General features: G+C 52.2%; 56 protein-coding genes, 2 riboswitches and 2 other annotated features (2 of these 60 cut by a window edge). Of the genes, 37 read left to right on the top strand and 19 right to left on the bottom strand.

Going from position 1 to position 57051, the window contains the following annotated elements:
* The 3 genes from EVJ33_RS07635 to EVJ33_RS07625 all read left to right on the top strand — a co-directional run.
* Positions 1-183 carry the 3' portion of a helix-hairpin-helix domain-containing protein gene (locus EVJ33_RS07635; RefSeq protein ID WP_236634565.1) on the top strand. The gene continues 21 nt to the left of window position 1, outside the view, so only the last 183 of its 204 coding nucleotides appear in the window; its start codon lies beyond the left edge, outside the window; it ends in the stop codon at positions 181-183.
* Positions 184-338: 155 nt separating this feature from the next.
* Positions 339-1799 (top strand): UDP-N-acetylmuramoyl-L-alanyl-D-glutamate--2,6-diaminopimelate ligase, encoded by a 1461-nt coding sequence (locus EVJ33_RS07630; RefSeq protein WP_131435957.1) that lies wholly within the window; start codon positions 339-341, stop codon positions 1797-1799.
* Positions 1800-1897: 98 nt separating this feature from the next.
* Positions 1898-2242, top strand: coding sequence for a YflT domain-containing protein (locus EVJ33_RS07625; RefSeq protein WP_131435955.1), 345 nt, complete (start codon positions 1898-1900; stop codon positions 2240-2242).
* Between the two features lie 58 nt (positions 2243-2300).
* On the opposite strand, the gene EVJ33_RS07620 is transcribed toward EVJ33_RS07625, so the two are convergent.
* Positions 2301-3296 carry an MDR family oxidoreductase gene (locus tag EVJ33_RS07620; protein ID WP_131435953.1) on the bottom strand — a complete coding sequence of 332 codons (996 nt, stop codon included), beginning with the start codon at positions 3294-3296 and terminating at the stop codon, positions 2301-2303.
* A gap of 145 nt (positions 3297-3441) precedes the next feature.
* Here EVJ33_RS07620 and EVJ33_RS07615 point away from each other — a divergent pair, with 145 nt between their 5' ends.
* Complete coding sequence (locus EVJ33_RS07615; protein WP_034779522.1) at positions 3442-3873, top strand: hypothetical protein; 432 nt, start codon at positions 3442-3444, stop codon at positions 3871-3873.
* A 19-nt stretch (positions 3874-3892) separates the two neighbouring features.
* On the opposite strand, the gene EVJ33_RS07610 is transcribed toward EVJ33_RS07615, so the two are convergent.
* From EVJ33_RS07610 to EVJ33_RS07600, 3 genes are all read right to left on the bottom strand, one after another.
* Complete coding sequence (locus EVJ33_RS07610) at positions 3893-4099, bottom strand: hypothetical protein (RefSeq protein ID WP_131435951.1); 207 nt, start codon at positions 4097-4099, stop codon at positions 3893-3895.
* A gap of 88 nt (positions 4100-4187) precedes the next feature.
* A complete protein-coding gene (locus EVJ33_RS07605) occupies positions 4188-4892 on the bottom strand; it encodes an SDR family NAD(P)-dependent oxidoreductase (protein ID WP_131435949.1) in 705 nt (234 codons plus the stop codon).
* 11 nt (positions 4893-4903) lie between these two features.
* Positions 4904-5290 carry a GNAT family N-acetyltransferase gene (locus tag EVJ33_RS07600; protein ID WP_131435948.1) on the bottom strand — a complete coding sequence of 129 codons (387 nt, stop codon included), beginning with the start codon at positions 5288-5290 and terminating at the stop codon, positions 4904-4906.
* A gap of 322 nt (positions 5291-5612) precedes the next feature.
* On the opposite strand from EVJ33_RS07600, the gene EVJ33_RS07595 reads away from it, so the two are divergent.
* Positions 5613-6515: a GGDEF domain-containing protein gene (locus EVJ33_RS07595; RefSeq protein WP_131435946.1), complete on the top strand. Its 903-nt coding sequence runs from the start codon at positions 5613-5615 to the stop codon at positions 6513-6515.
* A gap of 37 nt (positions 6516-6552) precedes the next feature.
* On the opposite strand, the gene EVJ33_RS07590 is transcribed toward EVJ33_RS07595, so the two are convergent.
* Positions 6553-8340 carry a solute:sodium symporter family transporter gene (locus EVJ33_RS07590; RefSeq protein WP_483297304.1) on the bottom strand — a complete coding sequence of 596 codons (1788 nt, stop codon included), beginning with the start codon at positions 8338-8340 and terminating at the stop codon, positions 6553-6555.
* 137 nt (positions 8341-8477) lie between these two features.
* On the bottom strand, positions 8478-9836 hold the full coding sequence (mgtE, locus tag EVJ33_RS07585; RefSeq protein WP_131435943.1) for a magnesium transporter: 1359 nt from the start codon (positions 9834-9836) through the stop codon (positions 8478-8480).
* 342 nt (positions 9837-10178) lie between these two features.
* Here mgtE and arcA point away from each other — a divergent pair, with 342 nt between their 5' ends.
* From arcA to cydC, 8 genes are all read left to right on the top strand, one after another.
* Positions 10179-11408, top strand: a complete 1230-nt coding sequence (gene arcA, locus EVJ33_RS07580) for an arginine deiminase (protein ID WP_131436174.1) — start codon at positions 10179-10181, stop codon at positions 11406-11408.
* Positions 11409-11424: 16 nt separating this feature from the next.
* On the top strand, positions 11425-12453 hold the full coding sequence (gene argF, locus EVJ33_RS07575; protein WP_131435942.1) for an ornithine carbamoyltransferase: 1029 nt from the start codon (positions 11425-11427) through the stop codon (positions 12451-12453).
* 54 nt (positions 12454-12507) lie between these two features.
* Positions 12508-13983 carry an arginine-ornithine antiporter gene (gene arcD, locus EVJ33_RS07570; RefSeq protein ID WP_131435940.1) on the top strand — a complete coding sequence of 492 codons (1476 nt, stop codon included), beginning with the start codon at positions 12508-12510 and terminating at the stop codon, positions 13981-13983.
* Between the two features lie 15 nt (positions 13984-13998).
* Positions 13999-14961, top strand: coding sequence for a carbamate kinase (gene arcC, locus EVJ33_RS07565; protein ID WP_131435938.1), 963 nt, complete (start codon positions 13999-14001; stop codon positions 14959-14961).
* A gap of 180 nt (positions 14962-15141) precedes the next feature.
* Positions 15142-17484, top strand: coding sequence for a glycoside hydrolase family 31 protein (locus EVJ33_RS07560; protein WP_131435936.1), 2343 nt, complete (start codon positions 15142-15144; stop codon positions 17482-17484).
* 127 nt (positions 17485-17611) lie between these two features.
* On the top strand, positions 17612-18298 hold the full coding sequence (locus EVJ33_RS07555; RefSeq protein ID WP_131435934.1) for a Crp/Fnr family transcriptional regulator: 687 nt from the start codon (positions 17612-17614) through the stop codon (positions 18296-18298).
* A 127-nt stretch (positions 18299-18425) separates the two neighbouring features.
* Positions 18426-20150 carry a thiol reductant ABC exporter subunit CydD gene (gene cydD, locus EVJ33_RS07550; protein WP_131435932.1) on the top strand — a complete coding sequence of 575 codons (1725 nt, stop codon included), beginning with the start codon at positions 18426-18428 and terminating at the stop codon, positions 20148-20150.
* Positions 20147-21862 (top strand): thiol reductant ABC exporter subunit CydC, encoded by a 1716-nt coding sequence (gene cydC, locus EVJ33_RS07545; RefSeq protein ID WP_131435930.1) that lies wholly within the window; start codon positions 20147-20149, stop codon positions 21860-21862. Before cydD ends, cydC begins: the two co-directional genes overlap by 4 nt.
* Positions 21863-22108: 246 nt before the next feature.
* Here the strand turns inward: cydC and EVJ33_RS07540 are convergent, their stop codons facing one another.
* Entirely contained in the window at positions 22109-22633 is a 525-nt protein-coding gene (locus EVJ33_RS07540; RefSeq protein WP_131435928.1) for a hypothetical protein, read from the bottom strand.
* 147 nt (positions 22634-22780) lie between these two features.
* Positions 22781-23851 carry a GGDEF domain-containing protein gene (locus tag EVJ33_RS07535; protein WP_131435926.1) on the bottom strand — a complete coding sequence of 357 codons (1071 nt, stop codon included), beginning with the start codon at positions 23849-23851 and terminating at the stop codon, positions 22781-22783.
* A gap of 250 nt (positions 23852-24101) precedes the next feature.
* Between EVJ33_RS07535 and EVJ33_RS07530 the strand changes: the two genes are divergently transcribed.
* The 6 genes from EVJ33_RS07530 (at position 24102) to EVJ33_RS07505 (ending at position 28228) form a co-directional block, all read left to right on the top strand.
* Positions 24102-24284: a hypothetical protein gene (locus tag EVJ33_RS07530; protein WP_021065984.1), complete on the top strand. Its 183-nt coding sequence runs from the start codon at positions 24102-24104 to the stop codon at positions 24282-24284.
* Positions 24285-24364: 80 nt separating this feature from the next.
* On the top strand, positions 24365-25315 hold the full coding sequence (msrA, locus tag EVJ33_RS07525; RefSeq protein ID WP_131435924.1) for a peptide-methionine (S)-S-oxide reductase MsrA: 951 nt from the start codon (positions 24365-24367) through the stop codon (positions 25313-25315).
* A 13-nt stretch (positions 25316-25328) separates the two neighbouring features.
* Positions 25329-26624, top strand: coding sequence for a DUF2252 domain-containing protein (locus EVJ33_RS07520; RefSeq protein WP_131435922.1), 1296 nt, complete (start codon positions 25329-25331; stop codon positions 26622-26624).
* Positions 26625-26692: 68 nt separating this feature from the next.
* Positions 26693-26971: a DUF5327 family protein gene (locus EVJ33_RS07515; protein WP_131435920.1), complete on the top strand. Its 279-nt coding sequence runs from the start codon at positions 26693-26695 to the stop codon at positions 26969-26971.
* Positions 26972-27079: 108 nt separating this feature from the next.
* The gene (locus EVJ33_RS07510; protein WP_131435918.1) at positions 27080-27445 is read left to right on the top strand and encodes a rhodanese-like domain-containing protein; all 366 of its coding nucleotides are present in this window, start codon (positions 27080-27082) and stop codon (positions 27443-27445) included.
* Between the two features lie 150 nt (positions 27446-27595).
* Positions 27596-28228: an HAD family hydrolase gene (locus tag EVJ33_RS07505; protein ID WP_131435916.1), complete on the top strand. Its 633-nt coding sequence runs from the start codon at positions 27596-27598 to the stop codon at positions 28226-28228.
* Positions 28229-28267: 39 nt separating this feature from the next.
* Here EVJ33_RS07505 and EVJ33_RS07500 read toward each other — a convergent pair whose 3' ends face one another.
* Positions 28268-29680: an NAD-dependent succinate-semialdehyde dehydrogenase gene (locus EVJ33_RS07500; RefSeq protein ID WP_131435914.1), complete on the bottom strand. Its 1413-nt coding sequence runs from the start codon at positions 29678-29680 to the stop codon at positions 28268-28270.
* A gap of 86 nt (positions 29681-29766) precedes the next feature.
* Between EVJ33_RS07500 and EVJ33_RS07495 the strand changes: the two genes are divergently transcribed.
* Together EVJ33_RS07495 and EVJ33_RS07490 are read left to right on the top strand one after the other, a co-directional pair.
* A complete protein-coding gene (locus EVJ33_RS07495) occupies positions 29767-30282 on the top strand; it encodes a glycerol-3-phosphate acyltransferase (protein ID WP_131435912.1) in 516 nt (171 codons plus the stop codon).
* Positions 30275-31867 carry a GNAT family N-acetyltransferase gene (locus tag EVJ33_RS07490; protein WP_131435910.1) on the top strand — a complete coding sequence of 531 codons (1593 nt, stop codon included), beginning with the start codon at positions 30275-30277 and terminating at the stop codon, positions 31865-31867. Before EVJ33_RS07495 ends, EVJ33_RS07490 begins: the two co-directional genes overlap by 8 nt.
* Here the strand turns inward: EVJ33_RS07490 and EVJ33_RS07485 are convergent.
* The gene (locus tag EVJ33_RS07485) at positions 31806-33443 is read right to left on the bottom strand and encodes an ABC1 kinase family protein (RefSeq protein ID WP_131435908.1); all 1638 of its coding nucleotides are present in this window, start codon (positions 33441-33443) and stop codon (positions 31806-31808) included. The genes EVJ33_RS07490 and EVJ33_RS07485 overlap by 62 nt on opposite strands.
* A 94-nt stretch (positions 33444-33537) precedes the next feature.
* Here EVJ33_RS07485 and EVJ33_RS07480 point away from each other — a divergent pair, with 94 nt between their 5' ends.
* From EVJ33_RS07480 to EVJ33_RS07470, 3 genes are all read left to right on the top strand, one after another.
* A complete protein-coding gene (locus EVJ33_RS07480) occupies positions 33538-34143 on the top strand; it encodes a trimeric intracellular cation channel family protein (protein ID WP_131435906.1) in 606 nt (201 codons plus the stop codon).
* A 14-nt stretch (positions 34144-34157) separates the two neighbouring features.
* Positions 34158-34523 carry a DUF423 domain-containing protein gene (locus tag EVJ33_RS07475; protein WP_131435904.1) on the top strand — a complete coding sequence of 122 codons (366 nt, stop codon included), beginning with the start codon at positions 34158-34160 and terminating at the stop codon, positions 34521-34523.
* Positions 34524-34985: 462 nt separating this feature from the next.
* A complete protein-coding gene (locus tag EVJ33_RS07470) occupies positions 34986-36521 on the top strand; it encodes a murein hydrolase activator EnvC family protein (protein ID WP_131435902.1) in 1536 nt (511 codons plus the stop codon).
* Between the two features lie 96 nt (positions 36522-36617).
* On the opposite strand, the gene EVJ33_RS07465 is transcribed toward EVJ33_RS07470, so the two are convergent.
* The gene (locus tag EVJ33_RS07465; RefSeq protein ID WP_483297303.1) at positions 36618-37985 is read right to left on the bottom strand and encodes an amino acid permease; all 1368 of its coding nucleotides are present in this window, start codon (positions 37983-37985) and stop codon (positions 36618-36620) included.
* 189 nt (positions 37986-38174) lie between these two features.
* Positions 38175-38404 (top strand) — a binding site (T-box leader).
* A 50-nt stretch (positions 38405-38454) separates the two neighbouring features.
* Positions 38455-38679: a binding site (T-box leader), on the top strand.
* Between the two features lie 56 nt (positions 38680-38735).
* Here EVJ33_RS07465 and trpD point away from each other — a divergent pair.
* Genes trpD through trpA form a run of 5 tightly spaced genes read left to right on the top strand, consistent with a single transcriptional unit; the run spans position 38736 to position 42970 of the window.
* Positions 38736-39725, top strand: coding sequence for an anthranilate phosphoribosyltransferase (trpD, locus tag EVJ33_RS07460; RefSeq protein ID WP_131435898.1), 990 nt, complete (start codon positions 38736-38738; stop codon positions 39723-39725).
* Entirely contained in the window at positions 39722-40483 is a 762-nt protein-coding gene (trpC, locus tag EVJ33_RS07455; protein WP_131435896.1) for an indole-3-glycerol phosphate synthase TrpC, read from the top strand. The genes trpD and trpC overlap by 4 nt, the downstream gene beginning before the upstream one ends.
* Complete coding sequence (locus tag EVJ33_RS07450) at positions 40459-41031, top strand: phosphoribosylanthranilate isomerase (RefSeq protein ID WP_131435894.1); 573 nt, start codon at positions 40459-40461, stop codon at positions 41029-41031. The genes trpC and EVJ33_RS07450 overlap by 25 nt, the downstream gene beginning before the upstream one ends.
* Complete coding sequence (gene trpB / locus EVJ33_RS07445) at positions 41013-42194, top strand: tryptophan synthase subunit beta (RefSeq protein ID WP_131435892.1); 1182 nt, start codon at positions 41013-41015, stop codon at positions 42192-42194. Before EVJ33_RS07450 ends, trpB begins: the two co-directional genes overlap by 19 nt.
* Positions 42194-42970 carry a tryptophan synthase subunit alpha gene (gene trpA, locus EVJ33_RS07440; protein ID WP_131435890.1) on the top strand — a complete coding sequence of 259 codons (777 nt, stop codon included), beginning with the start codon at positions 42194-42196 and terminating at the stop codon, positions 42968-42970. The genes trpB and trpA overlap by 1 nt, the downstream gene beginning before the upstream one ends.
* 50 nt (positions 42971-43020) lie before the next feature.
* Here trpA and EVJ33_RS07435 read toward each other — a convergent pair whose 3' ends face one another.
* Positions 43021-44517: a potassium/proton antiporter gene (locus EVJ33_RS07435; protein ID WP_131435888.1), complete on the bottom strand. Its 1497-nt coding sequence runs from the start codon at positions 44515-44517 to the stop codon at positions 43021-43023.
* A 154-nt stretch (positions 44518-44671) separates the two neighbouring features.
* On the opposite strand from EVJ33_RS07435, the gene EVJ33_RS07430 reads away from it, so the two are divergent.
* Positions 44672-45607: an ATP-grasp domain-containing protein gene (locus EVJ33_RS07430; protein ID WP_131435887.1), complete on the top strand. Its 936-nt coding sequence runs from the start codon at positions 44672-44674 to the stop codon at positions 45605-45607.
* Positions 45608-45624: 17 nt separating this feature from the next.
* On the opposite strand, the gene EVJ33_RS15520 is transcribed toward EVJ33_RS07430, so the two are convergent.
* Both EVJ33_RS15520 and hemQ read right to left on the bottom strand, forming a co-directional pair.
* The gene (locus EVJ33_RS15520) at positions 45625-45771 is read right to left on the bottom strand and encodes a hypothetical protein (protein ID WP_021066006.1); all 147 of its coding nucleotides are present in this window, start codon (positions 45769-45771) and stop codon (positions 45625-45627) included.
* A gap of 77 nt (positions 45772-45848) precedes the next feature.
* Complete coding sequence (hemQ, locus tag EVJ33_RS07425) at positions 45849-46628, bottom strand: hydrogen peroxide-dependent heme synthase (protein ID WP_131435886.1); 780 nt, start codon at positions 46626-46628, stop codon at positions 45849-45851.
* A 338-nt stretch (positions 46629-46966) separates the two neighbouring features.
* On the opposite strand from hemQ, the gene pta reads away from it, so the two are divergent.
* From pta to EVJ33_RS07410, 3 genes are all read left to right on the top strand, one after another.
* Positions 46967-47956 (top strand): phosphate acetyltransferase, encoded by a 990-nt coding sequence (pta, locus tag EVJ33_RS07420; RefSeq protein WP_131435884.1) that lies wholly within the window; start codon positions 46967-46969, stop codon positions 47954-47956.
* A 136-nt stretch (positions 47957-48092) separates the two neighbouring features.
* The gene (locus EVJ33_RS07415) at positions 48093-48392 is read left to right on the top strand and encodes a rhodanese-like domain-containing protein (RefSeq protein ID WP_131435882.1); all 300 of its coding nucleotides are present in this window, start codon (positions 48093-48095) and stop codon (positions 48390-48392) included.
* Positions 48368-48556, top strand: a complete 189-nt coding sequence (locus EVJ33_RS07410; protein ID WP_131435880.1) for a hypothetical protein — start codon at positions 48368-48370, stop codon at positions 48554-48556. Before EVJ33_RS07415 ends, EVJ33_RS07410 begins: the two co-directional genes overlap by 25 nt.
* 38 nt (positions 48557-48594) lie before the next feature.
* On the opposite strand, the gene folE2 is transcribed toward EVJ33_RS07410, so the two are convergent.
* Positions 48595-49503 carry a GTP cyclohydrolase FolE2 gene (gene folE2, locus EVJ33_RS07405; RefSeq protein ID WP_131435878.1) on the bottom strand — a complete coding sequence of 303 codons (909 nt, stop codon included), beginning with the start codon at positions 49501-49503 and terminating at the stop codon, positions 48595-48597.
* Between the two features lie 252 nt (positions 49504-49755).
* Here folE2 and EVJ33_RS07400 point away from each other — a divergent pair, with 252 nt between their 5' ends.
* Positions 49756-50586 carry a TerC family protein gene (locus EVJ33_RS07400; protein ID WP_131435876.1) on the top strand — a complete coding sequence of 277 codons (831 nt, stop codon included), beginning with the start codon at positions 49756-49758 and terminating at the stop codon, positions 50584-50586.
* Positions 50587-50929: 343 nt separating this feature from the next.
* The gene (locus tag EVJ33_RS07395) at positions 50930-51544 is read left to right on the top strand and encodes a hypothetical protein (protein ID WP_131435874.1); all 615 of its coding nucleotides are present in this window, start codon (positions 50930-50932) and stop codon (positions 51542-51544) included.
* A gap of 381 nt (positions 51545-51925) precedes the next feature.
* On the opposite strand, the gene EVJ33_RS07390 is transcribed toward EVJ33_RS07395, so the two are convergent.
* The 4 genes from EVJ33_RS07390 to EVJ33_RS07375 are packed head-to-tail and all read right to left on the bottom strand — an operon-like array spanning position 51926 to position 54891.
* Positions 51926-52459 carry a 1,2-dihydroxy-3-keto-5-methylthiopentene dioxygenase gene (locus tag EVJ33_RS07390; RefSeq protein WP_021066014.1) on the bottom strand — a complete coding sequence of 178 codons (534 nt, stop codon included), beginning with the start codon at positions 52457-52459 and terminating at the stop codon, positions 51926-51928.
* Positions 52460-52472: 13 nt separating this feature from the next.
* The gene (locus EVJ33_RS07385) at positions 52473-53090 is read right to left on the bottom strand and encodes a methylthioribulose 1-phosphate dehydratase (protein WP_131435872.1); all 618 of its coding nucleotides are present in this window, start codon (positions 53088-53090) and stop codon (positions 52473-52475) included.
* Positions 53087-53737, bottom strand: a complete 651-nt coding sequence (locus EVJ33_RS07380; RefSeq protein WP_131435870.1) for a 2-hydroxy-3-keto-5-methylthiopentenyl-1-phosphate phosphatase — start codon at positions 53735-53737, stop codon at positions 53087-53089. The genes EVJ33_RS07385 and EVJ33_RS07380 overlap by 4 nt, the downstream gene beginning before the upstream one ends.
* Positions 53734-54891 carry a 2,3-diketo-5-methylthiopentyl-1-phosphate enolase gene (locus tag EVJ33_RS07375; protein WP_131435868.1) on the bottom strand — a complete coding sequence of 386 codons (1158 nt, stop codon included), beginning with the start codon at positions 54889-54891 and terminating at the stop codon, positions 53734-53736. The genes EVJ33_RS07380 and EVJ33_RS07375 overlap by 4 nt, the downstream gene beginning before the upstream one ends.
* A gap of 70 nt (positions 54892-54961) precedes the next feature.
* A riboswitch (SAM riboswitch) is annotated at positions 54962-55063 on the bottom strand.
* 205 nt (positions 55064-55268) lie between these two features.
* A riboswitch (SAM riboswitch) is annotated at positions 55269-55371 on the top strand.
* An 81-nt stretch (positions 55372-55452) separates the two neighbouring features.
* On the opposite strand from EVJ33_RS07375, the gene mtnK reads away from it, so the two are divergent.
* The gene (gene mtnK, locus EVJ33_RS07370) at positions 55453-56607 is read left to right on the top strand and encodes an S-methyl-5-thioribose kinase (protein ID WP_131435866.1); all 1155 of its coding nucleotides are present in this window, start codon (positions 55453-55455) and stop codon (positions 56605-56607) included.
* A protein-coding gene (gene mtnA / locus EVJ33_RS07365; protein WP_131435864.1) for an S-methyl-5-thioribose-1-phosphate isomerase crosses the window boundary here: on the top strand, positions 56604-57051 show its 5' portion. 587 nt of this gene lie beyond the right edge of the window; only the first 448 of its 1035 coding nucleotides appear in the window; it begins with the start codon at positions 56604-56606; its stop codon lies beyond the right edge, outside the window. Before mtnK ends, mtnA begins: the two co-directional genes overlap by 4 nt.

Raw genomic sequence — 57051 nt, 5'->3', positions numbered from 1 at the left:
ATGTCTGCGCCGGCCGAACGCGCGCTCAAGGCCGCTTATATCGATACGCTCGAACAATTGTCCACTTATTCGAAGCAAGAGATCGCGGCGCTGCACGGTGTCGGCCCGAGTGTGTTGCGGGTTTTGGAATCCACCCTGCGTGAGCAAGGACTTCGGTTCAATGACAGCGAAATACATTCCTAGTCCCGTCCTGGACTAGGAATTTTTTGGTTGGGCGATTGTATTGTACGTAAAAAGGGAAGTAATATATTTGTCATCTCCATTACAGCCTAATATCTAGTACCATGACGATAAGGTTTGCGAACCTAGCGACACCCATGAGAAAGGAAGTACACAGCATGAGGACGAAACGTTTATCCGCCATTCTAGAAAATGAGATGGATGACATCGAACGCGATCCATGGGTGACCGGAATTGAGACAGATTCCAGAAAGGTCAGTCCAGGGAATTTATTTATCTGTATCCGCGGTTATACGGTGGACGGACATGAATTCGCTGAGGACGCCGTCTCCAAAGGAGCGGTTGCTGTCATCTCGGAGTACCCGCTTAACCTTGAGGTGCCGAACCTTGTCGTCACGGACACGAAGCGGACTGCCGGCGTGGTGGCCAGTGCCTTTTATGACCACCCTTCACATCGAATGCGCATTTATGGTGTTACCGGTACGAATGGGAAGACGACGACCGCGACGTTGACATATGATTTATTTCGTCTGTCCGGCCGACCAGTCGGGATTGTCAGCACGATTGGAGCACGTTACAAAGATCAAACATTAAAAACACCAAACACGACGCCGGAAGCCGTCGTTTTACATCGAATTTTGGCTGAAATGGCCGATGCCGGCGTGACCGACTGTGTCGTCGAGGTCTCCTCGCATGCGATGATGGAAGGACGTGTCGAAGGCGTCCGCTTTCATGCGGCGGCGTTCACGAACTTGACGCATGACCACTTGGATTACCATCGCTCAATGGATGAGTATGCCCGGGCCAAAGCCCGACTATTCGAGCAAGTCGAGACAACAGACGGGGACGCCATTATCTTAAACGCCGAAGACTCGGCCAGTAAGACGATGGCTGCCTTTGCGCCGACTCGTCGGCGCATCATGTACAGCACGCATGCTGACGTACCGGCTGACATCCAAGTTATTTGGCATGGCCAGACCGTAGTCGTCAAAATGAACGCACTGACGATTGAGGCACCGGTCCGTTTCATGGGGGCGTTCAACGCCGCCAACCTAGCCGCGGCCATCGGTCTCGTCTCGACATCGGAGTTGATGTTGCGCTCGATTATCGCCAACGTGCCGGGACTCACGCTTCCAAAGGGTCGCCTCGAGCGGCTCGATACGGAAGATGCCGAGATTTATATCGACTACGCCCACACACCTGATGGGCTCGAGAAGTGTTTGTCGACGCTCCAGCAAGGCGAACGGGAGCTCGTTGTCGTCTTAAGCGCAGCCGGCGACCGCGACCCGACCAAACGGGCAGAGATGGGTCGCATCGCGAGTCGGTATTCGGATGATTTAATTGTGACGGTACATGACGTACGGACAGAAGATCCGAGGCATATTATCGACGGATTGCTCGCCGGAGTCGATACGAACACGCAATACGTGACGTTTGAGGAACGGCGCGACGCCTTGCGCCACGCTGCGCAACAAGCGCTTGTCGGGAAACGGATCGTCGTCGTCGGAAAAGGGCATGACCACGTCGAACGTGTCGGTCAAGATTCGATTCCGTTCAACGAATCAGACATTCTGCTCGATGAATTAAAAAAATTCAAAGGCCAAGAACCGGCTGTTTAACGAAACGATGACAATGTTGTCATCGTTTTTTAATGTGTAAATTTTGCAAAAGAAGGTAATAACTACTCATGTAACGCTATCGAAGGAGGAGAACAGACATGTCAGTATTGTACAAAGAGTTTACAAATGATGAAGAAGTCGTGACCGCCATTCAATCGATGAAAGCGAAAGGGATTGAGGACAAGCACATTTATGTCATCACCCATGATGATGATCGGACCGACCGTGTGGCCGATAACGCCGACGCGAATACGGTATCGGCATCAGATGTCGGCCTGGGGACGGCCGTGAAAAATGTGTTCCGTAAAAAAGGCGATGAGCTTCGGGCTCAGTTTGAACAACTTGGCTTCTCATCGACAGAAGCGGACCAACTCGAGAAAAAATTAGACCAAGGCAAGGTGATTGTCGTTGTCAAAGACGCACCAGCCGGATTCACTTTATAATTCCACCACCATGGAGAATACAGAGACAGGGCTGAATCGATCGATTCAGCCCTGTTTGTTAGTTATGCAAGCGGACGACGGTTCGACCGCTGAGTTCACCTCGCATCATCGCCTCGGCTTGGCGAGGGACGTCGTGAAGCGGGATTTCATGAATCATATGGTCGAGCACGTTAGAATCGAGCAATTCACCCAGTCTCTCCCAGGCTTTCAGGCGTCGTTCGATTGGCTGCATGACTGAGTCGATTCCGATTAATTTGACTCCTCGTAAAATAAACGGATAAACAGTTGTTGGAAGATCGGAGCCGCCAACAAGTCCACAAGCCGCCACGGCTCCTTCATAACGAATTTGACTCAAAATATTCGCAAGGGTGGTCCCGCCAATTGAATCAATCGCCGCGTCAAAGCGTTGTCTGGCTAGCGGGCGAATGGGTCCTTCCAGCTCATGTCGAGGAATGACTGTGTCGGCCCCGAGTTCATGCAAATAAGGGGAGTCTGTTTTTCCTGTCGATGCAATGACGTGATACCCGAGTTTGCGAAGTAAGATAACCGAAAAACTGCCTACGCCGCCAGTCGCCCCGGTCACGAGCACTTCTTCACCCGGACGGACGCCTGCGTGCTCGAGTGCATCGATTGATAGCATAGCTGTCAGTCCAGGTGTTCCGATTGCAATCGCGTCTCGCATGTTCATACCTTTAGGCAGTTTCACAAGCCAATTTCCGGGAACTTGTGCAACTTGACTGAAACCGCCGAAATGTCGTTCACCGATGCCGAAGCCGGTCGCGATGACTTCGTCGCCGGTTTTGAAGTCGAGGTGATCGGACTCGACGACTTTGCCGACGAATTCACATCCAGGAATGAACGGGTATTGATTAACGATTTTTCCGGGCTCGGTAAGACCGAGGGCATCCTTGTAATTGAGTGCGGAATAATGAACCTCGATGAGAACGTTACCGTCTTCTTCTTTTGGAAGTGCGTCGAGTTTGACATCTGTCACTGTGGAGTGGAGACCGTCATCTTTTTTGTCGAGGACGAGCGCTTGAAATGAATCTTTCATAGGATTGAACCTCTTTTCTAGATTAGCAATTTTTTACTCTATCACTTTACCCTTCATAAATAAATATATGCACGAATGTTTCGTTCTAACAGGGTGTGGAATGGTACAATGAAAGAGATTCAACTAGAGTGAGGAGGAATGAAGCATGCGGCACGACGACTATGAGTTTGATGAAGAAGTAGAAGAAGGCGAATTGTTTAACGTATACGACATTCTACCACCGGATGGTACCATTCTTGAGATGGCAACGGCCGAAGAGATGGTACGTGCGGCGGAACTCGAGGCGACACATAATGCGCTCGAGCGAATCCAAGACTCAAACTTTCAGTTGTCAGGGGTAACCTTTAAAGAGTTACTGGCAGAGTTCGAACGATACGAGCAAGAATCGATGGAATTCTGGACAGGCGTTTATAGCCGATTGCGCATTCCATGGGCATGGACGATTCGAATCGATGTGGCCAACGGTCCGATTCACGTCGTCAATGACCGCGACATCTTTATCGATGAAGCTGACTTCGAAGAGTATGATTTCGAGGAATATGCGGATGATGATTACGAAGAAGAAGACAATCAATGAATCCAAAAACGTCTTTCCCTCATTCGGGGAAAGACGTTTTTTTGCTGTCGAGGAATGAGGTGCGGATACGTGTCATTTCCGCCGCTCCGAACCAAAGTCCGACGCTACATAAGATCGCGACACCGCTCACCATCGCTCCGACAATCGCCGTGTCCCCAATCATCGTGAACGACAATCCGAGACTGAACAAGCCGAAAAATAATAATCCTCCTGCAATCGTCTTCATGACTTAGCCACCCTTTCTCATTTCATCTGTCTCTAGTGTAGGTGGTTGAGTCTAAAAAGGGTGGCTGAATTTTATACCAGGTTAAAAATCAGTCTAGGTCATACACCGAATACGTCTTGCCATTCTCGAACGGCTCGTCTAGCAAGTGTTCCGCCAAGATGCGGGCGACCGTCTCCGGGGTACGCAACCGGCCCTCCGTCACGTAAGAACGTAACTGTTCGACGTCACGGAACGCGTCTTCTGACGAGGCCCGGATGCTTGCTTGCATCGCGGTGTCCATCACGCCCGGATTGAACAAGGCGACTTTGTCGTCCGTCCCGTCTAACTCAAGGGCGACTGTCTCCGTGAAATGGTCGAGACCGGCTTTCGTCGCACAATAGGCACTCCACCCTGAAATGGGGCGCTTGGCGGCCCCAGAGGTCACATGGATGAGTGAGACGGGCAGGTCGTATGCGAGCACTGCGTTCGTCAAGAGCATCGGGGCGAGCAGGTTGGCTTGGACGTGGGCGATAAGCTGCGCAGCATCCAATTGACCGGCCCGGTGAATTGGTTCAATCAACGCCGCATTTTGGACGACGAGCAACGACGTCGCCGTCTCGATGAGCGGCTTCATATGTTCGAGCGCGGCCAAAGTACTTGTCGGATCCGATAAGTCGACCTCGACGTGGCGGAACGTGGCATCGGTCGCCTGCGTCCGTGAAAAGTTGACGACCTCATAATCCCGGTTCAATAGTTCTTCGGCGATGGCACGGCCGAGGCCGCGCGACGCACCGGTTACAATGGCTAGTTTCATGAGTGTTCCTCCTATTCGTGAATCGTCTTCCGATAACCGTAAAAAGGACGGAAGTTCAATTTTTCGTAGTACGTGTGTGACGAGGCGCTCGCGAGCATCTCGAGACGCGTTTCAGGGTAGAGCGCATGGGCGTGTGACAGCAATCGCTTGCCAATCCCGAGGCGACGGTGCGAGGCAGCGATGAGCAGTTCGCACACGTACAAGCTCACGGTCGTGTCGGTCAACCCCCGCAGGTAGGCAATCACATGTCCTTCTGACTCGACGACATAGGCGACGTTCGATTGCCGCCATGCCTGTTTCGTCAATTCATGTTGCCGCACGAGTTGACTCCAACCTTCCGCTTCATTCAACGCTTGAATCTGTTCAAAATCGACTTCTTCATAAGGACGAATGACCATCAAGCTTCACCTACTTTCATTTCAATGGCTGTCATGAGGTCGAACGCCCCGTCGGATTCGTTCGAACAGACGACCGAGATCCATTCCGACGCCGGGGTCGTAACCCATCATGTGCCATGTAAATACGTCTTCGTTTTCAAGTTAAACTCATACGCGCTTCCCGTAATATCAGCCTTGGTTATTGACGCTCAAGAGATGTGTACTTGTTCAAAAAAATATACCTTATCGTTAAACATTAACCTAAATAATTGAAAGTGAATAGGTGACATTCTCCCATCATGATACGATAAACAAATAGTTTAAGAGCAAGGAGCGGAGAAACATGCTTGAATTTGGATTTGGCTTGTTACTAGGTCTGATTTTCATGCTGACTATACATAAAATTCGTCAATCTCGAAAAGGAATGGATGAAGAGTTTACGCATTTCGGGAATCGACTCAAGGACGTCATCTATATTTTTGAAGTCAAGCCGGTATTTCGTTTTCGCTACATTAGTCCGTCCTTGGACTTCTATTTAGGAGAAGGAGTAGTAGCGACCAATTATGAGGATCCGTATGATTGTTTTCGTCGCGTTCATCCGGAAGATTATGAACTGCTCGTCAATAAAGTTTTAGGGAAAGTCGATTACGAAAAGGCGATTTTACAAAGATGGAGAACGAACGATGGCCACTATTTGTGGTTCGAGGAATACACGACGCCGATTTACGAGAATGATGAAATCGTGGCGGTGCAAGGAGTGATTCGAAACGTGCATGCTGCCATGACAGAGCGAGAAACATTGGCTTACGAGAGTCGTCACGATAGTTTGACTAGCGTCTTGAATCGTCGAGCGTTTAATGAAGCGGTTCATTGTCTTTCAAATGGCAGTATAGGTTTAATTGTTATCGACTTGAACGATTTGAAACGAATCAATGACAACCATGGACATTCTGCCGGTGACAAGTTGCTCCAAGAAACGGCATTCGAGTTGCTCGAACTGAGTACAAGTGTGTATCGTCTCGGAGGCGATGAGTTCGTCATATTAGCCGAGAATCAAGACGAGGAGGCATTTGTTGCCTTCACTACGACTATCAAATCAAAGCTTGAAACGAAACAAATTTCAGCCGCAGTCGGAGCGGCATGGCATGAACAGCTGACGGATTTCTCTCAAGTGTATGAGGAAGCCGATCACGATATGTATCGACAGAAACAACGAAACAAAACGAAAAAGCACGTTTCCCACTGATGGATGTCAGCGAGAAATGTGCTTTTTCGATAGATAATCAACTACTCGATTTTTCTTCGAGCTCTGTTTCGGTCGTATTGAGATTGTTCAAGTATGCCTCATAACGCGGCAACCAGTAGCGGTAAGACGCCCAGACGAGCCCGCTCGTCGTCGCGACCAAAGCGAGTGTCGCCGGCCAGAACCAGCTCGACACGATTCCATCTGCGTAGGCGAGACCAATCGGCGAGAACACGAAGTAGACGAACACCATCGACGCGACGAGAATGATTGACGTCGAGATGGCATGGCGCCAAGGTTTGACGCGACCGAGGTCGATGTGAATCGGATTGATGTGTTGCATCGGACGAACTTTCGCGAACACGAGCATGATGGCCGTCTCGAGGACGAACAAGATGCCATAAATATGAATGAAGTTAATGCCGAGGTCGAAGCCGAACCACTGCTCAGTTCCCCAGACGAGGAAGTAATACGTGACGACGTGGAAGCCGATGACGAGTTTCGCGGCAATCGGTGGCACGCGCTTCACGAGCATCCCGATTAAAACGATAACAAGAATCGGGATGTTGAAGAAGCCGGTGAAACGGCGAATCAAGTCCCAAAGACCGTCCGGCGCATACATCAAGTTCGGGGCGACGAAGAACGAGACGAGCGCGACGAACGTGCCGAACCATTTGCTGACCCGAATCAAGTCTTTGTCTGATGCGTCCGGTTTAAACTTCGGCTTGTAAATATCGAGTACAAATAAGGTAGCGATACTATTCAATAGCGAGTTGAACGAGCTGAACACGGCACCGAGTAAGACGGCGAGGAAAAAGCCCATGAGCCACATCGGCAACAAGTCGGCAATCAAGCTCGGATAAGCGAGGTCGGCCTTATCGACGTTCGTGCCATACAAATGGAACGCGATAATCCCCGGAAGCAACATGAAAATCGGGACGAGCAGCTTCAAATAGCCGGTGAAGAGCACGCCTTTTTGTCCCTCGGCCAAGTTCTTCGCCCCGAGCGCCCGTTGGATGACGTACTGGTTGAGCGCCCAATAAAATAAGTTCGCAAAAATCATTCCGGTGAAGATAGATAAGAACGGGACGGAGTCGTTTGACGACCCGATGGCGTTCAGTTTCTCTGGATTCTCGGTCGCGATCGTCTTCATCCCATCGACAAGATTGCCGTCACCGAGCGCGATAAAGCCGAGCGTCGGGACGAGGAATCCGATGATAATCAATCCGATTCCGTTCAATGTGTCAGAGACGGCGACGGCACGGAGTCCACCGAAGATAGCATACACGGCACCGATGATCCCGATGAACCAAATGACCATCCAGAGTGATTGCTCGAAGCTGATCCCGAGCAGGGCTGGTACGTCAAACAGTTGCAGGACGGCTAAACCGCCGGAATAGAGCATCGATGGGATCGTGACGCACATATAGCCAAACAAGAACAACAGGACCGTCAAACGGCGGACGTCCTCGTCATACCGCTGGCTCAAAAACTCGGGAATCGTGGAAATACCGATTCCGAGAAAACGTGGCAGTAAGAAGAGGGCCATGATGATGGCGGCAATGCCAGCCGTGACTTCCCACGCCATGGCGGACATATTGCCGGCAAACGATTGTCCGTTCAAGCCGATCAATTGTTCGGCCGACAAGTTCGTCAATAAGAGTGAACCGGCAATGAACAGACCAGTAAGACCACGTCCGGCCAAGAAATAATCGTCAGCACTCTCGACTTTCCCTTTTGTCATGCGATACGACACGTATGCGACGAGCCCCATGAATAAGGCCCCAGTGATTAATATGTAAACAACTTGTTGAATGGTCAACGACATTCCCTCCCTCAACTGCTTCTTATTTATAAGTACTTTTCATAACTACCCTTCACGAAGTATGATTATTTCCCGTTTTCTCTTTTGTAAAAGAACTGTAATAAACCTCACAACAAAAAAGACACCTGAGATGTCAGGTGTCAAAAAAAGCGAAGCAACGAAGTCGCGACCGTGAAATAAATAATCAAACCGAGGTTGTCGACGACTGTCGTGATGAACGGACCCGACGCGACGGCTGGATCCAGTTTCAATCGATTAATCAGAAGCGGGACGAGTGTCCCGACGATGGTTGCCACGCTGAGCGACGCAAAGATTGATAGACCGACAATCATCCCAATCAAAGCACTGTCATATAAAACGGTGATGACACCGAAGATGACGACCATACAGGCGAGGCCGAGCAAGACGCCCGTCCCGAATTCGCGGCGAATCATTTTCAACACGTTCTTCCGATTGATCGTCCCGAGTGCAATCGAGCGGACGGCGACGACGAGCGATTGGGTGGCGGCGTTTCCTGCCGAACCCATGACGAGCGGCATGAAGACGGCGAGCAAGACGATCGCTTCAAGCGTATCCTCGAAGCCTCCGATCGTCGACGCGGTGATCATCCCGAGGAACATGAGACTGATGATCCATGGCGCGCGCTTCATCGCCGCTTCGACTGGTCCCATGTTGATGTCAGACGATCCTTTCGTCGCCGACAGTTCCTCAAAGTCCTCAGTCGTCTCCCGCTCGATGACGTCCATGACGTCGTCGACCGTGATAATCCCGAGTAGATGGTCCTCGCTATCGATGACAGGCAGGGCCAGTAAGTCATATTTTTGAACGGTTCGGGCCAAATCTTCCTGGTCGGCGAGAACGTGGGCTGATACGACGCGTCGGCCCATGATGTCCGCGATTTGAAGATCGAGCGGGGAGACGATTAAATCACGTAGCGAGACGACACCGACGAGCCGGCGATCTGTATCGATGACATATAGATAATAAATCGTCTCGGCTTCGGGGCCGAGCTCGCGCAAATCTTCAAGCGTCGCCCCGATAGTCTTATCCGCTTTCAACACGATGAATTCGGTCGTCATGATCGCGCCGGCCGTATCGTCTGGATAGCGCATCAAATCTTTGACCTCGGTCGCCTCGGTCTCGTCCATCAACTCGAACAGTTCGTTCATGAAATCGTCAGGGAGCTCGTTCATCAAGTCGGCAGCGTTATCTGAGAACATATCGTTCAACACGCGCACGGCGAACGGACGGGGCATTTCTTGAATGAACTGTTCTTGCTCATCGAGCTCAAGTTTTTCAAAGAGATCGGTGAACGACTCAGGGGACAACGCATCGTAAACGAACTGGCGGTCCGGTTGTTCGAGCTCGATGAAAAGGTCGGCTTGTTCACCCGGATGGAGGGTGAGGAACATGTCGCGGAAATCGACCGGATCCCCTTTTTGGATGAGCGCTGTCACTTGGGCTTCATGACGGGCGCGTTCTGTACGTTCGATTGCCATCGACTCACTTCCTTTTCATATCATTTGTCTATATTATGTCACGACTTCAGTTGGGCTCAAACAAAATCAAAAAAATGTTATAGAATTTTTTCACAATCTATACGGAAGGTATACGTTACGTCTGCCCGGTTTCGTAGAACCGATCGTTCCATTCTTGAGTGTTCATTCACCGTGTCGCACAGTCTATACACTTTTCTGTGGAATCCCCCACAGGCCAAACGTCGGACTTGCCCACCTCGGAATTGGGTAAGTTGATAATGTAAGGGTAGAAACACACCCGAATCACAAGGAGGAAGCGAGATGATATCGATGACGGATCAACAAACCGCACGGGATACAACGCTGAAACATCCGATCCACGTGTATTCAGAAATTGGTGAACTTAGGACGGTACTATTAAAACGCCCCGGGCGCGAATTGGAAAATTTGACCCCGGAATATTTGGAACGGCTCTTATTTGACGACATTCCTCATCTTCCGGTCATTCAAAAAGAACATGACTACTTTGCGAGCGTGCTCCAAAATCGTGGAGTGGAAGTGCTCTATCTAGAAAATTTGATGGCGGAGACGTTGTCGCTACCAGGAGTGCGCGAACGTTTTGTCGCCGATATCTTATCGGAGTCGAAATCGAATATAAACGGCTCGTACGAGACACTGAAAGAATATTTGCTCGCCTATGACAATGAAAAATTGATTGAAACCGTCATGGCCGGGATTCGGAAATCCGAGATCAAGCCGGAAAAACGGCGTCACTTGCACGAGATGATCGAAGACACGTACCCGTTCTATCTCGATCCGATGCCGAACTTATATTTCACTCGTGACCCGGCGGCGGCCATTGGGAATGGGTTATCGATTAACCGAATGAAAGAGCCGGCCCGTCGGCGCGAATCGTTGTTCACGCAATATATTATGCGCTATCACCCACGGTTTGCGAAACATGACATTCCCATCTGGTCGGACCGAGACTACCGCTTCGCGATGGAAGGTGGGGATGAGCTCGTCCTCTCGAAAGAAGTCGTCGCCATCGGGATTTCCGAACGGACGACGGCGCAAGGGATTGAGCGGGTTGCCCTCAACTTGTTGAAAAACGGCGGCACGTTCAAAAAAGTCATCGCCATCGAGATTCCGAAGTCACGCGCCTTCATGCACCTCGATACGGTCTTCACGATGGTCGATCATGACAAGTTCACCATCCATCCGTTCATTCAAGGCCCGGGAGGGAAGATGAACATTTTTGAATTAACGTTGAACACAGAAGGTGAACTTCACATCACCCAACACACCGACCTGTTGAACGTGTTGAAAACCGCACTCGGTCTCGATGAGATCGTCTTAATCCCATGTGGGGGCGGGGACCCGATCGCAGCGGCCCGCGAGCAATGGAACGACGGATCGAATACACTCGCCATCGCGCCAGGGGTCGTCGTCACATACGATCGCAACTACGTCTCGAACGAGCTGCTTCGCTCTGAAGGCGTCGAAGTGATCGAAATCATGTCGAGTGAACTGTCGCGTGGCCGTGGGGGTCCACGCTGTATGAGCTGTCCGATTATCCGCAACGACATTTAACGAGGAGGAAACGAGCATGTCTACAACGTACAACTTTGATTTGAAAGGCCGTCATTTTCTATCATTGAACGATTTTTCAGGAGACGAGTTGAACTATTTGATCGATTTATCGGCCGCCTTCAAGCGTCAAAAGAAACAAGGCGTCCCGCATCGCATCTGTGAAGGGAAGAATGTGGCCCTGTTGTTTGAGAAACCATCGACGCGGACGCGTTGTGCGTTCACCGTGGCGGCCATCGATCTAGGCATGCATCCGGAATACCTCGGGAAATCGGATATTCAGTTCGGCAAAAAAGAATCGGTGCGCGACACGGCAATCGTGCTCGGGCGTATGTTTGACGGCATCCAATTCCGCGGCTTCGCCCACGAGACGGTCGAGGGACTGGCCAAAGACGCCGGCGTCCCGGTATGGAACGGTTTGACAGATTTGTATCACCCGACGCAAATCTTGGCTGACTTCTTGACCGTCAAAGAGCAAAAAGGTGAGCTTTCTGGCATCCGCTTCGTCTACGTCGGCGACGGACGCAACAATATGGGCAACACGCTTCTCATTGGTGGGGCCAAAGTTGGGATGGATATGCGTATCTGTGCGCCGAAATCGCTTTGGCCATCGGATGAGATCGTCGATTTCGCCCGCTCGGTCGCAGCCGAGACCGGGGCGACAATCACACTGACCGAAAGCATCGATGAAGCGGTCGCCGACGCCGACGTGATTTACACCGACGTCTGGGTATCGATGGGCGAAGAGGCCGAGTTCGCCGAGCGCATCAAGCTGCTTCACCCGTATCAAGTCAACATGGACATGCTCACGAAGACGAACAATCCGGACGTCATGTTCCTTCACTGTCTGCCGGCCTTCCACGACTTGGAGACTGAAGTCGGCCGGGCGATCCATGCGGAGTACGGATTGACCGAGATGGAAGTCACGGACGAAGTGTTCCGGAGCCGCCATTCCTTCGTCTTTGACGAAGCCGAGAACCGGATGCACACGATCAAAGCGGTGATGGCCGCGACGCTCACCGATACAAACGAATGGCTTGAACGCTGACGGACGGGAGGGGGCCTCCCCTCCGGTTCGTACTAAACGAAAGGGATGAGTTCAATGTCTACGAAAATAGCGCATGACTCAAGTGGAACGGCTGGCGTACAACCAGAGAAGAAAGATCGACGTTTAGGGCTCGGAGCGCTGACGGCACTCGTCGTCGGTTCAATGATCGGGGGCGGCGCCTTCAACTTGGCGGCCGACTTGGCCCAAGGTGCGAACGCGGGAGCGATTTTGATCGGGTGGGTCATCACCGGGATCGGGATTATCGCCCTCGGCCTCAGTTTTCAAAATTTGACGATGCGTCGTCCGGATCTCGATGGTGGGGTGTACAGTTACGCCCGGGCCGGCTTCGGTCAGTTTGTCGGGTTCAACTCGGCGTGGGGCTACTGGCTCTCTGCTTGGCTTGGCAACGTCGCTTATGCGACGCTCTTGTTCAGTTCGGTCGGCTATTTCTTCCCAATCTTTGAAGGCGGTCAAAACATCGCTTCGATCATTGGTGCCTCGATTATGTTATGGCTCGTGCATTCGTTGATTTTACGAGGTATCCACGAAGCGTCGATGATCAATATCATCACGACAATCGCTAAACTCGTACCGATTTTTGCCTTCATCACAATCACGTTATTCTTCTTCAACCTCGACAATTTCACGTTCGACTTCTGGGGTCAGGGCGGCTTCTCTTGGAGTAGTGTGAGAGACCAGGTCGTCTCGACGATGCTCGTCACGTTATGGGTGTTCATCGGGGTCGAAGGAGCGGTCGTCTTGTCCGGACGGGCTCGCAAGCGTTCGGACGTCGGGAAAGCAACGGTCATCGGGTTGCTCGGCACACTTGTTATCTATCTGCTCATCTCGGTCATGTCACTCGGTCTTATGAATCCGGAAAACGTGGCGAACGCCTCACAACCGGCGATGGCGTACTTGCTTGAGTCAGCGGTCGGGCCGTGGGGCGCGATGCTCATCAATGGCGGTCTCGTCATCTCTGTTCTCGGGGCCTGGCTCGGCTGGACACTGCTCGCTGCGGAGATCCCATTTGTGGCCGGAAAGGACGGCGTGTTCCCGAAATGGTTCACGAAAGAGAATAAAAACAATGCGCCGGCCAATGCACTATGGCTTACCAACGGGTTGATCCAGCTATTCCTCTTCACGTTCCTCTTCTCGGATGCGGCATATAACTTCGCATTCTCGCTCGCTTCGAGTGCGATTTTGATTCCGTACGTCTTCTCGGCCTTCTATCAAGTCAAGGTGGCCAAAAATGGCATCGGCTATAATGCCAGTGAGCGCCGGACGCGTGACCTCATCATCGGTGCCGTCGCCTCGATTTACGGAATTTGGCTCATCTATGCGGCTGGAATCGACTACCTTCTCCTCACGACGTTACTATACGCACCGGGAACGTTGCTCTACATCAAGGCACAGCGTGAGAACGGCATCAAGACGTTGACGAAGACGGAATGGATTGTGGCCGGTATCTTGACGGTGCTCGCGATCTTAGCTGTCGTACGCATCGTCTCAGGAAATATCTCAGTCTTTTGATCGGGGGAAACCAATATGCGGAATAAACGAGTAGTCATCGCACTAGGTGGAAATGCGATTCAACAAGGGAAAGATGCGACGGCCGAGGCTCAAATTCGAGCCGTCGAGGCGACAGCGGAATCGCTGGCTGCCTTGATTGCCGAGGGGGTCGACGTCATCATCACCCATGGGAACGGTCCGCAAGTCGGGAACTTGATGTTACAACAAGCCGCATCAGACAGTCCGGCGACTCCGGCTTTGCCGCTCGACGTCTGCGGTGCGATGACGCAAGGAATGATCGGGTATTGGTTCGAAAACGCCCTTGCCAAGGCGCTAAGAGTCCGTGGCTTGGAACGTTCGATTGCCCCGATCGTCACACGGTCGGTCGTCGACCCGAACGATAGTGCTTTCAGCCACCCGACGAAACCGATCGGTCCGTTCTACGATGAGGAAGAGGCTCGACAAATTGAACGGACGACTGGTTATGTCTTCAAAGAAGATGCCGGTCGCGGCTATCGTCGCGTCGTCCCGAGCCCGTATCCGATCGCGATTCTCGAACATAAAGTCATCCGTGACCTCGTCGCCCATGAACACATCGTCGTCGCCTCTGGTGGCGGTGGGATTCCCGTCATCGATACACCGGACGGTTATATTGGGGTCGAGGCGGTCATCGATAAAGACTTCGCTGCCGCGAAGCTTGCGGAACTCGTCGAAGCGGACATGCTCCTCATTTTGACGGCCGTCGACCACGTGTTCGTCGATTTCGGGACGCCGTCGGCGCGAGCGCTCGAGGAGACGACGAAAGAACAGCTCGAGGTGTATATCGCCGAAGGGCAGTTCGCGCCAGGCAGTATGCTGCCGAAAGTACGGGCCGCCCTTCAATTCGCAGAGTCGGGACACGACCGGGTCGCCGTCATCACGTCACTCGAGCAAGCGCTAGCGGCGGTGCGGGGCGATGTCGGGACGCGTGTCCGACTCGCTGCGACACTCCAACAATAAAACATAAAGCTGCAGACGCATTTGTCTGTGGCTTTTTTTCGTGAATCGACATCTCGTCGTTTTTGATTCGGCTACATGGGGAAGGAATGTTGTATGTCGATTCAGACATTGCTATCATCGTTTGTGTAAACGTTTGCACATGTGGAAAGGAAGTGACGAAGAGCGGCAACGCTCGAGCTTATGCGTCTATTTGAAGAGGAGAACGTCTATACGAAGCAAATGAAACCGCAGGCAGATGATCGGGCGATCGTCCAAGGGAGCTGTTATCGCTTCACGGTGCTGACGAGCCAGTTGATTCGGATGGAATACGCGGAGGATGGGGTGTTTGAAGACCGGCCGACCCAAGTCGTCTTTAACCGGGCGTTCGAAGTTCCAGCGTTTCGCGTGATCGAGGACGAGACGGAGCTACAAATCATCACGGAGCACGTCCATCTGTACTATACGAAAGGGCCGTTCGCACCGAACACGTTGTATGTCGATGTGAAAGGGAATTTCAGTACGTATTATAGCCGCTATACGTTCAACGGGCCGGAGCGGACGTTGAAAGGGACGGCGCGAACGCTCGACCACGTCGATGGGGCGACGGAACTCGGTGAGGGAATCGCCTCGAAACAAGGATATGCCGTCATTGATGACTCTGATTCGTTCATCATGACGGAAGACCGTTTCGTCGAACCGCGTCGTAAACACATCCATGACTTGTACTACTTTGGATATGGACATGAATATAAGCGCGCACTCCGTGACTTCTACCAACTGACGGGTCCGACGCCGCTCTTACCGCGGAAAGCGCTCGGCAATTGGTGGAGCCGCTATTGGCGCTATGATGAGACGGAATATAAAGAACTCATGCGTCGGTTTAAGACAGAGGACATCCCGTTCTCGGTCAGTGTCATCGATATGGACTGGCACGTCACCGACGTCCCGGAAGAGTATGGGAGTGGGTGGACGGGCTACTCTTGGAACAAGAATTTGTTCCCAGACCCAAAAGGTTTCTTGACGTGGCTTAAACAAGAAGGACTACTCGTCACGTTGAACCTGCACCCGGCAGACGGCGTGCGTGCGTTCGAAGATCAATATGCGGCGATGGCCGAGGCGATGGGACTTGACCCGTCCCACGGCGACCGCATCCCGTTCGACTTTTCCGACAAACGATTCATACAAGCCTACTTCGAACAGATGCACCACCCTCATGAAGACGACGGTGTCGACTTTTGGTGGATCGACTGGCAACAAGGGTCGACATCGAAAATGGAAGGACTCGACCCGCTCTGGATGCTGAACCACTATCACGCCACCGATATCGCCCGGGATGGCAATCGACCGCTCATCTTCTCCCGGTACTCGGGACCCGGTAGTCACCGCTATCCGGTCGGATTCTCCGGAGATACGTTGATTTCATGGGCATCGCTCGCATTCCAGCCGTATTTCACGGCGACGGCAGCCAATATCGGTTACGGTTGGTGGAGCCACGATATCGGTGGCCATTACCGAGGCTCGAAAGACGACGAGCTTGCCGCACGCTGGGTCGCGTTCGGTGTGTTCAGTCCGATCATGCGGCTACACTCGACGTTGAGCACGTTCAACGGGAAGGAACCGTGGCGCTTCGGTCTCGAGGCGGAGCGATCGATGAAGACGTTCTTGCGACTGCGTCATCAATTGATCCCGTACATTTATACGATGAATTGGCGAAACCATGCGGATGCCTTGCCGCTCATCTTACCGATGTACTACGAACATCCGGACGAGGACGCGGCGTATGAAGTGCCGAACGAATATTACTTCGGCAGTGAGCTCATCGTTTCGCCGATCGTCGAGCCGATGAACCAACAGCTCCACGTCGCGGCCACGAATGTCTGGTTGCCGAAAGGTGACTGGTTCGACTTCTTTACCGGTCATCGCTATGCGGGCGAGAAGTCGATTCGAGTGTTCCGGGGACTCGATGAGCAGGCGGTGTTCGCGAAAGCTGGGGCCATCATCCCGATGGCGCGGCATTATTCGGGACGTAACGATACGGATAACCCGAGTGAATTAGAAATACTCGTCTTCCCAGGGGCATCGAACACGTTCACGCTTTATGAAGACAATGGGACGGATCGTGACTATGAGGCGGGTGCTTACGCTGAGACGACGTTCACGCTCGATTGGGAGGAACGGAAGCTCCACATCCACGTCACGGGTGACCGTACCGTCTTGCCGTCTGACCGTACCGTCACGTTGCTTCTCCGAGGCGTGACCGGTTCCGGCGAGTATAGTCGGGAGACACAGACACTTCGTCTCGAAGTCGGTTCAATTGATGAGGAGATGACAGTGTCGCTCCCGGTCGAACTGACGACGAACGACCATCGGCTCAATCGTTTGTATCGTTTCTTGGATCGTGCCGAAATGTCCTATGATTTAAAAGATCGGTTATATCGAACGGCGGCCGCGAAGACACGGCTCGAGGCATGGCTGTTCGACTTGCATGCGCTTGAACTCGACCGCGACTTGCAAGACGCGATCATGGAATTGATGCTCGATTGAATAACTTGCTGTGGGGAGGGGGTTTGTCCCCTCTTTTTTTGTCAGAAAATCGTCGGTTTTTGTAAGCGTTTTCAAGTTAAAACCAACTATACTAAAAGGAGAGGGAAGATCGATTGGAGGGTTCGACATGAAACCAAAATGGACGGTAGACGATTTGCGACAACTCGATGTGTTCGCCAAATGTGCCACGCGTGAGCTCGAGGTGCTGTTGCCCCATGTCTATTGTCGGACGTACCGAAAAGGACAGCTGTTATTTATGGAAGGCGATCCCCGAGAACGTATCTACTTTTTGATTAGCGGTTACGTGAAGATTGAACGTAGCAATGAGACGGCGACCCATCAATATACGGACTACTTGAAACCGAAGCAACTGTTTCCGTATCGAGGTTTGCTGACGGAACCGTACTATCAACATTCGGCGGAGGCGTTGACCGATATCGAGGTCATCTATATGCCGACGGACCGATTCGAACAACTCGTCTCTCGGAACGCATCGATGCTGCTCCATATCGTCGGGCAGATGAATCGGATTCTCGATTTGCACGAACGACGGGTGCAGGACATCATCACGCCGAGTGCGACCGACCGGGTGCTCAACACGATCCATTACTTGATTGAAGACCTCGGGGAACCGGAAGCAGAGGGCGTGCGTGTCCGTTGTCCGTTCACGACAATCGAAATCTCACGTTTGTCGGGCACATCGCGAGAGACGGTGTCGAACATCTTATCACGCTTGCGAAAAGAAGACGTGCTTCAATTCGACGCGCGTGAATTGATGATTGGACATCCCGAATATTTCGAACAATCGACTTGATGGCGCCTCGTGTCGGACGTGGCGTCTTTTGCATATGTGTCTAAGCGAAGCGTTCGCCTTGAAAGAGCGCATCAGTTATAATTAGTGAGAATCCTCACAAAGAAAAGTTTCCTTATTGATAGAAAGGATGAACGCAGTGAAACGACTGCAAGCTCTCGCTTTAGCAGAAAAACGCCATATCGTCGGACTCGTCATCGCGGCAGTGATGATTGGCTTATCGATTTTGGCGCAAGCGTATTTAATTGTCGACATTGTCGATCAAGTCTTTTTGAAGAATGCATCGTTTGAAAGCATCGTCCCGACGCTCGGTTGGCTCATCTTCGCGCTTGTCACCCGCGCCTTGTTCGGATATATGTCAGGACGGATCGGAGCAAGTCTATCGGAGAAGGCGAAACGGTCACTGCGGTTGCAGTTGCTCGACCGTTATACATCGAATCCGATCGAGACGTCATTATCCGGTCAGTCGGGTAAGAAAGTCAGCGTCTTCATGGACGCGGTCGATGAGGTCGATGCCTACTTCAGCCAATATTGGCCGCAAGTCATTCAAACGTCGATTATCCCATTGCTCATTCTTATTGTCGTCTTCAGTCAACATTGGATCTCGGGCGTCATCATGATGGTGACGGCACCGTTCATTCCAATCTTTTTTATCATCATCGGGATTGCGACGCAGAAGAAGTCGGAAGAACAGATGGAGAAAATGAATCAGTTCTCTGGCAAGTTTTTGGACGTCTTGCAAGGACTGACGACGTTGAAACTATACGGTCGGACTGAACGTGAGGCGGAAGCCATCGAGAAGAGCAGTCTCGATTTTCGTGACGCGACGATGGTCGTCTTGAAGACGGCGTTCTTGTCAGGGCTCATGCTCGAGTTCATCTCGATGCTCAGCACGGGCGTCGTCGCACTCGAAGTGGCGCTACAAATGGTCGTCTGGGAGAACTTGACGTTCTTCTCCGGCTTTTTGATTCTTGTCTTGGCCCCGGAATACTATTTGGCCATTAAAGACCTCGGTGGTGCGTTCCATACTGGACGAGGCAGCATGGGAGCGGCCGATCGTATTTTCGAAGCGCTCGACGCACCGGATGAGCGACTACGGTGGGGCGACCGGACGTTGATGAGTCGGACGCCCGAACTCGAGCTTGCCGAAGCATCGTTCGCTTATGAAGGTGGACGTTTCACGCTGTATCCATTAAGCGGTGTGATTCCTGCCGGTGCTCACGTGGCACTCGTCGGGGCGAGCGGGTCCGGCAAGACGACCGTCTTGAACGTGTTGTCCGGGCTTGTCAAACCTGACAGCGGACGTGTCCTCGTGGACGGAGATCCACTCGAGACGTACACCGATTCGTCATGGTATGACACAATCGGCTATATCTCGCAAAACCCTTATTTGTTCGCCGGTACCGTCGCCGATAATATCGCCCTCGGTGAGACGGCGGACGAGGCAAGCATCTTCAAAGCGGCGACAGCGGCCGGATTGACCGATGTCATCGACCAGTTGCCGAACGGTATTCATACCGAGCTCGGTGAAGGGGGTTACGGCTTGTCCGGAGGCGAACGGCAACGGCTCGCCCTAGCCCGTGCCTTCTTAAAACGTCCAGGAATCATTTTGTTCGATGAACCGACGACAGGTCTTGATTTGGTGACCGAACAAATCGTTCGCCGCTCGATCGATGAGTTGTCGCGCGACGCGACGCTCGTCACGGTCGCGCATCGCCTGCATACAATCAAACAAGCCGATGCGATTTGGTTCATGGACGAAGGACGTCTCATCGCCCAAGGCACGCATAACGACTTGCTCAGCGTTCCGCAATACGCTGACTTGTTCACGCTACAGAAAGGAGTGAGAGGATGAATTCCCTTTGGACGATCACGAAATGGATGATGCGAGAGAAGAAGGATATCGTCCTCTCCATCTTCTTTGGTTACGTGGCCGGGATCGCGGCTGTCGCCTTGTTCGCGGCGAGCGGCTACCTCGTCTCTCGGGCGGGGCTCGTTCCGCCGCTCTATGCACTTATGGTACCTGTCGTTCTGATTAAGCTGTTCGGTGTGGTTCGAGCGAGTGCACGTTATCAAGAGCGATTGGCCTCGCACCGAGCGACATTCACGATTTTGAGCGAGTTGCGGGTCCGGTTTTACCGTCAGCTCGAACCGCTCGTGCCGAGTATCTTTGCCAAGTATCGCAGCGGAGATTTGCTCGCCCGCGTTGTCGGTGATGTCGAGAGTTTACAGAACTATTTTTTACGGGTCTTTTACCCGCCAATCATTTTGGTGCTCGTCTTCTTGAGCACGATTTTCTTCGTCACGTACTTTTCGGTCTGGGTCAGTGTCTGGATCTTATTCGGTGTCTTCGTGACCGGTTTCTTGATTCCGGCCTTCTTCGCCCGTGTGCGTGCCAAACATGACCGGGAACTTCGTACTTTGCGGGGCGACCTCTCAAGCGGGATGACGGAGATGATGTACGGGTATCGCGATTTATTGCTTCATCATCAACTCGGACGGACTCGCGGCGAGTTGCTTGAACAGAGCGACCGTTACGCTGAGGCCCAGAAACGAGATGTGACGAACCAGTTCTTCAACTCCTCGCTCGTCGTAGCGGCATCATTACTCGTCTCGTGGGGCGTTTTGGCCATCGGGGCTTATCTCGTCGTCGACGGCGAGTTGAATGGCCTATTTTTGGCCATGCTCATCATGATGTCGCTCACCGCGTTTGAGAACGCGACACCGATGGCGGTGTTCCCAGGCCACTTTGCCGACAGCAAACAAGCGGCCGATCGTCTGTTTGAAGTGATCGAGCCAAGTGAAGCGATCGTCGTGGCCGAATCGTCCCGTACCGACGTGGTGCTCGAGACAGCTCCTGACGTATCGTTTGAACGGGTGAGCTATCGCTACCCGGATACGTTCCGCGACGTGCTGAGCGACGTCGATGTGACATTACGCAGCGGCTCGAAGACTGTCATCGTCGGACCAAGTGGTTCTGGTAAATCGACACTGTTGCAACTGTTGCTCGCTTTTGTCAGACCGGATTCGGGTGAGGTGAGGCTCGGCGGCCATCGCGTCGACGATGTCACGCAAGCGTCCGTCTGGCGACATGCGAGTGTCGTGCTGCAAGAGAACCATTTCTTCTTCGGTACGGTGCGAGAAAACTTGGCGCTCGCCGGGGACTTCTCGGACAACGAGATGGAGGCAGCACTCGCGAGTGTTCGTCTCGGTTTCTCGCTCGACGAACCGGTCCTTGAGAAAGGGGCGAACTTGTCGGGCGGGGAACGGCAACGTCTTGCTATCGCTCGCGCCTTGTTGAAGAATGGCTTGCTTTGGATTCTTGACGAAGCGACATCGGCGCTCGATGCGCGGACCGAGGCCGACGTGTTCGAAGAAATTTTCCGTCAAGCCGATGAAGCGACGCTCGTCATGGTCAGTCACCGTCTGACCGGACTCGAACGTTTCGATCACATCATCGTCATGGAAGGCGGACGCATCGTCGAGACCGGATCGTATGATGAACTGATGCAGGCACGCGGTGTATTTTATGGGTTGAAACAAATCGAACAAGATATCTTCGCATGAAAAAACGAGCGGCTCCGTCGGAGAGCCGCTCGTTTTTTGGATGGCAAATTTGGGTGCAACAAATGGGGGTTGTCGCATTGCTTTCAAAAAGAGTGTCGTGGAGGGGAATCCACGTGACGTAATGGTTTGGGGAACGTTTACGTCAAGCTTTGGGAGCTACAACTAGAGTATAAGTGATAACGATTCTCATTGTCAATTAGTAAATTGTAGAAAAAAACCACAACCGGTTCGGGTTGTGGTTGGTCGTCAGCTTGACGGTACGCCTTTTCGAAGCGTGAAGCGGAGCAAGCTGAACAAGTAACGCGTATAGAAGAGCGCGAACGCATAAAATACAGCGATGGCTGATGCGCCGAGTTCAACTCCTGGAATATTCATCAAGAACTCGAGGATGAGAATCGACAGCAAGAAGATATAGAGCCCGGCATCGAGATAGAGCGGCATCAATTTGCCACGTTGATGCCAGAACGTCCGGACGAGCGGTGCGACGATCATCCCGATGATGCGCTCCGCGAAACCGATGCTGAGCACAGAAATCATGAACGCCGCGACCGTCTCAAACGATACGAGCTCTGAGAAAGCGAACATGGAAATGAGGAGAAGCGGACCGATCAAAATCATCATCGAGAGGGACGTGCGTAAAAAGATAAACAAGTTCCGTTTGATCGTGCCAACTCCCCCGAAGAGCGACTGCCGGAACGTCTTGCCACGTTGATAGTCGAGGATGAACGATCCCACAAACATCAAACCGAATAGTGATAACAATACTGTCATGAAATGAGTTTCCCCTTTGTCTGTCCAAATCTATGATCAACTGTAAACATCATCGAATCAAAGTCTAGCCTAGTGTACCGATTCACTAGTTGAAAGTAAAGCGGGAAAACTGGGGGAAACCGCAATCTTTTGCGAACATGAGGCGCTTTATGACGCCAAGATGAATCGATTTCGTCCCGATTCCTTTGCGTGATATAACGCTTCATCGGCGTGTTTCAATACGCTATCGACTTCAATATCATTCGAATGGCAGGCCCCGAGCGAAACGGTGATATGAAGTGTTCCTGCGCTTGTCTCGAACGGGAACGTCGAGACTTTTTCTCGTATAGATTCGGCAAGACGGGTCACTTCATCTCGATTGGCGTTCGGCATGATGATTAAAAATTCTTCACCACCGAAGCGGCCGACTAGATGCTGCTCTTCACTTTCGGCGACGAGTAACATGCCGAGCTCCCGCAATACGTCATCCCCGACATCATGGCCATACGTGTCATTGACGCGTTTGAAATGGTCGATGTCGACGAGGATCAAAGCGTACTCTTTCGCTTCGACGTTCAAGTTGGCCATCGCCTCGTTCAGTAGGCGCCGGTTGGCGATGCCGGTCAACGCGTCCGTTCGGGCAAGTTGTTGCTGGTGTTGGACGTTCTCGAAATGGCGTCGCAACTCTTGGAGCAAACGATAGGCGGCACAGGCACCTCCGTATACCATAACGGTGTAGGCGAGAATAACAGGATAGAACAGTTCGGTTGGTAGAGCATAATAGATGGCGGAGCCGAAAACGACGACACTGATGGTCATGAAGATGAGCAACGTGTTGCGGGTATTATCAAGCTTTAGTCGCAATAAGCTGATTGGAAGGACGAGACCAATCATTGTGATGACGGCCAAATAAAAGCCGATATACGCTCCGTCGGTGACCATCAAAAATCGGCCGACCAAAAAGATGATGGCTGCGACTGTCCCACTCACCCAACCACCGAATAAGACGGCAAGAGAGATGGGGATGGAGCGCAAGTCGATTAAGATTCCTTCGAGCGGCAATGCGTTCGCCAGTAAAATTAAGGCGACGACTCCGCTCTGAATACCGAGGAGGATTCGACTTTTCAATGGCGCTTTCGGTGTGAGCCGTGGTCGATTGCGGAACGGGAGAAACGAAATCGTGAATAACGTGAACAGGATACACAGATTCAGAAAAAAAGAGTTGATGATTGTGAGCATGATCATATCCCCTAACATGAAATGGAAATAATTAGTTTTAGTTTAGCATATTTAACATCGCATTGCCTGCTTGTGACGGCGTGCAATGTACGCACCGTTTATGCCATTCGTCCCACATCAATGTCGGACGGTTTGTTCATAACCGTTTCATTTCCGTAACGTAATAGGTACCTCCTTTGAATGGACACATCATCTTCTTTTCATTCAGCGCAAACAAATTTGGTATGATAGAAAAAAAGGGGGACTGTCTGTGCGGTATTGGGATCATTTTAAGAGAGCCTTCATTCCGATTGCGCTCATCTTGATCGGGTTAGCCATCTTTTATACTTTATCGGCTCGAGGCAACCTGGCGTTGACTGTTCTCGGAGCAGCCATCGTCGGTGTCATCTTATTTTTAGTGATGCGTCATATGAATCGGGTCGAGGAAGATTAAACGAGAACACGTTCACGGTTCTCGTTTTTTGTTGTCGACGAGATTTTTTGGGTACACTACATAGTAAGGAGGGATTTATTATGGCAAAAGCTACATTTGCGGGAGGCTGTTTTTGGTGCATGGTCAAACCGTTTCATAAATACGAAGGAGTCGAGCGTGTCATTTCCGGTTATACGGGCGGGCATGTCGATAACCCGACGTACAAACAAGTTTGTTCGGAGACGACCGGTCACCTAGAGGCGATTGAGGTCACGTTTGATCCGGATGTCATCTCGTATGAAGAACTGTTGCGTATCTATTGGCGTCAAATCGACCCGACCGATGGCGGCGGACAGTTTAACGACCGCGGTGAATCGTATCGACCGGCCATCTTCTATCATTCAGAGGAACAGCGTGCGGCGGCTGAACGGTCGAAACAAGAAATCGAGGACTCGGGGCGCTTCGACCGATCGATTGAAGTCGAGATTCGTCCAGCGAAGACGTTTTGGGAAGCGGAAGATTACCATCAAGACTACTACAAGAAAAATCCATTCCGTTACGAGATGTACCGCGTCGGTTCTGGCCGGGCCAAGTTCGTGAAAGAGGCGTGGAGCGACAAGAAGCTACAGAAAGACTTGAAAGATCGTCTGACGCCGATTCAATATAAAGTCACGCAAGAGAACGGAACCGAGCCCCCGTTCCAGAACGAGTATTGGGATGAGGAGCGGGAAGGGTTATACGTTGATGTCATCGATGGGACGCCGCTCTTCACGTCACGTGACAAGTTCCAATCGAACTGCGGTTGGCCGAGCTTTGCGCGCCCGATCGAAGAGAAACGCATCGATATGAACATGGACACGACGCACCATATGGTCCGGACCGAGGTTCGTTCAAAGGAAGCCGACAGCCATCTTGGCCACTTGTTCGATGACGGTCCGAAAGAGCTCGGGGGATTACGCTACTGCATCAACTCGGCGGCACTCCGTTTCATTCCAAAAGAAGAATTAGAGTCTGCAGGTTATGGAGAGTATAAGCACTTATTCGATGCGTGAAGGGGAGAAGGGCATGTTCACATCCGTCAAACAACAGATTCGTCGTGAGACGCTCGCGACCGTCTTGGATTACTACGACAAATCGATTCGTAATTTATCCGAGGCTGCCAGAGATGAGAAGTACAACAAGATGAGCGCGACCCCGTTCTCGTTTTTCCGAGGGAGTTCCCACTTGTTCTATTACGATTTTGCGAAAGTACCGCTCGCGTTTGACACCGATGCGTCCCATCCGACGTTCATTCAAGGGGATTTGCATTTTGAAAACTTCGGGGTGTTTGAGGACGGCGCCGGAACAATCATTTACGATGTGAACGACTTTGACGAGGCGTATCTCGGGTCTTATTTGTTTGATGTCCTTCGCATGGCGATCTCGGTCGATTTGTTTGCCGCGGAGTCAGGGTTTGACGCGACGCATGCCATCGAGACGTATGCAGCGACATACGCGCTCGCGATTGAGCGTTATGCGAATGGGAAGGACGAAGATGTCCAGTTCACGAAAGCGAACACGTGCAAAGCCATCAAGAAAGTGATTAAAAAGGCAGAGAAGAAGAAAGACGCATTCATGGCGGAGCGGACGGAAGTAAGGGATGAGGAACGTTATTTTGCGACAAGCGACGATCTCGTCCCGGTCAGTCCGAAGACCGCCGAGCATATCAAACAGGCGTGGCCGGATTATTTGGCATCCTTATCGGAGAAGCATCGACACCATGCCGACCATTACGAAATCAAAGACATCGCCATTAAACGGGAGAGCGGGACGGCTTCGATCGGACTCGAACGGTATTATATTTTGATTGAAGGTGCGGACGCGGAGCATGACGAGGATATCATCCTCGAGATGAAGCAGGCTCAATCGGCTGTCCCTTCGCTCTTCTTGCCGACCCATCCGTTGTTTGAGGATGGCTTGTCGCATCAAGGGTCCCGCGTCATCGCGGCCCAACGTGCCATGGTGCATAGTCGTGACCCGTATCTCGGCTATTTGACGATGGACGGGAACGAGTATTACGTGCGGCAACGGTCACCTTACAAGCGGAAAGTGAAAGCGAAGCACATCAAGAATGAAGAATCGCTCATCGAGACGTTAAAAGTCCAGGCGGAAATCACGGCCAAAATTCATGCGCGGGCGGATGCGGATGCGAACGTGCTCGATTATGAGGCGAGTGAACGAATTGCGGCAGCCATCGGAGCGTCGCGACCGCTATTCATTCGCCAAATCTCGCGGTGGTCCCAATTTTACGCCAATCAGGTCCGATTCGACTTCGAGGCGTTCCAATCTTGGCTCAAGACGCGTGCGGAGACTCACGTCTGACGAGCACCGGACTTGCGGTCAGCCCCACGTTTGCCTCAGAATGGAACGGTAAAGGATGTGTGCGACGTATGATTACAGAACAACAGGTCATCACGCAGATGAAACAAGTGATGAGCCAAATCGAACAGTCGAGTGGGGAGACGCAAAAGCGCCATTTGGCCAAGTTGATGGGCTATTGCGAGCTGTTGCTCGCTGATTCGGCTCCGGCTAAGACGCAACCTACTACGGCGCCTATGGCCGAGCCGGTCGAGTCGAAACCGCCGCTTGATCGGCAGATGGCGGCATTCCTTGGAATCCCGCTTGAAGAAGAGGACAAACCAAAAACCGATTCATTGCTCGACTTTTAAGCTGTGCCCTTGAGGCGCAGCTTTTTTTGTGTGAGTCGAACGTATTGACTTATATACCTAAGGGGGTATAATGAGATTAACTAAACGATACGTAACGGAGGCGTGCATATGCTTGATTTCTTGTTTGTCGCAGTGGTGATTGGATTGATTTATTTTTGGTGGACGAAGCGAAACAACGTCAAAACGGTTTCGACCGATGAATTGAAACGGAAGATTGCTGAAGAACGGAACATTCAGTTGTTGGATGTCCGTGAGCCCCAAGAATACCGGGCCGGGCATATCAAGCAGGCGAAAAATGTGCCACTATCGGGATTCGGGAACGCAAGTGCCCAATATCCGAAAGATAAAGAACGTCCGGTCTATGTCATCTGTCAAAGCGGGATGCGAAGTCAACGGGCCGCGGCCATGTTGAAAAGCGCGGGCTATACGGACGTCTACTCGGTCAAAGGCGGCATGAGTTTCTGGCGTGGCTGACAGTTCTCGGTTGAACATTTGTTCAGCCGTTTTTTTTTAGACCCTGAAAATCTCTTTTAGAGGCTAGATTTGCCGTGTGACGTTTCCACTTTCGGTTTTCAGGGGATTCTGCTACGGTAGGAACATAGGAAAGAGAGAGGGGACCAGACAATGGCAGTCATTTTATTTGATATCGATGGGACGCTCGTTGACACGACCGGACCGATGACACAAGCAATCCACGAGGCGTTAGAGCAACTTCCTCATTTACCGAAACCGAGTGAGGACGCGGTCCGTTCAGGTTACGGATTGGCCGGTAACGCGTTTTGGGAACACGTCATCCCGGAGGCGACAATCGAGGAGATTCACCAAATCCGCAAGCTCCGTCATGAGACGCTCGAGCGAGCGATGGAAGGCCAACACGTCTTGTTCGATGGGATTTACGAGATGCTCGAGGCGCTCCATGCGAAAGGACACACGTTGACGACCGCGAGTAACTGTGGGGTCCATTATTTGAACCTCATGCTCGACTCTCAAAACATTCGCCAGTTCATGACGGCTCCAGAATGTCTCGAATCCGTGAACGGCGAGAAAAAAGCTGACATTTTGACGGCGCATCGTCTCCGTCACGGCGAGAACGATTACGTGATGGTTGGAGACCGGAAATCGGATGTCGAAGCGGCACGCGCGCACGACTTCCCGGTCGTCTTGACAGGTTTTGGCTTTGGGAACGAAGACGAGTGGGCACTCGCGGATCATGTCATCGCGACACCGAACGATTTGATTGCCTTGGTCGAAAAATGAAAAAAACCGGTTGAACGCGCGACGTTCAACCGGTTTTTTTTAGAGTCCGAGCGAAATGTATTTCACTTCTAAAAATTCTTCAATGCCATGGTGACCGCCTTCGCGGCCGAGGCCGCTCTGCTTCCATCCACCGAACGGGGCTTGCGGTGTTGACGGAAGTCCGTCATTGACACCGACGATTCCATATTCGAGTGATTCAGCCAAATAGAGAGCCTCGTTGATGTCTTGCGTGAACACATAGGCGGCAAGACCGAACGGGGTCGCATTCGCCCGCTCAATCACTTCCTCGAGCGTATCGAACGACGCAATCGGGGCGACAGGACCGAACGTCTCCTCGTTCATGCACAGCATATCCTCATTCGCATAGCGGACGACGGCCGGCCGGACGAATAACCCATCGAGCTGTTCGCCACCCGTGATTTCCCCACCCCGAATTTGAGCGTCTTCCAGGTGCTTCATCACTTTCTCGACCGCGGCCTCGTCGATGAGCGGACCGATATCCGTCCCTTCATCAAGTCCATTCCCGACTTCGAGCGCCGCGACGGCCTCGATGAATTTTTCAGAGAACGCATCGACGATCGATTGCTCGACATAAATTCGGTTGGCGCAGACGCACGTCTGTCCGCCGTTACGGAATTTCGTGGCGACGGCTTGAGGGACGGCTTTATCGAGGTCTGCCTGCGCCGTGACGATGAGCGGGGCGTGACCACCCAGCTCGAGCGAGATTTTCTTCATCGTATCGGCTGCGCCGCGCATGAGCGTCTTGCCAACCTCGGTCGAACCGGTGAACGTCAATTTGCGGACGCGGGGATCGTGTTGCCACGTATTCACGATGTCAGACGCTTTGCCGGTGACGAGATTGATGACACCGGGTGGAAAGCCGGCTTTCTCGGCCAGTTTGACGAGTTCGATGGCCGTCAATGGTGTCGCCGAGGCTGGTTTCAGGACGACGGTGCAACCAGCGGCCAGCGCCGGCGCGAGCTTCCGGGTGATCATCGCCGCCGGGAAATTCCACGGCGTGATGGCGGCGACGACGCCGACCGGTTGTTTAATGGCGAAGATACGTTTTTTGTTCGAAGAGGCCGGGATGGTCTCGCCGTACACGCGTCTTCCTTCCGCGGCGTACCATTCGATGAAGCCGTTCGCATAACGGACTTCACCGATGGCTTCTTGGAGCGGCTTACCTTGCTCCTCGACCATCGTCCGAGCGATGGCTTCTGTATGTTCATCAATCAGCCGGTTCCATTCGAGCAGCAGGGCGCCTCGTTCTTCGGCCGTTTTCTGTTGCCAATTTTTCAAGGCGTCGTGGGCGGCATCGACAGCCTGTTTTGCTTCGGCCGTGTCACTCTTTGTCACCGTGGCCATGATGTTTCCGGTGGCGGGATTTCGCACCTCGATCGTGTCCGATGTATCAATCCATTCTCCATTGATGAAATTGTTTTCCACTCGCATCTTGATTTCCCCTTTCGTCTAGGTCACATTTTAAAAGTACCCGATTTCAAAAAACATACACAATTTTACAAAGGGGAGGTGTCGTCATGTGGGTCATCATCTTGGGGTATGTCGTCGGTAGTATCCTTGGCGGGCGCTTATACGGCAGGTGCAGTGGTCAACATTTAGCAACGAGTGGGTCGAGAAACACGGGTGCCCGCAATGCGTTGCGAATCGGCGGGAAGCAAGCCTTCTTGTTCGTTTACGGATTCGACGTCCTGAAGACGGTTCTCGTGTTGTCGATCAGTGGTCCATACTTTTTTGAGACCGGGCTCGCCTTGACGCTCGGCCACATTTATCCGATGTGGCATATTCGCTCCGGGGGGAAGGGGTACGCCGTATTTTCTGGAATAATATTAGCGTACAGCCCGTTATGGTTTATCGTGGGACTTCTGCTGTTGCTGCTTCTCATCAAATTGACTGGTAACTCGCGCGAGACGGGGCTCTTCATGCTCGCACTCCTGCCGCTCGCGGCCTGGGGGGACGCAACAGATGTCAGTGTGGCTAGTTTGACTGTGATTTTGATCGTGTACCATCATATAAGGGGGAAACAACGTGCTTGAATTTCGAAGAGCGACGCCGGGGGATGCGGAAGCGATTCATCGATTGAACTATGAGACGTTTGTCGAAGAAATCCCGCAACATCATCCGAACGTGGAGCGACGACTTGTCGATCGCTTCCATGATACGAATACATATTGGATTGGGTTGGCGGACGGGCAACTCGTCGCCATGTGTGCGATCCGTGACGAGCACCCGTTCTCACTTGAACAAAAAGGCGTGGCGCTGCCGCCGGGAGAGTGGATTGAAGTGCGGCTACTGGCCGTGACGCCCGCCTATCGGAATACGCGAACGTTTGCCGGACTCATGCGAGCGATGCTCATGGAGGCGACAGACCGAGGCGTGGAAGGGATTGTCATCAGCGGCACCGTACGCGAACAGAAGCTGTATCGGCGCTTCGGATTTGTCCCGTTCGCAAAACCAATCGGGACGATGGAGGCGTTATATGTACCGATGAAGCTGACCCGCTCTGGATTCATGCAATCCGAGACAGCGCGAACGTTGCGTCCGAAACTACTCCTCGCCGGGCCGGTCGAACTGTCGAGTCACGTGCGCTCCGCACTTGCTGTCCAGCCGGTATCGCATCGGTCGGCCGCTGCCAGTCGTCTGCTCCATTCGGTCCAGTCGAGGCTGAGTGAACTCGTTAAGTTGCCCCATGTCTACACATTGCTCGGGAGCGGAACGATTGCGAACGATGCCGTAGCCGCACAATTGACTGGACGCGGCGTAATCATCGACACCGGGGAGTTTGGAAGACGGCTGATTGACCATGCGACCCGGGCTGGACTTGAATTTGATGTCATCCCACTTTCGTCCGGGCGTCGTCTCGACTTAAAGCGAATCGGACAGCATGCACCCGATTGGATGTGGACGGTACATTGCGAGACGTCGACAGGCAAGCTAGTCGATTTGGACCACTTGCGTCAGTATGCACGAACGTATCGCACGAAGATTGCGATTGATGCGATCAGTGCGGTCGGGACGAAAGTGACCGACTATTCGTTTGCGCATCTGGTGACGTTCGTCTCGGGCAAAGCGCTCCGCAATGCCCCTGGATTGGCGTTTGTCGCCATGCGCGAACGAGCTGTCCCGAACCCGTCAATTCCGCGTTATTTGGACTTGGCGGGCTATGACCCGATCGCCTTCACCCAATCGGTCCCGCTCATTCAAGCGATGGACGTCGCGTTGAGCGAACTGACAGAGGCGGAGATTGCGACGCATCAATCAAAACTCGATGTGTTCGTACGTGAATTGTTGCGCCGAGGTGTACCGATTGAACTCGGGGATGACCAAGCACCAGGCATTTTTTCACTCACGTTACCCGAAAACCTTTCCTCGATTGAGCTAGGGCATCAATTGGCGTTCCATGGCTATCAAGTCCAGTATGAGAGCACCTATTTGCGGCATGCGAATTGTCTCCAAGTCTCAACGATGGGATGGACGACTGAACGGGATTTGCAGCAAGTCGCCGTCTATATCGGGACGTGGCTCCAGAAAAAAACCGCCACTCGAGAGAGTGACGGAATCAGACACGGAAATCTTGGCGGGCCAAATGACGAATCTTTCGACCGAGGCGTCTTGAATTGAAATAGGCGACAACGGCGACGACGCCACCTGACCAAAACAGCCATTCGTCAGGTCGGATATAACCGAACAGGCCGACGAGGAGACCGAGGATGATGATACCGGAGTTGAACGTCTGGCGGTGGAGCAGTTCCTTTGACTCGAGGTCGCGTTGGAACATCGCCTGCTCGGATAGGCGCTTCCGGGTCGGCTCTTTTAAGTAGTTATCGAGCAGCGGCGGTACGTTTAGTAATTTCTTCCCGTAGTTGAGTGCCGTCATGACGTAACGGTTCTGAATCGTCGTTCCGTCTGATTCGAGCCATTGAATCACAATCGGTTTACCGAGCGTGAATAAATCGATTTTCGGGTCGAGGATTTGTAAAATCCCAAGCAACGTCGAAGCGGCCCGACCGAAGAAGGCGAACTCGGCCGGCAACTGGATCGGCTCGTTTTTGACGAGTAGTTGAATATCTTGTAATACTTTCTCGATCAGCTTCGTATCGACCGTATCGATATCGGTCTCCAAATAGAACGTGACCGCCTTTTCGAGTGCTTGCCGAATGTTGTGCTTGTTCGCTGTCGGCAACAGGAAACGCAAGTCCTCAAGTCCATCGACGACCCCGTCGTAATCGAGCGAGATGAACGCCTGCAAGATTTTACGGATGGTCGCCATGTCCTGAGCGGTCGATGATCCGACCATTCCAAAGTCGAGCAGGATGATCGTCCCGTCGGCCCGGATTTGGACGTTTCCGGGGTGCGGATCAGCATGGAATTGTCCGCCGAACAACAGTTGCTCGGCTGCCATCGTGAACAATCGTTCGGCAAGTGCGGAGCGGTCGATATTATTTTCTTTTAAGAAAGCGAGGTCGGTGATGCGACGGGCTTCGACCCAATCCATCGTCAACACCCGGTTCGTGCACAGATGGTCATAATAATCCGGGATGTATACGTCGGGATTGTCGGCATATTTCGCTTTGAAATAATGGGCGTTCTTCAATTCAGTCTGGAAATTTAATTCATCCCCGATGACAAAAATCATTTGGCGATATAAGCTATCTAAGTCGGTCGATTTTGCTAGCGAGGTTCGCTTGAGCATCGTCGTGACGACTCGCATCGCTTTGAAGTCGGTCCGAATGATTTTTTCGATATCCGGACGTTGGATTTTCAAGGCGACACGCTTCCCGTTCTCAAGGAGTGTGGCGCCGTAGACTTCACCGATCGAAGCAGAGGCGACGGCGTCGATGCCGACGTCTTTCACGACTTGGGTGTACGGGACGCCCCATTCTGCTTCCAGGATAGCGCGAGACTTGTCCCAGCCCGATGTCGGGACACGGTCGACGAGCTCGGATAACTCATTCAATACGGACGGAGGTAACAAATCGGCCCGGATTGATAAAAACTGCCCGAGCTTGATCAACAGCCCTTCGAGTCGGAGCGCGTTCCGCTTATACTCGCGGGCAAGGTTCAACATGAGCGCCTCATACTCTTCGGTCGACGCGAGACCTTGCTGCTGTTTGCGGGAGAATGCATAAATTTTAATGATGAATCGGGCGAACATCGTGACGATAATCCATATGCGGAACAAGGCGATTCGTTTCATAAAAGTACCGACATCCTTTACAAGCAGTCGCTCGACTGATCTGATTTTTTGTATCTTAACTTTACCACAGAATGCTTTCAAGAAAGGGCAAGGGATGTTTATGGAGTGGGAATTACTCAACGTCGTCGGAACAATCGCGTTCGCGGCGAGCGGTGCCATCATCGCGATGGACGAGAAATATGATATTTTTGGGGTGTGGCTACTCGCTTTCACGACAGCTTTCGGTGGCGGGGCGATTCGAAACGTCTTGCTCGGGAACCCCGTCAGTTTGATTTGGCAACAAAACGATCTCTTCATCCTTTGTTTTCTTGTCGCGTTGCTCATCTTCCTGCTGCCGAGCGTCGTCTTGCCCCATTGGGAACGCTGGGGCGTCATCGTCGATGCGATTGGGCTCGTCGCTTTCGCGTTTCAAGGCGCACAAGTCGCCATCAAGCTGGATTTACCGCTATCGGCGGCGATTGCGGCTGCCGTCTTGACGGGTGTCGGCGGTGGGGTCGTCCGTGATTTGTTGGCCGGCCGCAAGCCGCTCGTCCTCCAGTCTGAAGTGTACGCGATGTGGGCGATTATCATCGCGGTCGTCACGTATTATTTCCGGCTTGAAGGAGGACTGCCTGTCTACGCCTTACTCGTTGTCGTCGCGGCGCTTCGAGTGATATCCTACTATCGGAAGTGGAATTTACCTGCACGCAAAGTGCGATAAGGGGGAAACTAGGTATGAAACTTTTACTCATCATCGGCGCTGCCTTAATGGCGCTCGGCGTCGCGCTAGGTGCTTTCGGGGCCCACGCCTTGAAAGAGCGTCTGGCACCGAACATGCTCGCCAACTGGCAGACCGGCGTGCTCTATCATATGATTCACGCCATCGGCATCATCGCCTTAGCGAGTATCTTGACGAAAGTGAGTATCAGTCAGTTCAACACGGCAGGCTGGCTCATGTTTGCTGGCATTCTCTTTTTCTCAGGCAGCCTATACGTGATGGCATTGACTGGAATCACGAAGCTTGGGGCGGTCACGCCGATTGGTGGCGTCTTGTTTATCGCGGCCTGGGTGTTTGTCATCATTGGCGCTCTCAAAATGTAATCAAACGTTAACGTGTGGTTAACAGTCATCGTATAACATGTGAAGGGTGAGACCCCTCGTCTTCACACGACAACGAACAATTGGCCCGGTTGGCCTCTTCGCTTTGAGCGAGAGACCAACCAGGCCCTTTTTTACGTTTTTTGGGAATGGTTAGATTTAGAAAAAGGACTGGATGATGTTATTTAGATATAAGGTAAACGATTTCCTATTTTCAACTATTGTTACAAACGTGTTTCGAGAAAAGAAAAGTGAAAACATATTGAAACAGAAAGGGATGAGGAGCCATAAGGGCTTCCCATCCCTTTGTTCGTAACAAAAGTGAAATATAACTTTAACAGGAAAACATTCGACACTTCGATATAATAAGTCGTGTTGAAACTAAAAAATTAATCGTTTTTGTTACATAACGAAACGACTGACCTTAAATAGAACGTAACCCCTAACCTCGTCAACTTAGAAAGGATGTCCCCATTGATCAATTGGAAACGTACCGTCTCGACACTTACGCTGAGCGCGCTTCTTCTTGGGACGCACTCGGTGGCTGATGCCTCGACGTCAATCAAGGAGAAACAAGAACAGCAGAAAAAAGTGCAAGAGCAACGAAATAACGTCAAACAGAACCAATCGAACACGTCTTCAAAAATTAAGCAAAACAAAGACGAAATCTCGAAAGTCCAAACGGAAGTCAACAAGATGGACGCCCAACTTCAAGACATCATCAACGATGTTGCGGCAAAACGCCAAGAAATCAAGCGGACCGAGTTGAAGATTGAAGACCTTGAAGCCGACATTAAAGGCTATGAGAAAAAGATGAAAGCCCAAGAAGCGATGATGAAAGAGCGCATGGCCACGATGCAAACGAACGGCGGCGGCTCAATCAACTGGGCGGAGTTTATCTTCGGTTCGAAAAACTTCTCGGATTTGATCACGCGTATGATCACGGCCGGAACGATTCAACGGAGCGACCAAGAATTGTTTGAAGACTACGAAGCGACGCGTCAATCGTTACAAGAAGCGCAAGCGTCATTGAAAGAAGAGCGTGCTTCGCTTTTAACACAACAAAAGGCGCTTGAAGTGCGCCAAGCTCAACTCGAGAAGAAGATGAAAGAGCGCGAAGCCCGCATCAAAGAGCTCGAGGACAAAAATATCAAATTCGAATCGCAAATCTTCGACCTTCAAGAAATCGAAGCGACATTAATCGCACAAGAAGAAGCGATTGCGGCTGAGATTGAAGCGCAGCGTCGCGAGGAAGAAGAAGCACGTCGTCGCGCTGAAGAGGCGGCTCGTCAAGAAGCAGCACGGAAAGCTGAAGAAGCTCGTCAAGCGGAAGCGGCTCAAGCAGCGGCAGCTGCACGTCAAGCAGAAGAAGCAAGAGCGGCAGCGGCAAAAGCTGAGGCAGAACGAGCAGCAGCTCAAAAACAGCAGAACAATAATAATAGTACCCAGTCATCTGCATCTTCAAACCAGACGACACAAAATAGTACACCAGCACCAAAACCGGCTGCGCCGAAACCGGCACCAGCGCCTGCTCCAAAACCGAAGCCAGCACCGACTGCACCGACGACATCGGCACCAGCACCATCGGGCGCGATGTTCATTCAACCGGCGGCAGGACGTTATACGCAAGGTTTCGGACCGGCAAGCGGTCAATTCGGCTACACGTTCCATAACGGTGTCGATATCGCCGGACCTGTTGGAACGCCAATCCGTGCTTCGGCGACGGGAACGGTCATCCGTGCCGGCTGGGGTGGTGCTTACGGGAATCACGTCATGATTGCCCACGTCATCAACGGACAAGTCTGGACAACGGTCTATGCTCACTTGAACTCAGTCTCAGTTAGCGCCGGACAACGTGTGACACAAGGATCGAACATCGGTGGACTCGGGAACACGGGTAACTCTTCAGGCCCGCACCTTCACTTCGAGATCCACAAAGGCAGCTACTCGTACTCGTCATCGAGCGCAGGCAGCACAGTCAACCCACGTCAGTTCTTCTGATTTTCTACGAGCACCCGTCCATCGTGATAGGTGCTCGTTTTTATATGCCCATAAATCAAAAAATGAGCGCCTACCTTGAACCGGTAGGCGCTCATTTTAGTTGGCTTGTTCGATATCGTCTGATTGATTGTTTGATTTGCGGAACCGCTCACGGACGAGATAGATGATGGTCAATCCGACCAACCATGGGATCCCGAACTTGAGCAAAATGTTGAAGTCGGTGAACCATGTCGTGATCATCAGGCTGAGCAACAGCACAGCACCGAGTAACGGCAAGAACGGGTAACCGATCATGCGGACAGGTAATTTCCGTCCTGTCCATTTTTTTCGGAAGAACAAATGTGAGACGAATACCATGAACCATGTGAAGATGGCTCCGAACATCGAGATCCCCATCAGGAATGGATACGATGTTTCCATGAATACTTGCAGCAATGCCGCGAGTATGATACCGCCTGTCGAGACGAGCAAGGCGGGCATTGGAATCCCGCTGCCGCTGACTTTCTTAAAGATTCGTGGGGCGTCTCCAGCTTCGGCGAGGGAATACATCATCCGCGTCGACGCATAGAGCTGGGCGTTCATCGCCGATAAGGCGGCGATCAAGATGACAAAGTTCAAAATGCCGGCTGCGCCAGGCACGTCGAATTGTTGCATAACGAGAACGAACGGGCTTTGATCGATCCCGGCCTGCTGCCACGGGATGAGCATGAGCATGATGCCAATCGTGACGAGATAAAAGAACGTCAAACGGAATACGGTCGCGCGCAACGCTTTCGGGACGGCGCGGTCCGGGTCTTTTGCTTCGCCAGCCGTCACAGCGACGAGTTCGGTCCCGAGGAAACTAAAGAGTGAGATGAAAATTGTCACCCACATCCCGTAAAAACCGAAAGCGAAAAAGCCTTCATCACCGGTCGTGATGGATTCGATGGGTGAACCGGGTTGACCGAAAAGTGTGGCCGCCCCGAGGACGATGAAGAGAATGATGGCGGTCACTTTGATGAATGATAACCAGTATTCGGTCGTTCCGAACGTATGAACGTGCCGGGCGTTGATGTAAATAAGCAAGCCGCCGAACAAGGCGACCCAGACGAATCCGTTCACATCAGGGAACCAATAACGCATATAGATGGCAATGGCGCTCACTTCGACGCCGATGGCGAGGACGTTGGCAACCCAGTACGAGTAGCGGACTAAAAAGCCGGCGAGTGGATGGACGTATCGCTCGGCGATCGTGCCGAACGAGCCCGAGGTCGGATGGGCGACGGTCATCTCGGCGAGACAGCCCATGAGTAAAAGGACGATGAACGCCCCGATGGCGTAACTGACGAGCACACTCGGTCCTGCCGTTTGGATGGCGAGCCCGCTTCCGAGGAAGAGGCCCGTCCCGATGGCGCTACCGAGCGAAATCATCGTCAACTGCCGCGTGGACAGTTCACGTTTTAATTTGCTAGTTTCCAAATTCAATTCTCCTTTAGTTGAGTGAAGTGTTGTTGGGGACGACTATAGCAGACAAAAAAAACGAGTGTCAACTCGCCAAATCGTAAAAAGCGGCATCGTTTTGGTGGCACCTATAGAAGCAAAGTTTTTTTGCACACTTTTGTTTGACAGGTAGTTGCTCGCCCTGTATAGTACGAGTTAACTTAACTGAAACGAATAAAGGCGTCGACGAAGAGAAGTAACGACAATTCCCGTATGACAGAGAGCTGATGGTTGGTGTGAATCAGTATGCGGGGCGTCGCGAATGGACTTCCGAGCTCTAAACCGAAACTATTAGTAGGCTTTAGCGGGTTACCCACCGTTACCAGGGGAAAGCGGATGATTGTCCGTGAAGTGGGTTCTACGGAACCAACGAAGGTGGCACCACGGGGTTACTCGTCCTTCTCATAGCGCAAGCTATGAGTCGGGCGGGTAACCCTTTTTCGTTTCAATGCATAGTAAATCAGTGATTGAGAAGAGTAGCGTGAATAAGTCTCGTCAAGAGAGCCGGGGGTGGTGGGATCCTGGTCGAGACATTTACGTGAATGGGCTCATGAGAGCATGGCTGAAGCAAGTAGGCCATGACGGCTTCCTCCGTTATCGGGATACGATGTGATAGCATCGGAAAGTGGGATCGATTGATCCAACGAGAGGTGGCACCGCGGTCCATACCGTCCTCCATACGACAGACGTCGTATGGAGTTTTTTTATACCCAAAATGCTTGAGGAGGAACGGACATGTTAACACGACTATTGACGAACCCATTGACGACGACCGAGATGAAACAGGCAGCGGCCGAGCTGTTCCAAGCTGACGAAGCGCAAATCGCCGAGGTGTTACTCGCCATGAAAGCACGTGGCGAGACGGCAGAAGAGATGGCTGGCCTCGCAGACTATATCCGTGAGGCGGCGACGTTCCCCGAGACGATGCTCCCCGTGCTCGATGTATGTGGCACGGGCGGCGACGGGGCGAACACGTTCAATATCAGTTCGACGGTCGCATTCGTCTTGGCGGGGCTCGATATCCCGGTCGCCAAACATGGGAATCGCAGCGTGTCGAGCCGATCAGGCAGTGCCGACGTCCTCGAGTCATTGAATATCCCGATCGTCCAAAGTCATGAGGCGATGCTCGCCGACCTCGAGCGGACGAACTTGAGTTTCTTGTTCGCCCAACACATCCATCCGGTCATGAAGCACGTCATGCCGGTCCGGAAACGACTGGCGACGGCGACCATCTTCAATCAAATCGGTCCGTTGACGAACCCGCTCAAGCCGAAGCGCCAATTGATTGGCGTGTACCATCCATCGCTCATCGAGAAGATGGCGACGGCGATGCGTCATCTCGGCGTCGAGCGCGGCATGGTCGTCCATGGGGCAGGCGGGCTGGATGAAGCGAGTCTAGCTGGAAGAAACGACGTCTTGTTCTTCAACGGCGACAAAGTGGCCCGTTACACGGTCGACCCGCGCGACGTCGGATTGATGCGAGCTCCGCTCTCGGCCTTGCAAGGCGGGACACCGGCTGAAAATGCCGAGACGCTCCTTGCCGTCTTGAGCGGGGAGCCAGGACCGGCGCGAGATGTCGTCTTATTGAATGCCGCACTCGCCCTCTGTACGTACGGGTCGGTCCAGACGCTTCGCGAAGGCGTCGCCGTAGCAACGGCAAGCATCGATGAAGGGCACGCGATCCGCGTACTCAAACAATTACAACGAACGGAGGTTGGCGCATGAGTTACTTGACGAAAATCATCGGAACGAAAATCGAAGAGGTCAATCAAATGGGGGAAGTGGAGTTCGAGAAGACGGAACCGATTTCCTTACCTCGACTAATGAGTGAAGGATTTCATGTCATCGCGGAAATCAAGCGATCTTCCCCGTCAAAAGGCATGATTCGAGAGGAAGTGGACGTTGTGAGCCGAGCCCGCACGTATGAACGGGCGGGAGCGACGATGATTTCTGTCTTGACGGATGCGACCTATTTCAACGGTTCGTTCGACGACTTGCGTGATGTCGCGGCCGCTGTCGACATCCCGGTCCTCTGTAAAGATTTTATCATCGACGAACGACAGCTTGACCGGGCCAAAGCGGCCGGGGCAAGTGCGGCACTGTTAATCGTCGCGGCGCTTCATCCGAGCCGGCTCCACGCCTTGAAGACGTATGCCCGATCTATCGGTCTCGACGTTCTCGTCGAAGTGCACGATGAGACTGAGCTAATGACGGCACTCGAACTCGGCGATGTGTTAATTGGCATCAATAATCGTAATTTGAAGACGTTCGAGGTCTCGCTCGATACGTCGGTCGACTTGATGGCAAAGTATCCAGATGTCGCGTTCGTCAGCGAGAGCGGTGTCAGCACAGGCGAGGCGGCCTACCGTTTACGGACGGCCGGTGCCCGGGCGATTCTCGTCGGGGAGGCGCTCATGCGGCAGGACGACCCGACATCCTTGATCGAGGAGTTGACGTCATGTTCGTTAAAATATGTGGATTGACGACCGAAGCAAGTGTCGTCGCAGCGGTAGAAGCGGGAGCAGATGCCATCGGGTTCGTCTTCGCGAACAGTCCACGTCAAATCGATATCACGACGGCGAAGCGGCTTCGGGGGTTAATCCCAGAAGATGTCCGCGTCGTCGGCGTGTTTCTCGACCCGACAGTGAACGAAGTCGAGGCTACTATCGCCTGTAGATTGACTGACATTCAACTGCACCGTCGGACGCGGCCGCTTGAATCGTTCCGACAGTTCGGACTTCCGCTCATCGAGGCCGATCATGGGTCAGAGGCAGATATCATTTTACTCGATGCCCCGACACCAGGCAGTGGAAAGACGCTCGATTGGGAGACGCTCGAACGGCCGGAGCAGACGTTTTGGCTCGCCGGTGGATTGAACGTCGACAATGTCGGTGCGGCGATTCGCGCCATGCGACCGGACGGCGTCGATGTCTCGAGCGGTGTAGAGACGAACGGAAAAAAAGATCACGATAAGATTCGCGCGTTCATCCGACGCGCCAAGGAGGAAACATCATGTATACACAACCAGTGAACGGAAAGTTTGGCCCATACGGTGGAAAATATATCCCGGAGACGCTCATGCAAGCAGTCGAAGAGCTCGAAGTGGCGTACGAGGAAGCGAAACAAGATCCTGAGTTCCAGGAACGCTTCAACGATCTCCTCAGCGAGTATGTAGGGCGAGAAACACCACTCTATTATGCGGAGAACATGAGCCGTCGCCTCGGGACGAACGTCTATTTAAAACGAGAAGATTTGAACCATACCGGTGCTCATAAAATCAACAACACAATCGGGCAGGCGCTCCTCGCCAAACGAATGGGCAAACGAAAAGTCGTCGCCGAAACAGGGGCCGGACAACACGGGGTCGCTACGGCGACGGTATGTGCGCTCCTCAATCTCGAATGTACGATTTTCATGGGTGAGGTCGACGTCGAACGTCAAGAATTGAACGTGTTTCGAATGGAGTTACTCGGTGCGACCGTTGTTCCCGTTAAGTCGGGAAGTCGAACGTTAAAAGATGCCGTCAACGAGGCGCTCCGTTACTGGGTCAAACACGTCGATGACACACATTACGTGATGGGGTCGGTGCTTGGACCGCACCCGTTCCCGACGATGGTCCGCGATTTCCAAAGCGTCATCGGGACAGAGACGCGCCGCCAAGTCCTCGAGAAGACAGGGCGTCTGCCAGACGCGGTCGTCGCCTGTGTCGGCGGTGGGAGCAACGCGATGGGCATGTTCTATCCATTCTTGAATGACGAAACGGTCGCTTTATATGGTGTCGAGGCGGCAGGTAGTGGTGTCGATACGGACAAGCATGCGGCGACGCTCACGAAAGGTGAGGTCGGGGTGCTCCACGGGTCGCTCATGTACGTCTTGCAGGACGCGGCTGGCCAAATTCAAGAAGCACACTCCATCTCAGCCGGACTCGATTATCCGGGCGTCGGACCGGAGCACAGCTTCTTGAAAGATATCGAACGGGTCCGCTATGCGGCGGTCACGGACGAGGACGCCCTCGCGGCCTGCATGACGCTTAGCCGCCAAGAAGGAATTATCCCGGCCCTCGAGTCGTCCCACGCACTCGCTTATGCGGAGACACTCGCGGCAACGATGGATGAGGACGATGTGCTCGTCATCTGTCTGTCTGGACGCGGTGACAAGGATGTTCATACGATTCGAGAAAGGGTGACACAATAATGAGATTAGATGAAGCGATTCGACAGCGCAGCGAAGGGACGGCGTTCGTCCCATACATCATGGCTGGGGACGGAGGTCTCGACAGCTTGGTTCCGACGATCGAGCGGTTGGAAGCGATGGGGGCGACGGCGATTGAGCTTGGCATCCCGTTCTCTGATCCGGTGGCAGACGGTCCCATCATCGAAGCGGCCGGAATGCGTGCCCTCGAACAAGGTGTGACGTTGACGGACGTGTTGGACTGTTTAATAGAAGGAACGGGTCGTTTTTCAGTGCCGATTGTCCTCATGACGTACTTAAATCCGGTGTTCCGATTCGGGGTCGAGCGCTTCTTCGAACGAGCGGCAGCGTCTGGGGTCAGCGGCGTCATCATTCCCGATTTGCCGTTCGAAGAGAGTCTTGATTTATTTGCGGGCATCAATCGTCACGGGGTCGCGGTCGTACCTCTCGTCACGTTAACGAGTAGTCAGACCCGCATCGACACGATTTTAAATCAGGCGGAAGGATTCGTCTATGCGGTGACGCTCAAAGGGACGACCGGAAAGACGGATGTATTCCCTGATGAGTTGCTCGACCACTTACGTTCATTGACGGAACGGTCACCGGTACCGGTGCTCGCCGGTTTCGGTGTCCATCGCGCCGATCAAGTCAGCACACTCGGGATGGCCTGTGACGGTGTCGTCGTCGGCAGCTTCATCGTCGAGGCGCTCCACGCCGGACGTGAACAGGACGTGGCCGCGTTGATTGCATCGGCGCGGACGGTCAGCGTAAAAAAATAAGGGATCGTGCCTCGGCACGATCCCTTATTCATTCTTCCGAGAAACGATAATCATAATTCGACGCGTTCCAAACCATCTTCACCGAATTTTCGGTCGAGCTGATCGTGACGATACGTCGAGGCGAGGACGTATAATAAGTCGCCCGGCTCGATTTTCGTCTGTCCCGTCGGCGGGATGAGATAGTCTTGACGGACGATCGCATTCACGACCGTGTTCGGTGGCAACGTGATATCGGCGAGCGTCTTTCCAATCATCGAAGATTCCTCGGTCGCCACGTATGGAACGAGCTGATGTTGTGACTGTTTGCTCGACACGAGTGCGATCGTATACGGCGAGCGGATTTTATCAGGTCCGAGCAAATCGAGCTTCGCCGCGAGTGGCGTCAGTGTCGTCCCTTGAATCAAGGCGCTTGTTACGACGACAAAGAAGACGGCATTGAAGATAATCTGACTGTTATCGATTCCAGCGATGAGTGGGAACGTGGCGAGGACGATTGGGACGGCACCTTTCAGTCCGGCCCAAGAGATGAACAACTTCTCCTTGTTCGTGAATTCCATGGTGATCGTTGATAAATAAACGGCGATTGGCCGGGCAATAAACATCAAGATGAACGAAATCAACAAGCCTTTCCAAATGAGGTCAGGGTCAAGCAACTGTCTCGGGAAGACGAGAAGGCCGAGGATGACGAACATGATGATTTGCATGATCCAGGCGAGTGCCTCGGAAAATTGAACAATCGTTACTTCATGGGCTGTATGCGCATTCCCGACGATCATCGCGGCGAGGTAGACGGCGAGTAGGCCGCTGCCTGCAAAGTAGGCGGCGACACCATACGTCATAAAAGCCATCGAAATCATCAGGACGGCGTGCAGGCCACTCGATTCGAGTCGCAAGTGGTTGAGCATGAGACGGGATAAGTTGCCGAGCATGTAACCGACGAACGCTCCGACGATGATTTGTAGGACGAACATCCAAAGACCGTCCCAAATCGTCGTGTCGGGCTTCAACATGAAATCGAGGGCGAGAATCGTCAAAAACATCGCCATCGGGTCATTCGTGCCGGACTCGGCTTCGAGTGTCGCGCCAACTTTAGGCGAGATATTCTTTCCTTTGAAAGCGGCAAAGACGGCAGCTGCATCGGTTGAACCGATAATCGCGCCGAACAGGAAAGATTCAATCCAGTCGAAACCAAATACGAAACGAACGGCCACGGCGACGAGCCCGGTCGTCAACAAGACGCCGATGGTGGCGAGTGAAGCGGACGGGGCGAGGACGCTTCGGATCGACGACCATTTCGTCTGCAAGCCACCTTCGAACAAAATGACGACGAGTGCGGCGACCCCGATCATTTGGGCGAGATTGGTGTCATCGAAGAAAATCAAACCGGTGATATCGCTACCCATCAACATGCCGATCCCCATAAATAAAATCAAGGCAGGCAAGCCAAAACGAGTCGATACGCGTGTGGCCAACACCCCGGCGACAAGGAGCAGACCAAATAACAGAATCAAAATATCAGTACTCAAAATCGGTGCGGTCAAACACATCACTTCCTTCTTCACGTAACTATTCGCATGTATTATTAAGTTCATTATACCATGAAATGGTTATGAATTAAGAATCAACGCATCGTTAATTATGTACATTGGAATAATCGGATATGGATGTGGTAAAGTAGGGGAAATCAAAAGGGGGATTCACATGGCTAAAATTCACGTGCTCCATGAAAACAATGAGTGGACGGACCATCTCGTCCGACGACTCGAGGAATTGTCACTGCCTTATGAACTGTGGCATCTCGATCAAGGCATCATCGACATCGCGGCTGAACCGCCGGAAGGCGTCTTTTATAACCGGATGAGCGCTTCGTCGCATACGCGGGGACATCGATACGCGCCGGAGTTGACGGAAGGGGTGCTCGCTTGGCTCGAGGCGAACGGCCGGACCGTCTTCAACGGCACACGCGCGATTCGGCTCGAAGTGAGCAAAGTCAATCAGTATACGGCGCTCCGCCAAGAGGGAATTCCGGTACCGAAGACGATTGCAGCTGTCGGGAAAGCCCAAATTATCGAGGCGGCCGAGAAGCTCGGACTGACGCCATTCATCACGAAGCACAACCGGGCCGGCAAAGGGCTCGGGGTTCAGTTATTTCATTCCGTTGATGCATTGAAGGCATACGTGAACGGACCGACGTTCGAGGAGTCGATTGACGGGATTACGCTCATCCAACAATATATCGAGGCGCCGAAACCGTTCATCACACGCTGTGAGTTCATCGGTGGCAAGTTCGTTTACGCGGTGCGCGTCGATACGTCAGACGGCTTCGAACTCTGCCCGGCCGACGCTTGCTCGATTGAAGACCAGTTTTGCCCGGTCGGCGAGACACCGCCAGCGAAGTTCGAAATCATCGATGGCTTCAATGACCCGATTATCAAACAGTTGGAGACGTTCCTCCAAAAGAATGAGATTGCGGTTGCCGGAATTGAAATCATCGAAGACGAGGGTGGCAACGTCTACGCGTATGACGTCAATACGAACACGAACTATAATTCAGACGCCGAAGCGAAAGCAGGACAGTATGGCATGCTCGAGCTCGCGACATTCCTTGGTGACGCCTTAGCGGTCACTTCGAAATAAACGCAAAAAAAGAAGGGTCAGGCTTTTGCCTGACCCTTTCGCTGTGTATGTTGTAATTGTTGTTCAAATCGAAGTTGGACTAGTTCTGCCGTCGGTGCCATTCGTTCGATGAACGAATCTAAACGTTTCGCCGTGTCTCGATCTGATTCCTTGAACACGCGCATCGTTGTTCACCTCATTGATCATTGTAATGTTGCTTCTACAACAATGATTCCCGAGGGCATGAACGCGTAAACCTCGTTTACCCGAGGAATGTGGCAAGTTCTTCTTTAGGAAGGATGTTTCCGACATAAAAATCGCCGAACTCGCCATATTTGGCACTGACTTCGTCAAAGCGCATCTCATAGACGATCTTTTTGAATTGGAGCGAGTCTTCTGCGAACAACGTGACGCCCCATTCCCAACCGTCGAAACCGGTCGAGCCGCCGATGAACTGTTGGATTTTACCGGCATAGCTGCGGCCGATCATGCTGTGTCGATACATGAGCTCTTTACGCTCATCCATCGACAACGAGTACCAGTTGTCCCCATCGCGACGAGCCTTGCTCATCGGGTAGAAGCAAATGTGGGCTGCTTTCGGGAGTGTCGGATAGAGGCGGGCCCGGATGTGTGGATTCTCGTACGGGTCACCGTCCCCTGAACCGCGATACATGCCGAGTTCGATGACCGAGACATAGGAGTAACTCGGAATCATGTAATCGTATAATGTTGTCTTCCGAAGGGCGAGCTCGACTTGCTCGAGTTCTTTGAACGTCGGACGAAGGACCATCAAGACGACGTCTGCCTTTTGGCCAAGGATCGAGTAGAAAGCGTGACTCCCTTCACCGCGTGTCTCGACATCTTCAAGCGAGCCGAGGAAGGCGACGAACTCGTCAATCATCTCTTGACGGGCGATTGGATCGACTGTTTTTAAGCGAGTCCAATCGATAGAACGGAAATCATGGAGCGTATACCAACCGTCTAACGTGGCGGCTGCGTGTTGCGTATCGGTTGTCGGTGCTGGTGTTGGACGTTCTGACATTAAAAAAACTCCTTTCGAGACTAGGCTTCGCTGACTATTTTACCATACACGATTGACCGCCTGGCAAATTTGACGCCGTTGTGAGGCTAGTCACACTTCAAGGCGGGTAAAGAGGTAAAGAGCGAGTTTTATGAAAACGGCTTCACAATAGCCTGTATCAGTCGAAAACTGTAAACTGTTCTATCCATATAATGATTGATTTCAAGCGATTTATGACGAAATGGGCAGAATAGTTTATTTTAAAAAACGTACTGTGTATAATAAAACTCGCATATGGACGAGAGCGTCCGAGAGAGAAAAAATCCGATTTCTTCTAATCGAAAAGGAGTTCATTCACTATGAAACTATTTGACACGTTGAAACAAAAAGTCAGCCCGATTCGCCCGACCATCGTCTTCCCAGAAGGCGTTGACGAGCGCGTCCTCGGCGCAGCTATTCGTTTAAAGAATGACGGTATGGTCGAACCGATCGTCATCGGACCAAAAGCTGAACTCGAAGCGGTCGCAACGAAGCACGGCTTTGACATCTCAGGTTTGACGCAATACGACCCAGCGACGTACGAAGACATCGATACACTCGTCGAATCGTTCGTCGAGCGCCGTAAAGGCAAAGCGACACCGGAACAGGCACGTGAATTGTTGTCGTCAGACGTGAACTACTTCGGTACGATGCTCGTCCACACAGGGAAAGCGGAAGGTCTCGTCTCAGGCGCGATGCACGCGACAGCCGACACGGTTCGTCCGGCCCTTCAAATCATCAAGATGCAAACAGGCATCAAAAAGACGTCAGGCGTCTTCATCATGGTACGCGACGACGAGCAGTACGTCTTCTCAGACTGCGCGATCAACATCGCACCGGACGCGGCTGACCTCGCCGAGAACGCCTATTTGTCAGCGTTGACAGCGAAGACGTTCGGCATCGAGCCGCAAGTCGCGCTCCTCAGCTTCTCGACAAAAGGTTCAGCGAAGTCACCTGAGACAGAAAAAGTCATCGAAGCGACCCGTCTCGCCAAAGAGAAGGCACCCAACCTTCCAATCGACGGCGAACTTCAATTCGACGCGGCGTTCGTACCGAGTGTAGCGGCGAAGAAAGCACCAGGCTCTGAAGTGGCCGGGAATGCGAACGTCTTCGTCTTCCCAAGCCTCGAAGCCGGAAACATCGGCTACAAGATGGTTCAACGTTTCGGTGGATTCGAAGCAATCGGACCAATCTTGCAAGGGCTCAACAAGCCGGTCAACGACTTGTCGCGTGGCTGTAACGAAGAGGACGTCTATAAATTGACGCTCATCACAGCAGCGCAAGCGATTGACGAGCGCAACGAAGCGTAAGTCGCAAGCATCCTTCCTGAGCGGAGGATGCTTTTTTTATGGTCATTGTGACGATGATACGACGGTCAATTGGCGTTTGTTTGACACGAAACTGAGGTAAACTAGTAGGGGACAACACTTTTAAGGGGGAACCACCATGCAAAGTATCCATGCAACCGAATTACGTGAGAAACTTGAGAACGGCGAATCGCTCCATATCATCGACGTGCGCGAACAAGACGAGTACGACGCGGGCCACATTCCGCATGTGCCGCTCTATCCACTATCCGAATTCCCGGCGGTGGCAGACAAACTCGCGAAAGACAACGTTTATTATATTATCTGCCGTTCAGGCGGCCGCAGTCAGACGGCGGGTGACTATTTGGAGTCGGAAGGCCACAAGGTCGTCAACGTCGAGGGCGGCATGCTCGCGTGGGACGGCGATATCGAGGCGTGATGCTCGACAATCCATGGGTCGTCGTACCGCTGTTGATTGTGCTCTATTTGACCGTCTATACGTTCGTCAAACGAGTCGATGGCGACAAGTGGCGACTCGTCTGGGTGATCTGGATCATCGTCATCGTCATGTTGTTGACGATTCGACTCGTTCAAAGTCTATAGAAAAACGAGTGAAGCCCGGGTTGGGCCTCACTCGTTTTTTAGTTATCGCGCTTATCGAACGTAATTGACGCAATCGCGTCGTGCTGGTGAATCGATTCTTCGTTGCGACATTCGACGAAGAAGTTGACGACTTGTTTCATCTCGTATAAGTCAGCCGCGATCAAGCGGACCATATCTTCGACGAAACGCGGGTTCTCGTATGCGATTTCCGTCGCACGTTTCTCATCCGGACGTTTCAAGACCGGGTGAAGTGGTGCCGACGCGTTCGACTCAGCCGCATCGAGCAGTGCAAGTCTCCAGTCAAAGCCGTCAAGTGCTGTCTCGTCTAGACCTGCTTCGATTGTGATGTAGCCGCGTTGGTTATGGGCGCTGTACTCGCTGATTTCTTTTGAACATGGGCACAGTGTCGTCACGTTGATGATGAGACCGACTGTCACGCTCGCCATCCCCGTCTCGAGGTTGTACGTCACGTTGTGCATGACGTCAGCGTTCATAAGACCGCTTAGACCTGTGGCTGGTGCTTTCCGGCTGAAGAACCATGGGTAGCGGACCGTCAATTGACCTTCCGTTTGTTCCATGCGCTCGGCAAGTTCTTGAGCGAACTCGATGAGCGACTCGTTCGATAATGTCCAGCCTTGCGTATGATATGCGTCGAGCTGCTCCGTTAGACGCGACATGTTAATGCCTTTACGATCTTGGACGAGTGATGTCGTCAATTCAAACGTAGCGACCGTCGCTTGGATCCCGTCCGGTGTTTCGATGTTGACGGGATGTTTGACGTTCGAGATCCCGACACTGTCGAGTGCGAACAAGAAGTTCTTCGGTGTATTTTGAAGATCTACCATTTTATCTTTTTCTGTCGGTTTCGTGCCTTTGACCGGCGGGACCGAGCCGAATAGTTTATGTCGTTCTGCTTTAGTAGGTAAAGCGACATGGCTTGTAGACATAATCGGATTCTCCTTTTTAAGAGGGCTAATGACCGCCACTCGTTCTTGTTAGGATTTTATCACGAAATGGATGCAAACTGGGTATCATTTTGCTTCGCGAACATGCTGTGAACCTGTTTTGCGAAAAAAAACTTCAGATATTGAAGAAAAGAAGATTGATTTAATTTACGTACGGGAATAGAATGTTCCTGTGAACTTAAAAAATAGATCACTATTAAATATGAAGGAACACAAACAAAAGGGGATGTTTTAATGGATTGGCAGTTAATCCTGCAGTACGCCTGGATCATCGTCGTACTCGTCGGTCTTGAAGGGCTGCTTTCTGCAGACAACGCACTCGTCTTGGCCGTCATGGTCAAGCATTTGCCGCGGACAGAGCAGAAGAAGGCACTCTTTTACGGATTACTCGGAGCGTTCGTTTTCCGCTTCATCGCATTGTTCTTGATCTCGTTCTTGATTAACGTCTGGCAAGTCCAGGCGCTCGGTGCGCTTTACTTGATCGGAATGAGTGCACGGCACCTGTATATGACCTATAAGGCCCGTAAGATGGATCCGAAACAAGATCTCGCCGCTGAGGCGAAAGAAGAGACGGCCATCACGGAGAAGCCGGTCACGAAGAAAGAGTTCTGGTGGACGGTCGCGAAAGTCGAGTTCGCCGATATCGCCTTCGCGGTCGATTCGATTCTCGCAGCGGTCGCGCTCGCGGTCAGCTTGCCGCCACTCGGTCTCGGTGAGATCGGTGGAATTGACTCAGGTCAGTTCTTCGTCGTCTTGACAGGTGGACTCATCGGGGTCATCTTGATGCGTTTCGCCGCTCGCGTTTTCGTCAAGTTGTTGCATCAACGTCCGACACTTGAGACAGCCGCCTTTATCATCGTCGGTTGGGTCGGTGTGAAGTTGACGGTACTCGTTCTTGAGCATCCAGGCTTTAAAGAGTTGATTGCCGGCACACCGTTCGCGTTCATGGGTCTTCCAGACGGTTTTGTCCACTCGCTAGGTTGGACGTTATTCTTCTGGTCGGTCATGGTTGGGATTGCTTTATGGGGCTGGTTCTCGTCAAAACCGACAGCGGTCAAACATTAAAAAAATCCTGTCTCGCGCATAAGCGTGAGACAGGATTTTTTGGTTAGACAGTTACGTCTTGTTTTTCGTAAATCGGCACCCGTTTTTTTATTTGTTGGTTCTTTTCGAAAATCTTAAGCCAATAAAAAATAAAGCGGCTAACACTAACGAGATATTAGTTACTAAGATGATTTGTGGATTGTTAATTATCCTGCCGTTGAGAAAGTTGACAACCACAATTAGCAACAAAATTACCGAAAAAAAGTATTTTATAGCATTTTTCCCCATAAGAACACTTCCTTTTTTTGTTTTCTTATATTATTTTAAACATGCATGAAAATTAAAAACAAGGGGAGCAGTGAACATGTTTTTCAAAAAAACACTCGTTTCAACAATTGTTTTTGCGATGCTTGTTTTAGGTATTTCACCGCACGCATCACGAGCAGAAACAACTGAACCTGTAGATCAGCAGTCTGAGATTCTAAAAATGCTATCAGATGAAAATGATCCGCTTGTAAAACTATTAGATGAAATACCTATGGAGATTGCAGAACAGGGTCCTGCACGTTCAGTAGAGTGGCTTAATGAACACAATGCTGAATTGAAGGGTATTTTTATCGCCGACGGTGAGTTCGTTAAATTTATGCCAGTTCAAAAAGAGACACCATCAGTAAGAGCTATGGCGGTTTCGGGGGCATGTGTATGGGCAGTTACAAAAGCAATAGGTTTGAATTTCATACCTTGGGCTAAAATCTTAAAGGTTAAAACCGTCGCAAAGTCTTTTGGGGGTCTAGCGCAACTTACTAAGTTGGTATATACATCGTACAAACATCAAAGAAATCTCGGTTTAGGTCAAAAGAACGCAATTAAAAAGGCTGTCCGACTCGTTTTAGGTAAGAAAGGCTTCGGAGAAACTAAAATTGAAGCTGTATATCAATTTTTCGAAATGGATGCCGTTGTAGAAAAGTGTTTTTTGTGAGAATTTGTTTCTTAAAAACGTCTAAATTCACTAAAAGAATTGTGAATTTAGACGTTTTTTATCTTTTCTTCTTGGTTCTTTTCTTTTTTTTAGAATTTCGGAAAGAAAAAGACCTGAAATCGAAGTGAACTGTACACGGTACTAACTCATATCGGAAGTGAATTTGGGATGTCGAAAAAGATAGTTACGTCAAAGGAGATAAATCAGTTAAGCACAAATATGTACGTTAAATCCGAAAGACCATCGGCTACTATAATCTTCATGGTTATCAATGAAAATGAAAAGATGACCCCTGTAAAGGAATCATCTCTTTGGAGCAGTGTAAGTTTTTAAAAGCATCCTTTGCACATTGGACAATTGATTTCTGCGAGAGACCTATTTTTATGCCGTAACGTCTTGTTTCTCGTAAATCGGCACCCATCCTTCCGTCGTCACGAAAATCCGGACGGCGACGACTTTGCGGTCATCTTGGAGCGTGAAGTAGTGGCGCGTGTTCACCGGTACCGAGATGAGGTCACCCGGATTGAGCTCGATGTTGAAGTAACCGCGCTCGGCGTCGTCGATAGCGAAGATACCATGACCGCTGACGATGAAGCGGACCTCGTCATCCGTGTGATGGTGCTCTTTTTGGAAGTTGACGAGCAGTTCGTCCAAGTTCGGCGTCGCATCCGACAATGAAATGACGTCGGCCGTCTCGTAGCCGCGGCGCTCCGATACGTCGCGAATCTCATCGCGGAACGTCGACAAGATGGCTTGTTTGTCCTCGTCCGTCAACTGGTAGTTCTCTTGCAGGTTTTCTGGGAGCTTTGTGATATCCCACTGCTCGTACAAAATCCCGCGGGACTCTAAAAAGGCACTCACTTCAGTTTGATCGACGTAACGCTCTTCGGTTTGTTGGAAATAGACAGTTGCCATGGTTGGTTCCTCCTTATGAATGGACGCCTAGGGCGCGTAGTTTTAATGTATAGCTGAACAAAAATTCGTAAGCTTCTAAATAGCGTTTGGCCGCGGCCGGGGTCTTGCCCCATACCGTGATGCCATGATTGCGAATCAGGACAGCGCCGGCGCTTGTATTGACATGCGGCGCAAATGCGGCCGCGAGCGTCGGGATATCAGCGTGGTTCTCAATGATTGGGACGCGGACGACCGCGTCCTCGTCCCAGAAGTCAAGCGCCTTGATGATTTCTTGACCGGTGAAGACGACTTCGCCGGTAGCGGCATGGAGCTCGGAGATGACGTTATTGTCAATCGTATGGACATGGAGCGAACAGGCCGCCTCGGTGCGATTGAACACCTCGACGTGGAGCAGCGTCTCAGCGGATGGCCGACCGTTCTGTTCTCCAATCAAACGTCCGGCCGCATCGACATGAACGAAGTCGTCCGGTGTTCGTTTCCGTTTATCTCGTCCGCTCGCCGTGACGAGAAATTCGAGCGGATCGTCACTGACACGAATCGCCAAATTCCCACTCGTTCCGGGGAACCAGTCGCGGGCGGCGAGTTCGTCTTTAATGTCGGCAAGTTCGAGCCAACGTGTCGTGATGCTCATACGGCCACCTCCTGCAGATGATGAGTGATGTCGTCAAACGTCTCGAACGGGGCGTAAGCGATCCCTTCTGCCTCACAGAGTGTGATGAGTTGGCCCCGGGCGTAGACAAAGTCGGCACGCTTCGCGACCTCGAAGTCGGTCACCGAGTCACCAATCACGATCAAGCGGTCAGCGGGATTGACGATGCGACGGGCAATCGTCGGTTTGCAGCAGCCGCAATCGTTCGTACAGTGCTCGTCGCAAGCGTGCGGCCAAGCGACGGTGACCGTCTCAGCGGAGAAGTCGGCAACGTTACAGTAAATGTGTTCTGGGTCGACGTGACCGTCTAAGATCGGATGGACGAAAAAGTCCATCCCGCCGCTGACGACGTCAAACTTCCAGCCGTGTGCTTCCACTTGTGCGAGTAAGTCCGGAAATCCTTGACGCACGGTGATACGATTCAACAAATAGTCGCGATACGTCTCGGCGTCCGTACTCGGGAGCAATGCGAACATTTGCCCGACCCCGGAGCGAATCGACATCCGCTGCTCAAGGACCGCATCTTTCAACTCGACCCAATCGGGCGGGGCGAACGCCTTCATTAAGGCAATGATATTGTCTTCCGCTGTGATCGTCCCGTCGAAGTCGCAGAGAATATGGACCGTCATCGTTGTGCCCATGCCTTCAACGCGGTATCGAGTTCGTCCGACTGTCCCTCAGTTTGACCGAGGACGTGGTCGATTGCTTGCCGGAAAGCGCGAGCCCCGGCGGCTGCACCGTCCGGGTGACCGTGAATGCCACCGCCGGCGTTGATGACGACATTCGTTCCGAAATCACGGATGATGTCTTTGACGAGTCCCGGATGAATCCCGGCTGACGGGACCGGTAAAATCGGTTTCGACCAATGCGGTTCGGCGCTCTTGTCACGAATCGCGAACGCCTCGTCACGCGGTGTCGCGAGCGAGCCGTACGGAGACGGGAAGAGCGTCAAATCGGCACCGGCGAGGCGAGGGAGTTTACCGAGCAAGAGCGAATGACGGATTGAACCGGTCAAGGCGCCGGCAAAGGCCGGATGCGCCAAAATCGGCACGCGGATGTCTGGGTCGTTCGCGAGTTCGCGCAATGTGTCGAGACCGTACGTATAGACGTTGAACAGGAGTGCTGTCGCACCCGCCTCGATGAGTCGACGCGCCTGGTCACGCAGACCGAACACCGGGCCGCTCAACGTGATGGCGTAGAGGACACGCTTCCCGGTCGTCTCGAAGTGGGCTTGAATGACGTCCGCTCCAATCCGGGCCCGTTCGAGCGACGGGGTGAGCGGGTTGTCGTATAAAATCTCGTCGTCTTTGACGATATCAATCCCACCGGCGAATTGAACGCGGAGTTGCTGCTCGAGAAACGCGAGATCTCGCCCGATGACGCCTTTGAAGATGCTCATGACGAGCGGACGATCATGGACACCGAGTAACTCGCGAATCCCGTCGACACCGAATTTAGCGCCCTTGAAATCGGGAGCGAGCGTCTCGGGCAACGTCAAGTCGATTAACCGAATCGAATCGTCGAGGGACAGTTTCCCGAACGTCGTCGTCAAGATGGATGAGAAGTCAGGGCTGACATTATGTAACGGATAGCGGATCGTGAAGCGGCTCGTTGTGTCTGTATGAGATGTCGAGACGACCTCACCACGGTACGCCTGTAACTGCTCTTGCTCTAAGTGAGGCAGCTCCGTCCATGTGCCGACGGTCAGCTCGAGGGCGATTTTGTCAGCGACGGCCGCAACCGCGTCCGTTCGTTTGATTTCATATGTAGCAGTGATACTCAAAAAAGTTCCTCCTTCCAGGCAAACAAAAAATGACCCCATGCCGAGGCAAGAGGTCATCATAAAAAATGAACTCTTATCTCTCAGCTTTCGCTGCAAGAATTAGCACCGTGCCATCTCTGGTCGGTTGCTGCGACATCATCGGGCTCGTCCCTCCGTCTGCTCTTGATAAGAATGTGATTTGAAGTTGTGAAATTTAATTGAATTTTTGCACAGAATCGCCATGTCGTCAATTCCTTTTTTTCCAAAAAAAATATTTTGGGAAGTTGTTTCCATATATGCACAAAAAAAGACGGAGTTTTGTCGGGAAAATGACGTTGACAATCGTGACGTCGAGTCCGTAATATTCATCACATAAGTTCACCGAATCGAATAAACCACTCTTATCGCGAGTTGGCAGAGGGAATTGGCCCGATGACGCCGCAGCAACCGACCACTAGGCACGGTGCTACATCCACCAGACGAATGTCTGACAGATGAGAGGAACAACCAATTTGGCTGTGCCTCTTTCTCGCGGAGAAAGGGGCTTTTTTTGTGGGCAACGTACAGGAAGGGGAAAACATCATGTCATATCAACCATTTACAGAACAGACCGTCGTCGAGCATGTGAAAACGTTGGGGTTAATCGAAGACGGAGGCATCACGCATTGCGAAGAGATCGGGGACGGCAATTTGAACCTCGTGTTCCGCATCCGACAAGGCGAAACGAGTCTCGTCGTCAAACAGGCGCTCCCGTATGCGAAAGTCGTCGGTGAAAGTTGGCCGCTCACACTTGAACGGGCGTGGATTGAGCAGTTGGCGTTGCGCGAATTCGCCAACGTCGTCCCTCGTTTCGTGCCAATCGTGCTTGGTAGTGACCGCACGCTCGCCTACACGATTTTAGAGGATCTGTCAGATTTTGATATCGTTCGGACAGGCTATTTGGAAGGGAAAACGTATCCTGAACTGGCCCGCCATGTTGGTGAATTTTTAGGCGAGACGCTGTTCGCGACGTCGGATTACGCGGCCGGACCGATCGCGAAGAAGCGGATTGAACGTGACTATTATAACCCGGAACTGTGTGACATCACCGAGAAACTCATCTTCACCGATCCGTTCAAAGACGCGGAGTCGAATAATATCGAAGCGGCACTACGAGACGACGTCGAGCGACTTTGGGAAGACCAGGCGCTCAAAGTCGAGGTGACGAAACTGAAAGTCGGCTTTGTCACAAAACATGAGGCACTCCTGCATGGAGACTTACATACGGGTAGCATCTTTGCGACCCAACAAGAGACGAAGATTATCGATCCGGAGTTCGCGTTTTACGGACCGTTCGGTTTCGATATCGGGCAAATCGTCGCTCATTTGACGCTATCGACATTCCATGACCCACTTAAGCGCTTCGAGCGTTTCACGGACGTCTTGACGGTGTGGGAGACGTTTGAGAAGACGTTCCGGGCCAACTTTGAGCGCGCCGTCGAGCCATTCAACACGATTGGTTTTGTCGACGAGTTGTTGCGGACGATCTTCAGCGACACGATCGGCTACGCCGGTTGCGAGCTCATTCGTCGTGCCATCGGGCTCGCCGGCGTCGCCGATCTCGAGACGTTGCCGGAAGCGACGCGTCTTGAACGAAAACGTGACGCGCTCGCCCTCGGGACAGCGCTCATTAAAGAACGCCATAACGTCGAATCGATTGACGACTTAGTGACGCTTTTGTCGGGGGTGCGCGTATGACGGTACAAAACATCCGCTTTAATTCGCAAACGGACGAACTCATCGTATTGGATCAGACGTTATTACCGCATGAAGAACGCTACGTCACGATCGAGACGCTCGAACAGGCCGAACATGCCATCGAGACGCTCCAAGTCCGAGGTGCCCCGGCCATCGCTTACTTCGGGGCGTTCGTCCTCGCCAAAGAGGCGGGTCGGTTAGTCGACGACCCGGACTTCACGCGTCGCCTCGACCTCGTCGGCCGTCGGTTGGTCGCGACACGTCCGACGGCGGTCAATCTTCAAAATGTGATCGAGTCGCTCCTCGACTTGAACGTCGGGGACGACTTTGAAGCGATCGCCGAGGAAATCAAACGACGCGCCATCGCGTTGTACGACCGGGACGTTGACACGTATCGGGCCATTGGCGAGCATGCACTGACGGTGTTGCCGGCCGGGGGGAACG

Source organism: Exiguobacterium sp. SL-10 (genome assembly GCF_004337025.1).
GTDB lineage: Bacteria > Bacillota > Bacilli > Exiguobacteriales > Exiguobacteriaceae > Exiguobacterium.
This window is presented reverse-complemented; position numbering and strand designations above follow the sequence as displayed.

Excerpts from the sequence above, each read along its gene's own strand:
- EVJ33_RS07630 (WP_131435957.1), top strand. The coding sequence starts at position 339 with ATGAGGACGAAACGTTTATCCGCCATTCTAGAAAATGAGATGGATGAC.
- EVJ33_RS07625 (WP_131435955.1), top strand. The coding sequence starts at position 1,898 with ATGTCAGTATTGTACAAAGAGTTTACAAATGATGAAGAAGTCGTGACC.
- EVJ33_RS07620 (WP_131435953.1), bottom strand. The coding sequence starts at position 3,296 with ATGAAAGATTCATTTCAAGCGCTCGTCCTCGACAAAAAAGATGACGGT.
- EVJ33_RS07615 (WP_034779522.1), top strand. The coding sequence starts at position 3,442 with ATGCGGCACGACGACTATGAGTTTGATGAAGAAGTAGAAGAAGGCGAA.
- EVJ33_RS07610 (WP_131435951.1), bottom strand. The coding sequence starts at position 4,099 with ATGAAGACGATTGCAGGAGGATTATTATTTTTCGGCTTGTTCAGTCTC.
- EVJ33_RS07605 (WP_131435949.1), bottom strand. The coding sequence starts at position 4,892 with ATGAAACTAGCCATTGTAACCGGTGCGTCGCGCGGCCTCGGCCGTGCC.
- EVJ33_RS07600 (WP_131435948.1), bottom strand. The coding sequence starts at position 5,290 with ATGGTCATTCGTCCTTATGAAGAAGTCGATTTTGAACAGATTCAAGCG.
- EVJ33_RS07595 (WP_131435946.1), top strand. The coding sequence starts at position 5,613 with ATGCTTGAATTTGGATTTGGCTTGTTACTAGGTCTGATTTTCATGCTG.
- EVJ33_RS07590 (WP_483297304.1), bottom strand. The coding sequence starts at position 8,340 with ATGTCGTTGACCATTCAACAAGTTGTTTACATATTAATCACTGGGGCC.
- mgtE (WP_131435943.1), bottom strand. The coding sequence starts at position 9,836 with ATGGCAATCGAACGTACAGAACGCGCCCGTCATGAAGCCCAAGTGACA.
- argF (WP_131435942.1), top strand. The coding sequence starts at position 11,425 with ATGTCTACAACGTACAACTTTGATTTGAAAGGCCGTCATTTTCTATCA.
- arcD (WP_131435940.1), top strand. The coding sequence starts at position 12,508 with ATGTCTACGAAAATAGCGCATGACTCAAGTGGAACGGCTGGCGTACAA.
- arcC (WP_131435938.1), top strand. The coding sequence starts at position 13,999 with ATGCGGAATAAACGAGTAGTCATCGCACTAGGTGGAAATGCGATTCAA.
- EVJ33_RS07560 (WP_131435936.1), top strand. The coding sequence starts at position 15,142 with ATGCGTCTATTTGAAGAGGAGAACGTCTATACGAAGCAAATGAAACCG.
- EVJ33_RS07555 (WP_131435934.1), top strand. The coding sequence starts at position 17,612 with ATGAAACCAAAATGGACGGTAGACGATTTGCGACAACTCGATGTGTTC.
- cydD (WP_131435932.1), top strand. The coding sequence starts at position 18,426 with ATGAACGCAGTGAAACGACTGCAAGCTCTCGCTTTAGCAGAAAAACGC.
- cydC (WP_131435930.1), top strand. The coding sequence starts at position 20,147 with ATGAATTCCCTTTGGACGATCACGAAATGGATGATGCGAGAGAAGAAG.
- EVJ33_RS07540 (WP_131435928.1), bottom strand. The coding sequence starts at position 22,633 with ATGACAGTATTGTTATCACTATTCGGTTTGATGTTTGTGGGATCGTTC.
- EVJ33_RS07535 (WP_131435926.1), bottom strand. The coding sequence starts at position 23,851 with ATGCTCACAATCATCAACTCTTTTTTTCTGAATCTGTGTATCCTGTTC.
- msrA (WP_131435924.1), top strand. The coding sequence starts at position 24,365 with ATGGCAAAAGCTACATTTGCGGGAGGCTGTTTTTGGTGCATGGTCAAA.
- EVJ33_RS07520 (WP_131435922.1), top strand. The coding sequence starts at position 25,329 with ATGTTCACATCCGTCAAACAACAGATTCGTCGTGAGACGCTCGCGACC.
- EVJ33_RS07515 (WP_131435920.1), top strand. The coding sequence starts at position 26,693 with ATGATTACAGAACAACAGGTCATCACGCAGATGAAACAAGTGATGAGC.
- EVJ33_RS07510 (WP_131435918.1), top strand. The coding sequence starts at position 27,080 with ATGCTTGATTTCTTGTTTGTCGCAGTGGTGATTGGATTGATTTATTTT.
- EVJ33_RS07505 (WP_131435916.1), top strand. The coding sequence starts at position 27,596 with ATGGCAGTCATTTTATTTGATATCGATGGGACGCTCGTTGACACGACC.
- EVJ33_RS07500 (WP_131435914.1), bottom strand. The coding sequence starts at position 29,680 with ATGCGAGTGGAAAACAATTTCATCAATGGAGAATGGATTGATACATCG.
- EVJ33_RS07495 (WP_131435912.1), top strand. The coding sequence starts at position 29,767 with ATGTGGGTCATCATCTTGGGGTATGTCGTCGGTAGTATCCTTGGCGGG.
- EVJ33_RS07485 (WP_131435908.1), bottom strand. The coding sequence starts at position 33,443 with ATGAAACGAATCGCCTTGTTCCGCATATGGATTATCGTCACGATGTTC.
- EVJ33_RS07480 (WP_131435906.1), top strand. The coding sequence starts at position 33,538 with ATGTTTATGGAGTGGGAATTACTCAACGTCGTCGGAACAATCGCGTTC.
- EVJ33_RS07475 (WP_131435904.1), top strand. The coding sequence starts at position 34,158 with ATGAAACTTTTACTCATCATCGGCGCTGCCTTAATGGCGCTCGGCGTC.
- EVJ33_RS07470 (WP_131435902.1), top strand. The coding sequence starts at position 34,986 with ATGTCCCCATTGATCAATTGGAAACGTACCGTCTCGACACTTACGCTG.
- trpD (WP_131435898.1), top strand. The coding sequence starts at position 38,736 with ATGTTAACACGACTATTGACGAACCCATTGACGACGACCGAGATGAAA.
- trpC (WP_131435896.1), top strand. The coding sequence starts at position 39,722 with ATGAGTTACTTGACGAAAATCATCGGAACGAAAATCGAAGAGGTCAAT.
- EVJ33_RS07450 (WP_131435894.1), top strand. The coding sequence starts at position 40,459 with ATGTTCGTTAAAATATGTGGATTGACGACCGAAGCAAGTGTCGTCGCA.
- trpB (WP_131435892.1), top strand. The coding sequence starts at position 41,013 with ATGTATACACAACCAGTGAACGGAAAGTTTGGCCCATACGGTGGAAAA.
- trpA (WP_131435890.1), top strand. The coding sequence starts at position 42,194 with ATGAGATTAGATGAAGCGATTCGACAGCGCAGCGAAGGGACGGCGTTC.
- EVJ33_RS07435 (WP_131435888.1), bottom strand. The coding sequence starts at position 44,517 with ATGTGTTTGACCGCACCGATTTTGAGTACTGATATTTTGATTCTGTTA.
- EVJ33_RS07430 (WP_131435887.1), top strand. The coding sequence starts at position 44,672 with ATGGCTAAAATTCACGTGCTCCATGAAAACAATGAGTGGACGGACCAT.
- EVJ33_RS15520 (WP_021066006.1), bottom strand. The coding sequence starts at position 45,771 with ATGCGCGTGTTCAAGGAATCAGATCGAGACACGGCGAAACGTTTAGAT.
- hemQ (WP_131435886.1), bottom strand. The coding sequence starts at position 46,628 with ATGTCAGAACGTCCAACACCAGCACCGACAACCGATACGCAACACGCA.
- pta (WP_131435884.1), top strand. The coding sequence starts at position 46,967 with ATGAAACTATTTGACACGTTGAAACAAAAAGTCAGCCCGATTCGCCCG.
- EVJ33_RS07415 (WP_131435882.1), top strand. The coding sequence starts at position 48,093 with ATGCAAAGTATCCATGCAACCGAATTACGTGAGAAACTTGAGAACGGC.
- folE2 (WP_131435878.1), bottom strand. The coding sequence starts at position 49,503 with ATGTCTACAAGCCATGTCGCTTTACCTACTAAAGCAGAACGACATAAA.
- EVJ33_RS07400 (WP_131435876.1), top strand. The coding sequence starts at position 49,756 with ATGGATTGGCAGTTAATCCTGCAGTACGCCTGGATCATCGTCGTACTC.
- EVJ33_RS07395 (WP_131435874.1), top strand. The coding sequence starts at position 50,930 with ATGTTTTTCAAAAAAACACTCGTTTCAACAATTGTTTTTGCGATGCTT.
- EVJ33_RS07390 (WP_021066014.1), bottom strand. The coding sequence starts at position 52,459 with ATGGCAACTGTCTATTTCCAACAAACCGAAGAGCGTTACGTCGATCAA.
- EVJ33_RS07385 (WP_131435872.1), bottom strand. The coding sequence starts at position 53,090 with ATGAGCATCACGACACGTTGGCTCGAACTTGCCGACATTAAAGACGAA.
- EVJ33_RS07380 (WP_131435870.1), bottom strand. The coding sequence starts at position 53,737 with ATGACGGTCCATATTCTCTGCGACTTCGACGGGACGATCACAGCGGAA.
- mtnK (WP_131435866.1), top strand. The coding sequence starts at position 55,453 with ATGTCATATCAACCATTTACAGAACAGACCGTCGTCGAGCATGTGAAA.